The following is a 57,671-nucleotide window of genomic DNA, read 5'->3' on the forward strand; positions in this document are numbered from 1 at the left end:
AACTTTAATACAAGAAATGCAACGATAATACCTGCAACAGGATCACCATAAGCTAATACTGCAATATTAAAATGATCTCCAATCATAGAAAGTCCAATACCAATTACGGCAGCTAGTGAGGCATAGACATCCGCAAGATGATCGTAAGCTGTTGCGATTAAACCTTTGCTATTTTCTTTTTTACCTATATTGATGGTATAAACATAAAGAACTTGCTTCCAAATAAGAGAAATTGCCGCTGCTATTAACACAGTAAAAGTTGCTTTGTGAGGCGTTTCAAATAATGCTAAAACAGAATGATAACCTATATATAATGCTGCGATAGCTAAGATGATAGCAACAATTCCAGCCCCAACGACTTCTGCTTTACCGTGTCCGTATGGGTGGTCTTCGTCTGGAGGACGTTTGGATACCCGCATCGCACTTAGCGCAGCGACAGATGCAATAACATCTCCAGCATTGTGTACGCCATCAGCAAGAAGTACCTGACTGTTAAATAACAAGCCAACAACTATTTTTAATACCGTCAGAAATACATTGCTTATTAAACTAATCCAAATTGCGAAAGAGGATTGTTTGTTTTCTAAACTCATCACTTATTCCCCCAACTAGTTTTATTGCACAAAGGAAACAAAAACCCTTGACCATTTTGGTCAAGGGTTGATTATCATAAAAAATTATATTTGTATATTTTTCAATAAAATACTTCATTTCCTTCACCACACTAATCTTAATAATAAAAGACATAGAAAAAGTATAGCATTGTCTACTCTATTAATCAAAATTCATTTTTATACGTATTGTACAATATTAATTGAAGAAATCGCTTTACATTAAGGAAATTTCAACGATTACTCCCTTATTCAAACTATATTTATTAAAAGAAAAAGTATATGAATATTGGATGCTAGGAATCCAGTAATAGTAAGGCTTCATAGTATACTTTTAAGGGCTTGATCTTGATTGTTTTTCCTTTTACCGTACATAGTATACATGAATCAGTTGGTGCATGATTAGAGTAGGTGGTACTCGAGAAAAAATAGATAGTATCCATTGATAAAGAAGCGCTGAGCGGACGAAATTGTATCTTCGTTCGCTTTTAAAAGAGTAGGAAAGTATTTTTTCTCTAATTATCCAAACCAAAAGCATCATGTCCTCACAAATTCCAAGAGGGCGACGGACAAACATCCGCCACAAGATTACCGAGAAAATGGATCGTGAAGTGACACAGTCACTTCACGATCCAAAATTTCCGCTGTAATAGTGTAGCCAATGTTTCGTCCAAAGCACTCAGGAATTAGTGAAGACAAGATGCACTAAAAAGCGCTTTCACTTTTCTTATTTGAAAGATATTTCAATTGATAAATTCAGTAATATATTCATACACTTTAGAAAGTCTAGGTGAAGGTGGAGTTCTTATTGATCGAAAGGGCACTTCTTTTTATGATAATATTGAGAATTTTTTCAGGAAGTATAGATATTACTGCTGCAATGTTTATGTATAAATATAATGATTTAGAAAAAGCCTTTTATATTAACACGCTACTAGCCTTAGTAGGTCCTTGTGTATTAATCATTACTACAGCTATAGCATTATTTGGGTTAGCTGAAAAGATTTCATTAACTAGAATGATCTGCCTCTTTAGCGGAATATTACTTATTCTATTTAGCTTAAAATCTAAATAATGAGGGATAGCAAAAACCTTCTCTATTTATAAACCTATTGTTAATTTCCCCTGTTTTTAAATGTTTACTATACTTGTGCAAGCGATTGCATTATAATTGTGGGAAGATTAAAACAATTCTATCTAAAGTGCATGGGGTGGTAATGAAGATGGATCAATTATTGGAACCATGGTGGAAGCGTAGTGTTGTCTATCAAATCTATCCACGAAGCTTTATGGATTCCGATGGAGATGGCATCGGGGATTTGAATGGAATAATTTCTAAGTTAGGGTATTTAGAAAAATTAGGTGTGGATGTCATTTGGCTTAGTCCAGTCTATGATTCTCCAAATGACGATAATGGCTATGATATTCGAAATTACCGAGCGATAATGCAAGAGTTTGGTACGATGGATGATTTTGAACGATTGATTGATGAAGCGAAACAAAAAGGAATCCGAATTGTGATGGATCTTGTGGTCAATCACACGTCCGATGAGCATGCCTGGTTTGTGGAATCCCAATCTTCTAAAGACTCCAAGTACCGCGATTACTACATATGGCGTGAAGGTAAAAATGATCAACCTCCAAATAATTGGGGATCTGTATTTTCGGGGTCTGCTTGGGAAAAAGAAGATGCAACAAATTCGTTTTATTTGCATTTGTTCTCTAAAAAGCAGCCTGATCTGAATTGGGAACATGAACCTCTTCGAAACGAAATTTTTGATATTATGACTTATTGGTTGGATAAAGGTATTGGTGGTTTTCGGATGGATGTCATCAATTTTATTTCAAAAGATATACAGCTACCTGATGGAGCAATTCCTCCTGGGAGGTTGTTTGGAGATGGAAGTACATATTTTATGAATGGACCGAAAATTCATTCCTATTTACGTGAGATAAATGAAAAGGTTTTGCGTCAATACGATGTGTTAACTGTAGGGGAAATGCCAGGAGCTACACCTGAGGATGCACGGGTATATACAAATCCCAACAATCAAGAAGTAAATATGGTCTTTACATTTGAGCATATGAATCTAGATAGTGGACCTCATGAGAAATGGGATATTAAACCTTTAGATTTGGTAGACCTCAAACGTAACTTAGAAAAGTGGCAACTAGCACTTCATCAAGTAGGATGGAATAGTCTTTATTGGAATAACCACGATCAACCGCGCATTGTGTCGCGTTTTGGAGATGAAGGTGTCCATCGGGAAATGTCTGCTAAAATGCTGGCGATTTGTTTGCATATGCTCCAAGGAACGCCTTATATATATCAGGGCGAAGAAATAGGAATGACTAATATAAAGTTTGATAGTATTAATGATTATCGAGATATTGAAACACTGAATATGTATAAAGAAAAAAGCTGTCAAGGAATTGCGAATGACAAGATAATGTCATCTATATATGCAAAGGGACGAGATAATGCACGAACTCCAATGCAGTGGACATCAGATGGAGGATTCTCAACTGGAACACCCTGGATTAGGATGAATACAAATACATCTAAGATTAATGTCGAACAAGCATTAGCGGATCCTTCATCGATTTTTTATACGTATCAAAAGCTTATTCAGTTAAGAAAAGAATACGACATTATCACACTAGGCAGTTTTCATTTGCTATTACCTGATCATCCAAGTCTCTTTGTATATAAACGACAAAAGAGTGTAGAAGAATGGTTAATCGTAACTAATTTCTCCAAGGATACGGTAAAAATCGATTGGAATGTATGTGATGTACAAAATATAAAAGCAAAAGTCATAATATCTAACTATAAAACTCCTCATATTAATGACGACTTTATAGAAGTACGCCCATATGAGGCTTTTGTGCTCGCTTTTGAAAGGAGATAGCAGGATGAAAAAAGTACTTGGAGTTGATATTGGAGGAACTAAAATACGTATGGGTGTCGTGAACGAAAATGGACAGGTTTTGGTGGACAAAACAATTCCCACCCTAATACCGTTATACCCCTATTTAGAAGAACAAATACTTAAAGTAATCACAGAGTTTCCTGATCTAACAGGTATCGGTATCGGTACGAGAGGAATGGTAGATGCGATAACAGGAGTCATAACATTTGAAAAAGAGATAGAAGGTTGGCAAGGGACTCCTGTTAAGGCGAAATTAGAAGCAGCCACAGGTCTTCGAGTGGAGATTAATAACGATGCAAACTGTGCTGCACTTGCCGAATTTCGAATAGGTGCAGCAACAGGTTTTCAAAAGGTAGTTTGCTTAACGGTGGGAACAGGCCTAGGAGGAGGGTTTGTTTTTGATGGAGAGGTAATGAATGGAGTCCACGGTGGTGCAGGTGAAGTGGGTCATTTGATTTTGTATCCAAATGGACTTGTTTGTAGTTGTGGAAGACCAGGTTGCAGTGAACAATATGTATCTGGAAGTGCATTGAAAAGAATGATTCAAGAGGAAAACGTCGTTGACCCAGCTACAGGGGGGCTAACATTACCGCCTAATCTATTTCGACTTGCAACCTATGGACACACAAGTGCAATAGTAGTTCGCGAACGTTTTCTCTCAGATTTTGCAGTTGTAATTTCTACCCTCCAAGCTGTCTTGGACATGGATTGTGTTGTGGTTGGCGGTGGAGTTTCAGAATCCGCTGATGATTGGTGGGATAACCTTCTAGAAAAAGTAGAACTACTGAAACTTAAGCCACTAAAATTGAAGCGGGCAGATTTTGGGAATGAAGCAGGGATGCTCGGGGCAGCGATGCTCGTTATTGATCAATAAATTACTTGGAATAACACCAAGAGTGTGAACAGGTGACAAAAACAAATGCGCTAAGAACTGGACATGCGCATTTGTTAAACAAATATCAGAATTATTAATAAATAAAGGGTTGTTATCATATAAATGGTATGGTAGGATAAATTTAGTTAATTTCGTGCAAACGCTTTCATAGGCTTTGCTATTCTTTTTAGGCATTTGTGCAAACGTTTTCGCATGAATTAAAATTCCAAAGTGTGGGGGAGAAATATGAAAAGCAAATGGCGCGCAGGATTATTAGCAGCTTCACTCAGTTTAGCAGCAATTTTAACGGGTTGTAGTTCTGATGGGGAAAGCTCATCGAACAAGTCAACAGAAGAGAAAGTAACGTTAGACATTTTTCAATTCAAAGTAGAATTTAAAGATCAGTTTGAAGAAGTTGCTAAAACGTATGAAAAAGAAAATAAAAACGTAAAAATCAATATCACAACTGTTGGTGGTGGGGAAGACTACGGTGCAGCACTTCGTTCCAAATTTGCATCAGGCAATGAGCCAGCGATTTATAATATTGGTGGTCCTCAAGATGTTGCAGATTGGTTAGATAAACTAGCTGATCTATCAGGTTCTGCAGCAGCAAAAGCGGCATTAGATGGCTCCCTAGATGGAGTTTCGGTTGATGGAAAAGTATTAGGTCTTCCGTATAACCAAGAGGGCTATGGATTAATTTATAACAAAAATGTATTTGAAAAAGCAGGAATTGATCCAGCTTCTATTAAGGACTTTGCTTCCTTAGAAGCTGCAGTAAAACTATTGGACAGCAAAAAAGCGGAATTAGGTCTTCAAGCAGTATTTGCTTTACCAGGAAAAGAAACATGGGTAACCGGTTTGCACTTATCAAATGCTTTCTTAGCTCCAGAATTTGATAACAATGTCTTAACGGCATTTGACTCTAAAACCGTAGCATTTAAATATGGCGATGCATTTAAAAAAGTTCTGGATCTTCAAAATGCTTACTCTGTACAACCAACTGTAAGTCTTGATTATTCAAAACAAGTTGAGGAGCTATTCTCCTTACAAAAAGTTGCAATTATTCAACAAGGTAACTGGGTATATGGTTCAATTGCAGGCATCGATGAAGACTTTGCAAACAACGGCATTGGAATTTTGCCAATTCCTGTAGAAGGCTACAAAGGCGATAATATTCCAGTAGGAATTCCAATGTATTGGGGAGTTAATAGTAAGGCAGATAAAGCAGTAATTGAGGAATCAAAGAAATTCTTAGACTGGTTATACACTTCGGATGCAGGAAAAGAAACAGTGTTAAACGACTTTAAATTCATCCCAGCATACAAAGGATATGACTCATCTAAGATCTCTGATCCACTTTCAAAAGATGTTTATGAATATGCAGCGAAGGGCAAAACAATTGGCTGGACATTCATGGGCTATCCTACTGGATGGGGTATGGATGAATTAGGAGTTCAAATTCAGAAGTATTTAAGTGATAAAGCAAGCTGGGAAGAAGTTGTAGATGCAACGAAGAAAGCTTGGGAGTCTGCACGTAAATAATAAAGCACACTATTTTAAAACAAAGTAGCCATCGTGCTACTTTGTTTTGTAAAAAGAAAAGAAAACATGCTCTTTCGCCTTATAGGTAAAGGTGTATATCTGTCATTTTTGGAGGTGAGCAAATGCGAACAAGAGATTTATCGTATTGGGTATTTCTAATGCCGGTTTTGGCTGCATTGACATTAGTTGTAATAGCTCCTTTACTACTTGGTATCTATTACTCTTTTACAGATTGGAATGGAATTCAGACGAAAGGCTTTGTTGGCTTTGATAATTACATAGCATTATTTCAAGACGAACGTTTTCTTCACTCCTTATGGTTCACAACGAAGTTTTCCGTCGTATCTGTCATTCTAATCAACCTTATAGGATTATCACTGGCACTACTTGTAACAGCAAAATTAAAAACAAAAAAAGCAATGCGTACTATTTTCTTTATGCCAAACTTAATTGGTGGACTAATTTTAGGGTTTATTTGGCAATTTATCTTTACAAAAGCATTTGCGGGCGTTGGTTTAATTTTAGGGATAGAGAGTCTACAAGGATGGTTGTCTACTCCTAATACTGGTTTTTGGGGACTTGTCATCTTAATGAGCTGGCAAATGTCTGGATATATCATGGTTATATACATTGCTTACTTAGAGGGTGTTTCAAAAGAGTTGATAGAAGCAGCTGAGATTGATGGTGCAAACGCCTTTCAAAGATTTCGCCATGTGGTGTTCCCACTAGTAGCACCGGCCTTTACTGTTAGTATGTTTTTAACACTTTCAAATACATTTAAGTTATATGATCAAAACCTTTCCTTAACGGGAGGAGGTCCATATAATTCAACACAAATGGTAGCAATGGAGATTTTCAATACAGCATTTGGCCGTTATGACATGGCATATGCACAAGCAAAAGCAGTAATATTTTTCTTAATAGTTGCGGTGATTGCTTTAGTTCAGGTATATCTCAATAAGAAACGTGAGGTGGAAATGTAATGCGTAAAAAGTATTTAATTCCACTGGAGATATTAGGAGTATTTTTAGCCCTTATTTGGCTAGCACCATTTTATTTGATGATTGTGAACTCTTTAAAAACAAAACGAGCAATTTTTGAGGATACATTAAAACCACCGAGTTCAGTGACATTTGATAACTATGTGCAAGCATTTACAGAATTAGATTTTCTAAGAACTTTCATGAATTCTTTGATTATTACCACAATTAGTGTAATTCTTATTATTATTTTTTCAGCAATGGCAGCTTATGCACTATCGCGTGCAAAGGGAAATCTAAGCACTATTATTTTCTTTGGTTTTGTAGCGGCGATGCTAATCCCATTTCAATCAGTTATGATTCCTCTTGTTACAATTTTCGGGAAGATCGAAATGTTAAACCGTTCTGGACTAATATTTATGTATTTAGGCTTTGGTGCAAGTTTATCAATTTTTTTATATCACGGTGCTTTAAACTCAATTCCACGTACTTTAGACGAAGCTGCTACAATTGATGGAGCAAATAGATTTCAAGTTTTTTGGTTTATCATTTTTCCTATGCTTAAGCCTATTACGGTTACCGTGGCGATATTAAATACCATTTGGATTTGGAATGATTACTTGCTACCTTCTCTAGTCATAAATCAAAAAGGAATGGAGACAATTCCGTTAAAGATGTTCTTTTTCTTTGGAGAATATACAAAACAATGGCATCTTGCCTTGGCTGGACTAACTTTGGCGATAATTCCGGTCATAATTGCATATTTCTTTGCACAACGAGAAATTATTAAAGGTGTTTCAGATGGAGCAGTGAAGTAAAAATTGGAAAGGAGGGAATCCTATTGGTTGTTACAATTATTGATGTTGCAAAAGAAGCAAATGTTTCTCCATCTACGGTCTCCCGTGTTATTGCAGATAATCCGAGAATTAGTGAACAAACGAAGCGTAAAGTAAGGGAAGTCATGGAACGATTAGAGTATTACCCTAATTTTCAGGCAAGAAATTTAGCTGCGAAGAGTACCAAAACTATTGGTGTTATTATGTCAAACTCTACTTCACTGGCTTTTCAAAATCCATTCTTTCCAGAAGTCATACGTGGAATTTGTACAAGTGCACACAATAGTAAATATGGCATCTACCTATCAACAGGTGGTAATGAGGAAGACATTTATCAAGAGGTAGTGTCAATGGTACAAGGAAGAAAGGTGGATGGGATTATCCTTCTTTATTCTCGTGTGAATGACCGTACAATGACTTTTTTAAAGGATGCGCAGTTCCCATTTACGATGGTAGGTCGTCCTTATAAATTTGAGAATGAGGTTACGTATATTGACAATGATAATCAGAAAATAGCTCATGATGTTGTGGATTATCTATATGGCTTAGGGCATCGACAAATAGCATTTATTGGTGGAAATCTTGACTTTGTGGTTTCAAAGGACCGTTTGGAAGGATATCGGCAGGCGCTAATAAAGGCAGGACTTTTATATACAGATTCTTATTTTATCCATGATGATGCTTTTAAGGAAAATGGAGATAGAAGTATCTTCGAGTTGATGAATCTTGAAGTACCTCCTACAGCTATAGTGGCTCATGACGATTTAATTGCTTATGAAATCATTCGGCATTTAGAAGAGCTTTCCATACAAGTACCAAAGGATGTTTCGATTGTCAGTTTTAATAATCACTCCTTATCAGCATATGTAAAGCCTCCGTTAACTTCTGTAGATATTTCGATATTTGAGTTAGGTTTAGAAGCTACTAATTTTCTTTTAGAGAAGATGATTGATCCAAAATCGACAGTCAAACATCATTTTGTGCCAACAAATTTAATAGAGCGTGATTCATGTGGAAGTATTAAACAATTGTTGAATAAATACCAAAAAGAAAAAAGAGGGAAAAAATGAAGAGAATATGGTGGAAAGAAGCAGTTGCTTACCAAGTTTATCCTCGTAGTTTTCAAGATTCTAATGATGATGGGATTGGTGACTTACAAGGACTGCTTTCTAGATTAGATTACATACAAGACTTAGGGATTGATGTTATTTGGATTTGTCCGATGTATAAGTCACCAAATGATGATAATGGATATGATATTAGTGACTATCAATCTATCATGGAAGAATTCGGAACGATGGAAGATTTTGATGAGTTACTTCAAGAAGTGCATAGACGAGGTATGAAACTTATCATTGATTTAGTCATTAATCATACAAGTGACGAGCACTCCTGGTTTATTGAATCACGCACTTCAAAAAACAATGAAAAGCGTGATTGGTATATTTGGCGAGATGGTGTGAATGGAAAAGAACCGAATAATTGGGGAAGTATTTTCAATGGATCAGCTTGGGAGCTTGATAAGGAAACACAGCAGTACTATTTACATTTATTTTCTAAGAAACAGCCTGACTTAAACTGGGAAAATGAAGAAGTCCGAAATGCATTGTATAAAACTGTTAATTGGTGGCTAGATAAAGGTATAGATGGGTTTCGTGTTGATGCAATTAGTCACATAAAAAAAGATACCTCGTATAAAGACGTACCGAATGAACAAAATCTCTCCTATGTTCCTGCATGGGAAAAATATATGAACGTTCCAGGAATTATGTCCTTCTTAGAAGAATTAAAACAAGAAACATTCTCAAAGTACGACATTATGACAGTAGGTGAAGCAAATGGTGTTGGAATTGATGAAATCAGTGGATGGGTAGACGAAAAAAAAGGTAAATTCAATATGATTTTTCAGTTCGAGCATTTGAGCCTATGGGATGCAGAAAAGAAGAAGCTCGATATAATTGGCCTTAAAAAAGTTTTGACTCGTTGGCAAAAAGCTTTAGAAGGAAGTGGATGGAATGCCCTATTTATAGAAAACCATGATAAGGCGCGCAGCGTTTCCACTTGGGGTAATGATCAAGCCTATTGGAGAGAAAGTGCTACCTCATTAGCTACAATGTACTTTTTTATGCAAGGAACCCCCTTTATTTATCAAGGTCAAGAATTGGGTATGACGAATGTTCAATACCAATCGATTGAAGATTACAATGACATTGCAACGAAAAACTTATACAAATATCGACTAGATCAAGGAGATTCACACGAACAAGTAATGGAGCTTATTTGGTCAACGAGTCGCGATAATTCACGAACCCCAATGCAATGGTCTGCCGATGAAAATGCAGGTTTTACAAAAGGAAAACCTTGGTTAGGTGTAAATCCGAACTATAAAAAGATTAATGTAGAGGACCAAGAAACAGATCCGAATTCAATATTAAACTTTTATAAAAATATGATTCATTTGCGTAAAATAGAAAATATTTTTACCTATGGGGTATATGACTTGTTATTAGAGGACCACCCTTCGCTTTACGCTTATACTCGTACGCTTGGGCACAAAAAAGTAATCGTATTGTGTAATCTATCGGATCAATCAATTAAAGTAGAGGAAGTGCAAGACGTCATTTATAAGAAAACGAATTTGTTGCTTTCGAACTTAGAGGTTAATGAACATGAAGAGTTAGCAATACTTCAACTTGCACCGTATGAGGCAAGAGTATATAAAATATAAAAGACGTTTTGTCTTCGGACAAAACGTATTTTTAAGAGAATGTATATGCATCATTGTCCTACGAAACGAATGTTCATAGTACTTAAAGAATTAAATAATCCCGCGGATTTCCGTTTCAGGTGGACGCTTTCCGCGGGGGCGCCGCTTACGCGTTCGTTGTGATGGTTCATCTGTCTTCGAGGAACGAAGGCTAAGGCGCCACATCGTGTGGCAACGCCTTCGTGACCAACATCCTGTTGGCCTCCGTCTAGAGTCGCCACCTTTCACTACAATCCATTAAGTGAGTAGTACCTAACAAGAAGATTTAGCCCAGCTATCGCTAAGAGGAGAATTAATTTAAGAAACGTAGTGATCATGCCATCCTGTAATCGTAAGGCTTCATAGTACCTTTTAAAGGTTAGATTTTGATAGTTTTTCCATTTACAGTACATCGACTTGAATCAGTTGGTGCTTGATTTGAGTAGGGGTACTCCAGAAAAATAGATAGTATCCATTGATAAAGAAGGCTTAAGCGGACGAAATTGTATTTTCGTCCGCTATTGAATGAGTAGGAAAGTATTTTCTCTCTAATTATCCAAACCAAACGCATCATGACCTCACAAATTCCAAGAGGGCGACGGATAAACATCCACCACAAGATTATCGAAAAAAGTGGATTGAGAAGTGACGCAGTCACTTCTCAATCCACAAAAATTTAACCGATAATAGTGTAGCCAATGTTTCGTCCAAAGCACTCTAGAAATAATGAAGACAAGATGCACTTAAGGACGCTTGCGTTTTTCTTAAAAAAATGTATATGAATTGATGCCAGGAATATAGGTGATTTCCGCTGCAGGCGGACGATTCACAAGTCAGCAAGCATCAAGCCGTTCCCTTCCCCGCGCTCAGTCCAGGGGCCTGATTTGCTTCGCTAATCCCAAGCAGCGCCACCTTCCGCTTCAACCAGCTATGCAAATAATAAATTTCTTAATTTAGAGGTATTCAGTAATTGGGTTGCCCACCAGTATATCTGGTGGGCAACCCAAAAAAATAGAGCAAACCATAAACTTCTAGTTCACTCTACAAATGTTAATATCCAGGTTTCTTAAGAATCTTAAAGATATTGGTCTTATAGTCTTCCACACCAGGTTGATTAAATGGATTGATGTCAAGGAGATAAGCACTATACGCACAGGCCATCATATAGAAATATAAAAGGTGACCAATATGTTGTTCATCTAGTTTATCCATAGTAATAGTGATTTGAGGGACGCCTCCATTCAAATGAGCAGTTGCTGTTGCTTCATGACATGCCATGTTAAATTCATGAAGAGTTAACCCACTTAAATAATTAAGCTCGTCGCCGTTATTTTCTGCTTCGAAAACGGTTAAATCATCTGGGACACTTTTCACCATTAGAAAAGATTCAAATAACATTCTTTTTCCATCTTGGATATATTGCCCTAAGGAATGAAGATCGGTTGAATAAAGGACAGATGCTGGGAAAATTCCTTTCCCTTCTTTTCCTTCACTTTCTCCAAATAATTGCTTCCACCATTCTTGTACATAAGTCAACTTTTCATTAAAAGTTGCCATGATTTCAAGTGGGTATCCTGCATCATAAAGATGTTTGCGAATAACTGCATATTGAATAGCGCTATTTGATGTTGTATCATACTCCCCGAATTCTTGCTCCGCTATTTTTGCCCCATTAATTAGCTTTTCGATATCATAACCTGCTGCAGCTATGGGTAATAGACCGACTGCAGTGAAAACAGAGTACCGCCCTCCAATATTATCGGGAACGACAAAGCGACGATAGCCTTTTTCAGTAGCAAGTGATCGTAATGCTCCTTTTTTTTCATCCGTTGTAACGAGTATACGAGATGTAGCTTGTTCACCGTACCGTTTCTCCATATATTGTTGTAAAAAGCGGAACGCAATGGCAGGCTCTGTAGTTGTGCCTGATTTTGAAATAATATTTAATGTGACTTCTTTATTATCTAAATATGTAATCAGTTGCTTTAAATATTCCCCGCTTACTAAATGGCCAGCAAAAATAACTTCTAAGCCGGTTGGTTTTTTGAATGGAGTAGTTAGTGCCTCAATGACTGCTTTTGAACCTAAGTAGGAGCCGCCTATACCAATAACAACTAACACATCTGAAGTAGCTTGAATATGGTTTGCCGTTTCCTTAATATTTAGAAGAAATTCTTGATTCATATTGCTTGGCCAATCAGCCCATCCTAAATATTCAGCGCCTTCTGAAGATTTAGTATGAATCCCATGGTGAATTGCCTGTATTTTATGTTCCAATTCAGGTGTAAGAAGTTGTGTATAATCTCCTGAATAATTGACTGAAATATTCATACATTTCTCCTCTATTTAGAATTATTTTTTCTATCTTTCATTTTACCATCATTTAGAAAAAAAGTCGCTGAAATCCATGCTCATTAATTTTTCTAGGTAAGCTCCAGCATCTATCATTTTAGCACCGTACCAAAACATTTCCCCGTCTACTAGTAAAATTTTAGTATTCGGAAGAAAAGATTGAAATTCTGGGACATGTTTCTCCTGAAAAGGAAATGGTTCGGAAGCGAGCAAAAGGACATCAAGGTTTGCAGCGGCTAGGTCTTCTTTTGTTACGGCGGGATATCTTGAGTCATTTTTTTCAAAGGGATTATGGAAGCCTAGTCTATGTAGTATATCATTAATATAAGTTGTTCCTCCGACGACCATATAGGGTTTTCGCCAAATAACATAGGCAGCCTTTCCATTTTGCTTACGCGCAAGTGAATTGAAAGATTCTTTACATGAGGCAATGAGATTGTCTGCCGCAATTCTCTTATCCGTTAATTCCCCAAGTGTTTGTATAAGTCGGTAAGCATCCACTATTTTCTTGACCTCCATAACAAAAACAGGAGAAATCTTTTCAAGTGCTAGCACGATATCCTCTGTATTTTCTTCTTTTTCAGCTAAAACGAGATCTGGCTTCAAATTACGTATTTTTTCTATATCTACTTCCTTTGTTCCTCCCACAATTGGAACGTTCTCTACAATTATTTTAGGGAAAATACAATATTTTGTTCGTCCTACTATTTCCTTCTCAAGACCGAGTGCAAAGAGTGTTTCTGTAATTGCCGGACAAATTGAAATAATACGTTTTGGTGAAGCTGAAATATTCATTTGTCTCCCAAGATGATCGGTTATAAGATTAGTCATCGAATTCCTCCCTTTCTAATCTAATTCGTTAAATGGTGAAGGTTATCCTTTTCCTAAAATGTTCATATAGCAAACTCGAGACCAATTATACGGGACTTGCAATAAAATCTCAAAAGCGAGTAGCTAATTCTATCAAATACTAAATAAATAAAAATAATCGAGGCTAATCGTATTTCTTCATTGACAACTATATCGAGTGTTGATATAGTTTTTATATCGGCACTTGATATATCATCGAACGATAGGAGGGAAATGATGATACAGAACAATCCACCGCTAACAGAGGGTGTTTACTATATTTTGTTATCGCTTTATGAACCGCGCCACGGTTACGGCATCATGCAACTCACGGAGGAACTAAGCAATGGACGCGTACAACTTGGTGCGGGAACAATCTACGGTGCGTTAAAAACATTAGCTGACCGAAAATGGATTAATGCATTAGATGAAGATGGACGTAAAAAAGAATATATCATTACAGATCTAGGGAAAACAGTTGTGGAGTCGGAAATAAAAAGATTATATGAATTGTATGAAAATGGGTTACAAATAATGAAGGGAGCGAAGCCATAATGAAAAAAGTGAAATACCGTTTTTATGTTGATTATGAAAAAGAAGAACAGTGGATAAATGAGATGTCGAAGAATGGCTGGTATTTAGAAAGATTTATGGTCTTTCGGTATACATTTGCGAAAGGTGAACCTGGTGCTTATATTTATAGAAATGAGTTGCTCGCAGGGCTTACTTTAAAAGATAAAAATAATTATCTAGAATTTTTAAAGGAAAGCGGAATTGAGGTCGTAAATAAATTTGGGGGATGGGCATACTTTCGGAAGAAAGCGGCAGAAGGACCTTTCGAGATTTATACAGATACTACGTCCAAAATTTCTTACTATAATCGAATACTTAACCTTTTTACTCTGCTTTTTCTTTGTAATCTAATTATGGGTATATTCAACTTGGTTGTTTCGAAATCTGCACCTTATAAAGGTGTAGTAAATTTGTCAACAGGAATAGTTGGTGTAATAGTTGCTTGTCTCATTTTGATTCCAACTATGAAAGTATATCATCGTAAAAAGTCTTTGATAGATCAACAACAACTATTTGAAGAATAGATAAAGTGTTCTTCTAACTATTTAAAAAAGGTTGTCTCTAAGTAACGAAAATACTGAGGAGACAACCTTTTTTTGTATATAGTTAATTTAATACTTGCTCACTAGAGGTTTCTTTTTTTACCACTTTCACTGCAGATTTTCCACCAGTTGTTCGCTTAAGGAACAAGGATAGAATAAATGCAGCAACCGCAATACCGGTAGAAACTAAAAATGCATCGTTTATTCCTGAAATTGTTGCTTCCATCGTCACATGTTGCTGCATTTGTTGTAAAGCTTCTCCCGTAGGTGTAGCCGAAGAATTAGCCATAGCTTCCGATATCATTTCTTTCACATGTGTCGTCGTACGGTTAGACATAATTGTTACGAGTAAACTACCACCAATAGCACCAGATACTTGTTGAATTGTACTATTCATAGCAGTACCATGTGGTGTTAGACTAGCTGGTACTTGATTTAAACCGTTTGTCATAACTGGCATCATTACCATTGAAATACCGAACATACGAACCGAATAAAGCACGATTAAATGAGTATATCCTGTTGAATCCGTTAAATGGCTAAATAAGTATGTTGTGACAATAACAATTGCTAAACCTATATATGCCAAAACTTTGGGACCGAATTTATCGAAAATTTTACCTGTAATTGGCATCATTATCCCCATTATTAAAGCACCGGGTAACATCAATAAACCAGAATCCATTGCAGAAATTCCACGAATATTTTGAAGGTAAATTGGCATTAACAGCATGGCAGAAAACATGGCAATACTTAGTGTAACCGAAATGGCAGAAGATAGAGCAAACATTGGATACTTATAAACTCTGAAGTCTAGCATCGGCTCGCTTAGTTTGAATTGTCTAAGGATCAAGGTAACTAATGAGAGTACCCCTACTATAATAGTTAAGTAAACGCTTGGGGTAGACCAACCATGATTACCGGCAGTACTAAAGCCATATAAAATGCCACCGAAACCTAAAGCAGATAATACAACGGATAGTACATCGATTTTATCATAGCTTTTCTCTTTCTTATCTTTTAATTTCAAGAACCCTAAAATCCACACTAAAACCATAACTGGGACCATCATCAAGAATAACACTGTCCAATCATAGTGTTGAATGATCCAACCAGATAATGTTGGTCCAATAGCAGGAGCGAAAATCATTACAATCCCAAACATTCCCATAGCAGAACCACGTTTTTCAGCTGGAAATGTAGTAAATAATACAGTCATTAAAAGCGGCATAATCAATGCTGCTCCTGACCCTTGAATCATACGGGCAGCTAGTAAAACTGGGAAATTTGGAGCAAATCCACCGATTAATGTACCAACTATGAATAACCCCATGGCAGTCAAGAACAAACGTCTTGCTGTATTTTTTTTAATTAAGAATGCAGTAGTAGGTATGACAATTCCATTCACTAACATGTAACCAGTCGACAACCATTGTACCGTTGAAGGACTGACATCAAATTCTTTCATAATGGCAGGTAAAGCGACATTTAATAGAGTATTACTTAAAAGAGCTACGAATGCTCCGGTCATTAATATTGCTAACAAACCATACGACGGTTTTGTTTGTTTTTCAGACATATAGGTATTCTCCTTTTATTCTTTTGTACTAATAGTTCATTTATGAACCCTTAGTTTTACAAAATTTATAATACACCTTTGAAAATTAATTAGCAAGAAAAATATACAACAAGTACAATAATGTACTAACAGTATAATTTTATTATGCTATAATGATTAAGATTAGAATGATTAATCTCTAAAGGAGTACAAGCGATGAATAAGAAAAAAAGGAATGTCATAGATAAAGCGCATGAATTATTTATTGAACAAGGCTATCACGCTACGTCCATTCAAGATATTTTAAATCATAGCGGTATTTCAAAAGGGTCTTTTTATAATTATTTTCCTTCCAAAAGTGAACTGTTTAAAGCTGTGTTTAATCTTATCCTGGAAAATATGCAAATGGAGAGAGACAAGCTACTCATCGGAGAAAGCGTTAGTGACATCAATGTTTTCAAAGAGCAAATCAGTTTTATAATGAAACTAAATAAAAAAAACAAATTAAATCAATTGATTGATGATGTGCTTGTATCAAGCGATCCAGACCTAATAAAATTCATAAAACAGTTCAAACTTTTATTTTTACATTGGGTATATGAACGCTTTTTAGATATTTTTCCTCGGGATAAAGAAATATATTTGATGGATTGTGCAGTTATTTTCACTGGTGTTATGCAAAATATTCTCTATACGAGCCATGCTTTAAAAACAACTTTTAAGATGGATGAAATGGTTAATTATTCGATGGACCGAGTAATTACGATTTTGGAAGACGTAAGCACAAAAGATATTCACTTATTTGAATCCCAAAAGTTAAATACATTATTGCCTCAATCTGATTATAATGATTTTTTTAACAATGAATTTTCAATTGCCACTGTGAATTTAAAAAAGGTAATTGAAAAAATCTTTATTTTGGAAGAACAAAAAACGGCAACTTATATAAATTTGTTATATTTTATTCAAGAAGAGATTATGAATAATAAAGAACCAAGAAACTTTTTGATAGAGAGTGCCTTATCTACGCTAAAAAGCACGGAGGAATTAAAAGATTTAACAGAGTATTTACAGTATGAGCACGTTTTAGCAAATATGAATTATTATCCGATTTCATAACCACTTTTTCAAAAAAAGCTGTTTAACTAAGGAAAAATTCTAGTTGAACAGCTTTTTTCATACACTTTTGTAAAATTGCTAGCTAACTAAGTTCTCGTTAATGTTTCGACTTCGAGACAAATAATTAGTAATCGAATTTATTATTATGATAGAATATCTAATTGTTGCAACGTTCTTATATTAATCATATAAACTAAACAATTTGGAGGAAACAAATAATGAATATATTAGTAGTGAAAGCAAATAACCGTCCAGCTTCGGAAGCAATATCAAGCAAAATGTATGAAACATTTATGGAAGAAGTAAAAGGGGCGCAAGGTCTTAACGTAACAACTTTCGACGTGTTTGCAGAAGATATGCCATACTTCGGTCAAGACTTATTCAATGCATTTGGAAAAATGCAAAACGCAGAGGAATTATCAGATGTAGAGCAACGTATTTTAGCTGCTAAACAAAAAGCAATGGATGCTTTAACAGCTGCAGATGTAGTTGTTTTCGCGTTTCCTCTATGGAACTTAACAATTCCAGCAGCATTGCAAACATTTGTAGATTATACGTATCAAGCAGGTTATGCATTTAAATATAGTCCAGAAGGTCAATTAATTAGCTTAATGCCCGAGAAAAAAGCGATTATCTTAAATGCACGTGGTGGAATTTATTCTACTCCAGAAACAGCACCTATGGAAATGGCTGCAACTTATATGCGCAATGTTTTTGGAGGCGTATTCGGAATGTCAGTAGAAGAAGTAATTATTGAAGGTCACAATGCAATGCCAGATAAAGCGGAACAAATTATTGCTGAAGGTCTTGAAAAAGTAACTGCTATTGCAAAATCATTATCCGTTGAACCTGTTAAAGCATAATATAAAATAAGGAATCCCTCTTTGTCATAAAAATAGAGAGGGATTTTTAATGGATTTTCCTTCGTTTAAAACCTAGGGAAAACATACGAAATTAAAAACCAAAGTACCCCAAAAAAGATAATTAAATAGGCAGCATATTTAATGAATGTCGCACCTACTAAGCCAGAATCTGTTTTTTCTTCCCGACGTACTTCTACGCGTTTTTCCTCATCCATTTTATATCACTCCCGACTGTTTAATCTTATAGTTTAGTTACCCTCAAACGGTAGGTTGTAAACTTTTTCCTTGTTTATAAAATTAAAAAGCACATATTCGACAAATTATGCCGATTATGTGCTTTTTATTGTAAGTAATCAATCTACTGATAAGTGTCAAAGTGGACATCATTCGATCAAATATGAGTTTAAACAAATGGATTATAAAAACGTCCCTCATTTATGAACATGAATATAATCATTAATATGAAAAATAGAAAAGTAATGAAGATAGCGATAAAATCTCTCAATTTAAATTCTTTATAGCTGTACCATGTTCGCTTTTTCAACTTTCCGAAGCCACGTAAATCCATTGTATTACTAACTATTTCAATGCGATCCAAACTTGAAAAAATAAGCGGTAAAATTATAGAGCTAGCGTTCTTTATCCTTTTCCCCAATTGTTCATTCCGAGACATATCCACACCACGCGCTTGTTTTGATCGTGCAATCGTTTTGAAATCGCGTTGAATATCCGGAATATACCTTAAGGCGATTGATACCGAATAGGCAAGGCGATAACTTACGCCTACACGATTTAATGATGCTGCAAATTCACTCGGGTGTGTCGTCACTAGGAAAAGTAAAGCAGGAGGGATGACCGCAAAATATTTCAGTGTAATATTTAGTTGATAAAATAGCTGCTCTAAAGTAATTGAATAACGTCCAATTGAACCGGTGATCGGGTGTGAAGTCCCGTAGATTACTGTTCCATGCTGAGGTGCAAACAAATAAATTGCAATATTGTTAAGCAATAAGAAAAATAAAATGAATCCTAGTACAAAACTAATTTCTTTCATTTTAATTTTAGATGCAAAAAATAGAACAAAGCTTGCAATCAATATGAATAATAAAAATCGAGTATCGTATGTAAACATCACAGCAGAAGACCAAAGAAGAAAACAAATTAGTTTTGTTGCTCCTGTTAGACGGTGAAGAATTGAATCTCGTTCAATATAGCTCAGTAGTTCGTTGTTCACTAGCGCGCACCTCCCGATCATATTGAATAAAATGCTCAACAAAATGTGAAGGTTCCGAGATGTTCAAGTGCTTCGCTAATCCATATAATGAAGATTCTTTTAAATTTGCTTCTTTAATAAGCTCGGGGTTTGATAAAATGTGAGCCGGGGAAGCATCCGCTATTATTTCCCCACTAGATAATACAATTGATCGATTTGTGTACTCCGTCATTAAATGCATATCATGAGTAATGAGAATAATAGCTATTCCATTCTTAGTAAGTTCCTCTAAAAACGTCATTAATTCTGTTGTATGCTTATAATCTTGACCTGCAGTTGGTTCATCTAGCAACATTATAGAGGGCTCCATGACTAAGATTGTCGCTATAGACAATCGTTTTTTCTGACCATAGCTAAGGGCTGTAATAGGCCAATTTCTAAATGGATATAACCCGCAAATCTTTAGTGTATTTTCTACTCGCGATTTAAGTTCAGTCTCTGAAACATTTTTTTGAGCTAGGCCAAATGCAACTTCTTCAGATACAATTTGTTTTGAAAACATATGATTTGGATTTTGTAGTACAAATCCAACTCGCTCTGCACGTTCTTTTATAGAGTCCTTTTTTGCGTCGATATTTCCAAAATAAATGACTCCATCATTTGGTTTTTCAAACCCACAAATAAGTGACGAAAGAGTCGATTTACCTGCACCATTTGCACCGACAAGGCTAATCATTTCACCTTTATGTAATTTAAATGAAACGTTTTTTATAGTATTTGCTTTATGTGGGTAGTGGAAACTGATATTCTCTAGGGATAATACGATTTCTTCCTCTTTTACTTTTGAGGTTAAAGAGTATCCCTTGTTATACCAATTTACTAATTTTTCATGGAACGACTTTTTTACTAACTCACCAACGTTGGTTAATGCCATCTCTTGCGTTAACTCACATCCTGCGTACTTTAATGCTTTAATGTAGAGTGGTTCTCGAATCCAATTTTCGGCCAATAGTGATCCTGCAAGAACTTCATTCGGCGTCACGTCTGCAATAATTCGCCCGTGATTCATTAAAATAATTCGATCCAATGGCTGTGATAAAACATCTTCAAATCGGTGTTCCACAATAATAATCGTTTTATTCGACTCTTTTTGAAGTTTGTCTATTAATGCCATTGTCTTTTTTCCAGAAGCGGGGTCAAGATTTGCAAGTGGTTCATCGAATAATAGAACCTCTATATTATTTACAAGAACACCAGCTAACGCTACTCTTTGCTTTTGCCCTCCTGATAATTCATGAATCCGCGCATTTAAATGTGTAGATATATGGACAAGATCAGCTGCTTTTTGAACTTGCTTTTTCATCTCACCTAGAGCAATATTATTATTTTCCAATGCGAATGCAATATCTTCAGCAACGGTTAACCCAATAAACTGCCCATCTGTATCTTGTAGAACAGTACCGACTGTTTGTGAAATAGAAAAGAGGTCGAGTTCACTTGTCTCTTTTCCACTAATTTTGAGGCTACCAGAAACTTCACCTTTGTATGCAAAAGGAACAAGCCCGTTCAAACAATGAACGAGCGTGCTCTTTCCAGAACCAGAAGGGCCGACAATGCAAATTTTTTCCCCTTCATAAATAGTTAAATTTATATTGTGGAGCGTTGGTTTTACTTGACTATTATATTGAAAGCTATAATCTTTAAACTCGATAACTGGCTTTTTCATGCAAATCTCCTTGTATACTTAATCCTCGTAGCTTAGACTTCCTTTTTTCGTTCTTGTTTTCGCATAAGCAGTTAACAAAATTGTTCCGAGTACTGCAGCAGTACCAATATTCCAAATACCTGCTACGATTCCTTGTGTGAAAACTTTATTTGCAGGTTCTGCATAAATTAAGATATCAAGTCCCGGTGCAACTAAGAACCAAGCAATCATTTGGACAATTACTTGAACGACGTTAAACTTTATAATTTTTTTAACACCAAATTCTCCATCTTCAACTGAGAAATGCTTATAAAATATACCGATACCAAGTCCAACAAATGCCGAAGTGATTACCCAACTCCACCAAATAGAACCGTATGAAGTCAAATCATTCAATGCATGACCGATTAACCCGACAAATAAACCTGCAATTGGGCCAAATAGAACAGCAATAAGTGCTAAAAACGCATAAGCAGTTTGAATTGTCGTATTTGGGATCCCCGTAGGAATCGCTACAAATTTTGCTAAAATAAGAAACACAGCTGCGCCAATACCGATGGCAACGATTGTCTTTGTTGAAAAGATAGACTTTTTCATTCATCATTCTCCCATACTTTTTATATTTATTTTACCAGTTATCACTAATTAGTTATATACAACTTGAGGTACTTTACGAACTTTTACTTCCCAGTTCATACCAGTGCCTATACCATAAGTTTCTGCAAAGGAACGCTGGTTAATGGCGATAGCAATATTGTCTAGAGAATTTACATATAAAAGAGGCTCTCCGACATCGGTAGCTGCAAACGAGCGTCCGAATGTCAATATGTTTTCATAAATCGCGCGACCATTCGTGGATATAGAGACTTGGAATGATTCTCCGTAATCCGCATCCAATTGTTTGAACTGTACTCGGCTAATATTTGTCCATAAATTTCCAAACGGACGATCAATAATATCGACAATACCAGTAAATCCTTCGTTTTCGAACTTAGAATCCTTTAACGGAAATTCGATAATGGATGACAACGGGAGAGATGGTCCAACTTCCTCGAATTGAATAGAACCAGAAGCAAGGCGGGCACCCGTATAAGCATAAATATCGCGACCGTGGAAGGTATGTGACTCACCAGAGTTTGGAAGTCTATTTATTGCTTCATCAATCTCGCGAACTTCTTTAATACCGATGAATTTATTCACATGAGTTAATGTTCCGTTGTCTGGTGTTACGATATATTGGTTCTTCACGGTCTTAACTACAACACTTTTTCGGTCAGAACCAACACCTGGATCTACAATTGATACAAATACTGTTTGCTCTGGCCAGTAATTAATCGTTTGTAATAATCGATAAGAAGCCTCCCAAATATTATATTGTGGAATTTGGTGTGTTAAATCGAAAATAGGCAAGCCGCGTTGAACGGAATTTGCAACCCCATGCATAGCACTCACTGCTCCGTCGCTAATACCAAAATCTGATTGTAAAACTAATAAACCTTCTGTCATGTAAAACACTCTCCTACTAAAATTATTTTTGGTTCTAGAGGAGAGCTGGAACAAAAAAATCCCGCCCTCCTCAATCATTAGATTGAAAAGGACGAGATATACTCTCGTGTTACCACCTTTATTCGCTACTTACTCACATAAGTAACCTCAGCAAGTACAGAATTCTATACAAATGAATTCTAAACTGTGGTATTGATAACGGGTACCAAATCCCGCTTACATCTCAGGTGCAATTTCTGCGCGTTCAATGTAGAGCTCAGAGGCCATTGTTCAAACGAAGATTTTTCTGCTTCTTTTCAGCTACCGAAGCTCTCTTTAAGAAATTCTACCATTTTACTTTTTCTCTTCATCGCTTTTATTTATAATAGTGAATTTACACTCAATTCTAAAAATAGTCAAGCGTTTTTTTGAATTATTGAAAAACACTACAGTAGAAAAGTGAAAAACCTGCTTAAATTATTTCTAACTAAGTTGTAGTAGTTAAGAAAATTGCATAAATAGCATTTAATTATTAAAAGACGAACAATAGATATTTTATTGATTGAAGCGACAGGCGGCGACTCCAGCGGGATGAGTGAGACAGATGAGACATCACAAACGACGCGAATGCGGCGGTGATGGCTCATCGCTCACCCCGCGGAAAGCGTCCGCCGATAGCGGAAACCTTGCTGATTTATTAAGAAAATATTATACATGTTTTTAAATTTCACTTTAATATTGTCCGTGTTTAATGCTCTAAATTTGAATTGTGAAATTGACTCAACTAGTTAGTTAAAGCATGTTTTTATTATATTCCCATTCCTCACGTAAAATACCCATTCGAATAGAATCATAATATTGACCATCATAAAAACGAACTTTTCGAATTCTTGCTTCCATCTTCATCCCTAGCTTTTCCCCAACTCGAATCATTCGTTTATTACCTGACCATGTTGTATAGCCAACGCGAACGAGCGGCATAGTAGTAAACAAATGTTCCATCCATAGTTTTAAAGTACGTGTTCCTAAACCCTTTCCCCAGCTTGGAGCTTCGTGAAAAACTATACCCATTTCAAGCCATTTGGAAGGTTCGTGTTCCCAATAATACGAAACTATTCCGCAAACTACACCAGCAACCTCGATTGCCCAAAAGTTATCTCTTGCAACGTATGAATCCGCCTTTTTAATAAATGCTTCATATGAAATCGCTTTATGTTCATAGTAAGGTGCATCCCACTTTTTCCATTCAGGGGCTTCGTCCTTAAAAGCTAATTCCCATAGTTTAGGTAAATCCTCGTTTTGAATTGGTCGAATTATTAACTCCTGATCCTGATAAAACATCAAATTCCTCTTTTCATCCTAAAGTATAAAAAAGTTTGATTATTGGATCGAAAAGAGACAGCGTTTGCCTTTGCCTTTTACTTTTCAATCACCATTAATAAGTTTTTCATTTATAACACTCCTCTCAAGTATATACATATGATTATATGTGAGTTTAAAAATAATAGGTATTTTAACTTACTTTAATCATTCCCTTCAAGTGAAAAGGAGATAAATACATACTTTAGTAAAATGGTTTTCAATATTTTAAAGCATAAAGATGATGGTGAACCTGGCTTGAAAATAAAGTGGAGATAATTGTTTTTGAGGTGGAGCGTCTCAAAATAGTATGAAAAAAAGAACATTGGTGAAACTAAGTTGTAAACAAATTGATGTTTTTGAATCTTTACGGAAATTTTATTATTTGGAATATGGGTTAACGTATTGATTATTAATAAGGTAAAGAGTATTATAAGTTTTTCTTGTATATGATCAGTAATATGGCCTGATTGTTTCTACCTAGTAACCTTAAATAACTAGACTACAGGAAAGTTTGATTAAAATTTTGTATGAAGACGAGGGCGGTGTAAACTTCCCTTTTTCTAAATCCCTTATTTTTCATTCTTTCTATTTCTATGGAAATTATGTAAAATGAGGGGTTTTTTTGATTCTTATTTAGGAGTTGCTTTTATGTACTTTTTGCTAAATCTTTTAGGCGTTTTTGTTGTCATGGGCATCGTATTTTTATGTTCACCGAATAAGAAAGCAGTGAAATGGAGACCAATTTTTTCTCTTATCATTGTTGAATTACTCATAACATGGTTTATGTTAGGCACAACAATTGGTAGTTGGGTAATCACTAAAATTGCATCATTCTTTACATGGTTAATTGCATGTGCAAATGAAGGAATAGGATTTGTTTTTCCAACTGTTATGGCAAATGAAACGGTAGACTTTTTCTTCAGTGCATTGCTTCCAATTATTTTTATCGTGACATTTTTCGATATTTTATCTTATTTTGGTGTTTTAACTTGGATTATTGATAAGGGAGGGTGGGTTATTTCAAAAGTTTCGCGCCTGCCCAAACTGGAAAGTTTTTTCTCCATTCAAATGATGTTCCTGGGCAATACGGAAGCTTTAGCAGTCATTCGTGATCAATTATCTGTATTAAAGGACAATCGATTACTTACTTTTGGAATTATGAGTATGAGTAGCATTAGTGGTTCGATACTTGGTGCATATTTATCAATGGTTCCAGCAGAATATGTATTTAGTGCGATTCCACTAAACTGTTTAAATGCTCTAATTTTAGTTAGTATTTTAAATCCGATCCACGTGCCAAAGGAAGAAGATATTATTTATACTCCCCCGAAATCGGAGAAAAAAGATTTCTTCTCTACGATTTCAAATAGTATGTTAGTCGGTATGAATATGGTTATTGTTATTTTAGCTATGGTTATTGGTTATGTAGCTCTTACTGCTGGACTCAACGGGATTTTGGGTGTAATTGTACATGGTCTTACGATTCAAAAAATCTTTTCTTTCATCTTTAGTCCGTTTGCGTTTTTACTTGGTTTGACAGGACATGATGCTTTGTATGTAGCACAGTTGATGGGAATTAAATTGGCAACGAACGAATTTGTAGCTATGATGGACTTGAAAAATAACTTAGACACTTTGCCTCCACATACTATTGCTGTTGCAACGACCTTCTTAACGTCATTTGCGAACTTTAGTACAGTTGGCATGATTTACGGAACGTATAATTCAGTTTTATCGGAAGGCAAGTCGGCGATTATTGGTAAAAACGTATGGAAGCTTCTCGTAAGTGGTATTGCTGTTTCGTTGTTAAGTGCAATGATAGTTGGTTTATTTGTATGGTAATAAACTTTAAAAAAGGTAACTCGAAAACATTCGAGTTACCTTTTTTGTTTGGAACATTAAAAGGAAATAAACAAGTGGTGACGAATTTGTATTTAGGGAAATAAAAGTTGGGGGAATAAATATGATCTTTAAAAATGATATTTTAATTAGACCAATGAATGAAGGTGATTATGCTTTAATGGCGAAATGGTTAAGTGATGAAAAGGTGTTAGAACATTACGGTCCGAGGCTAACTTTGGAACAAGTAATTACAAAATATGGTCCAAGAATTGAAGGCAATCATTCAGTTAAACCTTACATAGTTGAATATAAAAATACGCCAATAGGATATATGCAGTATTACCCAATAACAACAGCTCAATTAAAACTGTATGGCTATTCAGAAGAAAATGAAAAGGTATTTGGCATCGACCAGTTTATTGGTGATACAAGTTTTTGGGGTAAAGGCATTGGTACGACAATGATAGGGCTGCTCTTAGATTGTATCAACTTAAAGGAAGGCATCCAAGGAGTGTTGTTAGACGTGAAAAACACAAATGTGAGAGCTATCAGATGTTATAAAAAATGCGGATTTCAAATGGTGAGAAGCTTAGAAAATAATTATTCACTAATGGCATGGACGAGGGACTGATATGACCCTATAGATTATTTTGTGACCGTATAGAAAAAAATGTGACCGTATAGATTATTTTCTGACCGTATAAATCTTTTTGAGACCGTATAAAAATTTTTCTGATCGTAGAAGCTTTCTGACCCAAATGAAGGGTGGAAAATAGATGAATAAAGAAGAATTAAAATTCAATTTGATGAAACTGAAGGAATTCCTTTATTTTGATGATAATAACTACCTTCGTGAAAAATGTTCAGCTGAGAACTTGTTAAAAGAAGTGATTGAAAAGTTTGAAGCAAAGATTGATTCACGAACGAATGATAAATTCGATGATATGATCTTTCTATATGGGAACTTAGGTAACTTATATAGAATACAAGGGGATACATTTAGCTATCAAGAACCTTAAAATAGCCCTCGAATTAAATGATGAAAATAAACAAATTAGTAACTTAATTCGTCTAGGAGAGGCATTGAAGTACGATGGCCAACATGAACAAGCTCTAAAGAAATTTGATGAAGCAATTGAATTATGTACTCCTAGTAATGGTTCTAACCTATTAGATTTTGCATATCAACATAAAGGGAAATGCCTTTTAGAACTAGGTCAGGTTAGTTCAGCATTAGTTTACTTTCAAAAAGCGCTGAAAATAAGGTTAGTAAAAGGTGATCAACCATTGATTGATTCTACGCAAAAAGCAATTAATTATGTTAAGCATGCACTTGGAATAGATTTTATTTGAAGGAAGGTAAATGTGTATGTTTAGAAGGAAAACATAATCGTAATAAAAGAATTCGTTGCTACGTTTAATGAATTATTCAATGATATCAATTTATCAAATCAATTAATAAATGGTTCCCTATTAGTTGAAAGATGGATGTTAAATGAAGGCTGATAATGTCGAGATTTTTTCAATATGAAAATATGATAGTTACGAAGATTACGGGTGAAGTGGAAAAGAGTTTGTACAAAATACATTCTTTGTAGAAGCTAAAAACGAGGAAATAACATCTCCACTAAAAAGTATTAATTAAACCGAGGGAGAAACAAATGAAATCGACAATTATAAAAAATATATTAGGACTTATTGTATTTCCATTAACGGCGTGGAATTTAATAATGAATAAAAAAAATAAAGTTGCTCCCCCGGGTAAAATAATACAAACAAAGCATTCGGAAGTGCACGCTATTGTAACAGGTAAGGGGGAAGTTACAGTTATTTTAGAAGCTGGATTAGGTTCTATTTCGATTGACTGGTGTTACGTCCAACCTGAGATTTCAAAAATTGCAAAAGTGGTTTCATATGACAGAGGGAACTATGGATGGAGTCGAACAAAGAGAAAGTCACTTACTTCACTTGATAGTGTGGAAGAATTAAAAGAAGTATTGGAGAAGTTAAACATTAAACCTCCCTATATATTAGTAGGTCATTCATTTGGAGGACTTTCAATGAGATTGTTTGCAAGTATGTATCCTGAAGATGTAACGGGCTTAATACTAGAAGATGCAGTTCATGAAAACCAGTATCTTTCAAACAATCAAAGTAAACAATTTAAGTCACTGGTCACATTTGGCTATGTAACATCATTAATGGGGCTACCAAGAATATTAAAAAAACGAGTTGGTAGAAAATTTTTAATAAAAGATTATGATAGACATCTTAAGTATGTTGGATACACATTAGGAGCATTTAAGACAATTTACAGAGAATATACAGACAGCTCTAAATCTGCAAAACAATTGCTTAAATCAAAACCGCTACCTAATGACTTATCAGTTATTGTGATAAGTGCAGAAAATCCTTCGGAACAATGGAAAAAACAACAGGCACTTTTGTCAAAACTAACGACCAAAACCGTACATATTCAAACTGATTCGGGGCATTCAATCCATCTAGAAGATCCGAAAATAGTAATTGATTGTATTACTAGATTGATAAAAGAAAGTAGTGGAATTTAGCTTATGACATTTCTCCCAAATATAATAGAAGGAATTAAACAATTAGAAAAGGTTGATAGACCTTATATAGTTGGTATGGATGGATTAAGTGGTGCAGGTAAAACGACGATAACTGAAAAAGTAAAAAAAGAGTTGATGAGCGAAGGGTATACGATTGTAGTTATCCATATTGATGATCTAATTGAAGAAAGAGTGAAAAGATATAACACAGGTCATCCAGAGTGGTTTGAATATTACAGGTTGCAATGGGATGTGCAATATATAAAAGAAGGTCTATTTGAAGCAGTTCACCAAAAGGAAAATCATATTAATTTAAAGTTTTACGATATGGAAAAAGATCAATGCTTTTCAAAAATCATCGACCTCAAGCACAGCACCTTGATATTATTAGAAGGAATCTTTCTTCAAAGAAAAGAATGGAGAGACTTTTTTGATTATATGATTTACTTAGATTGCCCACGGGAGGCACGTTATCAAAGGGTTTTACAAAGAGATACTTATATAGGGGATATGAAAGAAAGATTGAATAAATATGAGCGAAGATACTGGCTAGCGGAGGATTATTATTTTAAAGAAGAAAATCCTCTAGAAAACTCGGATATTGTAATAAAGAGCTTATTGTAAAAAGCCATTTGCCCCAAATGAAAAAAATAAATAATCCAAACTAGACGATCGGAAATATAATAAATATAAGAGCATCTTGACCCGTACCTTTTCAACCCATTTTTTCGTTTATATAGATGAAAGACTAATTTGGAGGAGGGAAAAACATGCGGCCGCTTGTTGAAAAAACTCCCATTGAAATGAATGAAGAATTTGAGATGGCTATTAAGCCTTTTATGCATGATTTAAGAAAGTATTGTCTGTCCCTAACGAATACTAATTGGGACGGAGAAGATTTAATGCAGGATACGTTAATAAAAGCATATGAAAGTTGGATGAAAATGCCGAAGCAGATAGCAAAGGCATTCTTATATCGGATTGCTTCGAATACCTGGATAGATAAACATCGTAAACGAAAAATAGAGGAAGATATGAATCAAGATTTAACGAATTATAAACAAGAGGAAACACCTATGACGGAAGCGGCTTTTCAGATAATTAGTGTTGTGTTGAATGAGTTGTCCTGCAAACAACGAGCTGTAGTATTGTTTATGTGGGGATTTGGCTACACAGCAAAGGAGACGGCAGGTTTACTTTCTGTTAGCGAAGGTTCTGTCAAAGGAGCACTTAATAGAGCACGCAAAAATTTAAAACGAATAAATTTTGATAGTATTTCTCTAGAATTGGACGATGATAAATTAATTCCTTATATAACCGCTTTAAGCAATGAAAATCCAGAAGCTGTCCTACGACTTTATCAAAAGGAAATACAAGAGCCATTTATGCAGGCTGGAAATAATGTATCTTTATCTTCTTCAACTTCAATGGTTCAGTCTGTTGGGGCTGGCAGTACTCCTTATGTGCTTATCTCAATTCCAAAGAAAAATGGTGGAGTCCTTTTCGTACCATTTTATCAATTAGAGTTATCTGCATTGTTTTCGCAGATAGCATGGTTTAAGCAAAAGGAATTTTCAGCTGTAGCATAGAAAGGGGATATTAAATGTCTAATCTTATTCCGTATGTGGTGGAGCAATCAAGTCGTGGAGAACGTTCCTATGATATTTATTCGAGGCTATTAAAAGACCGAATTATTTTTCTTGGTTCAGAAATTAATGATGTGGTTGCGAACAATATTGTAGCACAGATGTTGTTTTTAGAAGCAGATAATCCAGAAAAGGATATCTCTTTATACATTAATAGTCCTGGAGGATCGGTAAGTGCAGGATTTGCTATATATGATACTATGCAGATCATAAAGCCTGATGTACGTACAATCTGTACAGGACTGGCGGCATCGTTTGGAGCAACGATACTTGTCGCTGGAACAAAAGGTAAACGCTTTGCTTTGCCAAACAGTGAAATAATGATACATCAGCCTCTCGGAGGGGCTCAAGGGCAAGCGAGTGATATTGAAATAAGTGCAAGACGTATCTTATTGATGAAAGAACGAATTAACCGAATTTTTTCAGAACGTACAGGTCAGTCTATCGATAAAATTGCACAAGACTCCGATCGTGATTATTTCATGACAGCAGAAGAAGCAAAGAACTATGGTATAATTGATCAAATTATTTAAAGAACAATCTCTCCATCTAACTTCGATGGAGGGTTTTTCCATGAAAAAGAGGATTTTATTCAAATAAAACAGAAGAAACATTAAATCTTAGAAGAAAGCAGTGAAACCATGAAAGCAAAACAAGCATTAGCAGTGAAGAATAACGTTGCGTGGTGTGAAATAATGAGTAGACTACATGGTTGTGAAAGTCGAGTAGAAAATAATCTTTGGGGATTAAATAAAAAGGCTCCAATATATTATCCTGATGTTATTACATTAAGCAATGTAGTTCTTACAAACGAACTTTTGAATTTTATAGGAGACACACAAGTAGAATATATTAAAGACAGCTATGCATCCCTTCAATTAGAGGATTTCGAAGTTCTAATTGAAGCTAATTGGATTTATCATGAATTGGATGGAAAATTAAGTTCAGCTAGTGTTTCCTATAGAAAGCTACATTCCAAAGAGGAACTTTTGAGTTGGAATATAGCTTCTGGTTTAGAAGGAATTTTACTACCAGACATTTTATCTCATCCGGATGTCTCCATATATGCAAATGAAGGAGAGATAGTAACTGATGGTTTTATAGTAAATTGCAGTGGTGATACGATTGGCGTTTCTAATGTGTTTTCTACAGACGATAATAGTGATTTAATTTGGACAGATATTATTGAAGTAATAAATCAAAACCATAATGGTAAGCATATAGTTGGCTATGAGTCTGATGAAACACTTATAGCAGCGGTAGAGGCAGGCTGGCAGTGTATCGGTGGTTTGAAAGTTTGGAAACTAAAAGGGATTTAGAAAATAATTGAAGTTAATTTTAGAGCAGCACTATTAAAAAACGCAGCGTGATTAAATGCTGTATCAGACTGTGGACAAACTCGATATAAACCGAGTTTGCCTACAGTCTTTTTTCTTATAAAAAATAAGAGATATTGAGTCCAGAAAAAGACACTCGCTTTCCGCAGACTTCGTACTAGTCTCAGCGATATGCACCAGCGCGGTTGGTGTGCTCCACTCTCATCATGAGAATTAATAAGTTAGATTGACAATAAAAATTTTTTAGAACTAAAAAAGGATTATTTACGAATCTTCTACATGACTGTTTGTAATCTACATTATATAAGTTTAGTTTTTATAGATAGAAGGTATTGTTCGATGGGGTAATAGATTAAACAAAATTTCATAAAAATAACAGTATCGTATACCACAAATTGGTATATGTTTTTTTGTTTTTCCATACATAACAAAAAGAATTTAGGGAATCCTAAAAAATTTGGACAAGTTTGGTTATAAAAAAGTAGTTCGATGGATAGAATGTTTTAGAGCAACTAGAAAGGGGTGCTGAAAATTAAAAAAATTATTGGAACTATTGTACTAGTAACTGTATTGCTCAGCGCCAGCACCATTTATGCGAGTGGTCTTCCACAAAACTCCCTTTCTAAATGGTATGGACAATCATTTCAGAAGGAGAGTGGAAATCAAAGTAAACTTGTTCCATCTGATATCGAGAAAACTTTTGAAGAGGTAAATAATTTCCTATTAGAGTCATTGGAAAGTTTTGAATCTACAATTGTAGCTATTTTTGATAATCAGATAAAAGAAGCAAGGGCTGGTATTAAGAGTTATAAACAGGACACTAAAAGTCAGTTAGACCAATCAGTTAAAGAACTAAAAAAAGTGAATCTTGATGATTATGTTGACAAAGAAAAAATTGAAGATGAAATCGATCAAGACATCGAAGAAGTATTAAAAGAAGTATTTGGTAATTAAGGACTCATCCATTCAAAATTATAAAATCAAAGGGAGATATTAAAATGATTAAAACAATTAAAGGTAAAGTAGTAGCAGGAACAGTAGCAGTAACATTATTTGCAGGTTCAGGAGTTGCATTTGGTTATACAGACGCGGGTACAAAATTAAAGACATGGTATGATAACCAATTCGGACTTAAAGTATCTGAAATTAATACTGCACAAAAAGTAAACGATCTAAAAGGAACTCTAACTACTTCATATGGTGATAGAATAGCAGTAGCAACATCTCGCATTGCTACAACTAGAGATGTTGAAATGGCAGCAAAGAAAGATTCTATAGAAACTCAAGCTAATAAACATATTAAAGATGTTGGCGATAAGAAAGAGGAAATTTCAGGTTATATGGCTAGCGAATTTGTTAAACTTTTCAATGAGGCAAATGCATCGATTAACCAAGCTGGGAGTGAAGCATTAGAATATGCTGATGTTAATTTACCAAAAGACACTAAAACATTAGGCGATAATGCAATTTCAGTTTTAAATACAGAACTAAAAATGACAACCGAACAAGCTGTGACTGATCTAACCGCTGCAATTGCTGCTGCGAAAGGTTCACTTCAAACGCAGTTGAATTCTGAAAGTGCTGCAACTAAAGCTGAAATTATTGCGGCAATTGATGCTAAAGCTGTTCAAGTAAGAAAATATATTGTTGATTTAAGAAATTCATTAGTTGATGCACAACAGAAACTAATTGTTGATGAAGCAAAAAGACTAGAGCAAGTTGCTAAAGATGATATGCAAGGTCTAGTAGATGGCATCTAATAATCTCTATTAATACTCAATAAGGGCCTCATACTCGAGGTCCTTATTCTTCTAATTGGAGGAATATACATGTTAAGTAGATTAGAAAAATATAAAAGAAAACCGTTTAAAAAAGCAACGATTATAATCGGGGCTCTTTGTTTGTGTATTGGTCTTGGCGGAGGAGTGAAAACTGCCTTAGCAGATATAGACGTACAACAATTGATGGCTAATTGGTTTTCAAAAAAACAAGAAGCATCTTTAAGAGAAATAGATGAGGCAATAGGTACTGAAAGAGAAATACTTATGACCCAATTGAAAGATCAACTCCAAACCGAAATGCAAGTCGCACAAGAACAGCTGGCTACTTTTACAGCTGAGCAGAAGAAAAACCGGATTGATGCATTACAACAATACGCAAGCAACTTAAAAGCTGGGATGAAAATAGATAACAGTGAACAACAAGCTGCGATTTTAGCAAACTTGGATGCTATTATTAATCAAGCGAAAGCACAAATGGATGGTCAAGCTGAGGAATTGAAACTAATTCCGATACCTATTCCAGAGCTGCCAACAACTCAAGAACCAGTTTTACCAAATCCGGAAGTCACTCCTGCATCTGGAAGTGAAGAAAGCGTAGACCATGCTCCAAAGACCGAAGTAATTCCTGGGCAAGAGAAATCGACAGATCCTAAATCAGAACTAGCAGTTGCGAGCCCTCCAGAACCAGTTGAAGTAGACATTTACACTGTTTCTAATTGGTTTAAAATGCCTAACTTAACAAACGTAACGGTAGAGGAACTATCTATAACTGGTGATGTATTTTCTGTAGACAGCACTTTTTCTGATATATTGATGAATCAAAGAGCGAGGGAAATATTAAACAGTATTTTAGTAGGTATAGAAAATCATCCTCAATTCCCTCAAATCCAATATAAAACAATTGAAGAAATGACTCGAGTAGCACCAGGACAATTCAATGAAAAAGTAATGTATTTACTGAATAAATCACTCAGTACAATAAAAAAATAATTGGAATATGGAGCATCGACTTCCTCAGCAATCATTGATTGTGCAGGAACTTGGTGCTTTTATTTGTTTGAAATACTTTTTAGAGTAACAAAATTTACGTTTTAAAGAAATAATTGTTGCATTTAAGAGTAAAATAAATTACTGTTTAAAGTAAGGAGGGGAAAGGATATGGATGAAATTAGACTGAACGTAGCTTTACTTAGAAGAAAGGTACCGAATTTAACAACTGCAGCTAAATCGATTGGGATTCGCCCTGCGACAGTATCAAATTTATGCACGGGAAAAATTGATTTAGGAAAAGCAGAAGTAAAGACCCTAGTTGGTCTTGCAACGCTCGCAAACTGTACAGTGGATGAATTAATCATACGAGGGGAGAAGTTAAACATGATTGAAACGCAAATTAAAACTTTGGATTTCTTTGCACCGCTAGTAAAAGGAGGTACAACTGGATTAGTTGCACGTCCAGGTATGGGGCAACTTGTTATTCTTGCTGAACTTATGCATCGATTTAAAGAAACAGATTACACGACTGTCTTTTTATTACCAACAACTGAATATAGCGAGTTAGATGGCACGATAGAATTAGCGGACTATGTGACTAAGTCGGTTAACGAAACGTTTGCAAAATTTTCGGAGCTATCTGGGGATATTATTTTTATCACGGATAAGAGTTATATCGTGTCTGGTGAGCTGTTAGATCTTCAAGAAAAATTAGTTTCTGAAAGAATGGATAATATCACGACTATACTATTAGATCTTTCAGGAGAAGTAGTGGATGAAGATATGCCTTATGGTCCTCTAGAAACGATTTGGCAGTTAGATGCCGACCTATCTACGCGTCATTTATACCCAGCTATTCATCCAATTTACTCTACATCATCCATTATTGAAGGTGTGGATTTGGATCAACGTCATTTCAATTTAAGGCAGCGTGCGCAGAAATTGCTTCGCCGCTATAGAGAATTGCGGTCTATAGTAGTTGTTCATGGTATGAATAAAATTCCAAATGCTGAGTTAGAAACATATGAACGAGGAGAACGTTTAGAAGCTTATTTTACGCAACCATTTTTTGTTGCAGAAGCATTTACAGGATTAAAAGGAAAAGCGGTGCCTATGTCTCAAACGTTAATGGATATTGAGTCTATTTTAGAAGGCAAAACAGATGATCTATCTGTAAAAGACTTAAAGTTCACAGGAAGTTTAGCATAATATGCAAAAAAGCGAGTAGAAAATATTTCTATTCGCTTTTAATTTTATATTTTAGTTGCTCTGTTTTTTTATTATCGCCCATTTGCTCCAGTCTCACCTAAAGTAAACTCATTACACTGAGAAATGGTTGTTTTTAAGATAAAAATGATAGCTTTCATCAAGAACTTGGTTGCTGTCAGCATATAATATGTTGCTTTCACCTTGCTATTGGTTGCCCTATGACAGTTTTTAACTTTTAGTTTTCAATAAAATAATCGATAAAGATGTGAAGAGCAATCGAAATGGTATTTTCGGTTGCTTTTATTTGTGTTTTTTTCATTTTATTAAAAAATTTAAAAGGTATGACCAGCATTAATTTGGTTAACCTAATCAACAAAAAGGAGATAACTTCATTGGAAAATAACCAAGATAAATTCACAATTGTTGGTACAAATATAGATGAAGTAAAAAGACAAAATGCGAACTCTGGTATGACTTATAACGAACTAAATGAATGGTTTGCTAAGCAAACGAAAAATAATAGTAAAAGTTTAAAAAACATTCATTCAGTTAATCAGGGAAGTGACAAATAACGGAAGGTGAGAAGAGATAATGTATATAAAATCATTTCTTATAAAATTAATAATGACTACAGCAGTGCTAGCGATTATTTTAGGATTGTTTTATGCAGTTAACTCTAGAGATGTATTAATCATAAGCGTAGTTTTAACCGTTATTGGTTATATTGGCGATGTATTTATCTTGCCTAGAGTTGGTAATACTTTAGCGGCGATGGGTGATTTCTTACTTGCGACAGTGGTAATCTGGGTGACGGGTAATAATTTAGAAATACCAATTGCTATAGGAACAGCTTCTTTTATTTCTGCTCTAGTTCTTATGATAGGGGAATTGTTTCTTCATCGATTTATGGAAGGACATATTTTTGAACCTCAAGTTACTAATCCTAAGCACAAACGAGGCTATTATCAACAAACTAATTTACAAACTGAGTTTGCGGAAGAAGTAGATTTAGACAAGATTTCAAAAGAAGGAAACTCATCAGAGTAATTAAGCAGTATAATTCTTTCTTTCAAGACCAATCTAATACGGTCGAGGAGGTGAGCAATTATGGGGAACAATAATAAACGTAATAATGATAAACGTAATAACTATAATCAAGCTGAGATCGGTGAGGACTTTAACGTTGAGAATGCAAATAATCAAAAGCGCAATGACCAAAATAAAAACAATAACCAAAATAATCGAAATGCCAATCGTAATAACCAAAACAATAACCAAAATAATTTAAAATAGCATGTGACAAGCGCAGTTCTTTCTCTGATTTTATTAGGAAGAACTGCGTTTTTGTTTAGATATTTAATCATGGAGGTATAACTAATAAACCTAAGTAAATGGAGGTAGTCAATGTGGAAAAGTTAGAAATACAACCCCTTGATATTACCAAGGGTTATATAACGTATTTGTTTCCTTTTTCTTTTCGTGTTAGAGAGTACTCGAAACTTATAATGCAACTCGAAGAAAATAGTTTTAACTTTTTTAACCTAGAAAAAAGCGAACTCCAAGATTTATATTATGGAGAAGGTATTAAAATAAATCATAAAGAGTTGGATCAGTTCTTTTTGGCATTTATTGAAGATAAACTTTTTCCTGTCTCAACTAAAGAGCGGGGTTTTTTACGTTTCTCTAAGGAAATGAAAGAACACTTTCAATATGAGGTAAATGATAACCAAATAAATTTTTTGATAAATAGCGTCGATATTACATTATGTCCTTTTGGAGTAGGAATTGTAACCATTCGCACAGAGATGGATGAAACAAAACAAACTTTAACAAACGTATTAGATTTTATAAGTCATTTTCGGGTGTTACAACCTAAATTGGATGAGGAAAAAGGCGGAAGAACTATTCAAGGGGAGAGATTTTTTCATACGACCAGTGAACTTGTTTTAGACTATTTGTGTAAACCATTAAAGCCTTTTATTATACAGAACAAAAAAATGGAAGGTTACTACGGAAGTCTTCCATTTTTCGAAGATGAGCGTATGTTAACATCTTCTTTTTTAATAGCCGCTGGGAACCAAATAATTACGAAAGATCAGTTATTTAGGATAGGCCAATTAGATGGAAAGGATTCTGATGGTCAAGAATTTATGTCAAGTACAAATAGGGCATATATTGAACGATACCTAGAAAATCGAATTCATGATAGGTGGGCGCCGTGTACATATACCATTACTTCTCAGCATACACAAACGACTGTATCAATAAAAAACAGGGAACTATTGAATAGGGAAATATCGCAATTTATGAGTACGCACTATTATAATTTATTACTCCATTATTATTACAAAATTATGTTTTTTAAGTTATCTTTTGAACATAGTGATGTAGATTGGGCAAAGGATAAAATATTTGTAGAAGAACTTATAGAACTAATTTCCAAGTTTGATTCAGGATACTATTTTAATGAAGTATCATCTCGGACAGAAGGAAAAGAGTTTACACATATATTACGTGAGACATTTAATATCAATTATCTATTTGAAGAAGTAAAAAGAACCGTGGATGATTTATTTCGTGCACAAGAAAAGCAAACCTACAAAAGACAAAATATGTTGTTATTTATGTTAACTGTTTATACTGTGATATCGGGAATTTATGGTATGAATTTAGCGATAGATGACTGGAAAGGTAAAACCGATTGGTCTAAAGTATCGCATTATTCCTTTTTCGAGTGGATTTCCCTTATTACAGCATTAACAGGCATTGCATTGTCTGGTATATTACTTGCATCAACAGGTGGAAAACTAGTTTGGGAGAAGTACAGAAAGTGGAATAGACGTAGATTGCAATAATATTTTTACAGATAAGGGATTTTAAATAAAGTGCCAAAAAAAACTAAAAAAACGATATTCAATACTTGTTTTAAATTAACTTTTATTTGTTAGGTGGGGAAGGCTTTCCTTTAAGGGGTATGTCTTATTTGTATGTGGAAACTTTTTTCTATTTCACATTCTCTAGTTTATCCATTATATTATTAAAAGAGAATATAAATAAGATATATCAAAATGGGGTAAAAAAGTGAGTAGAGGAAATACATCAAAATCTATTGTGTTGCCATTAATCATATCTATTGTTGCTATATCTTTTGCGGCGATATTTGTAAAATGGTCCAACGCGCCAGCAACTATTTTAAGTATGTATCGTATGATATTGGCATGTTTGCTATTAGTGCCAATCGTCTGGTTTAAAAGAAAAGAGTTTCATAAACTAACTAGAAGAGAATGGTTTTTATTGTTCTTATCTGGTTTATTTTTAGCTCTGCATTTTGCTCTTTGGTTTGGTTCGTTAAAATTAACGACTGTAGCAAGTTCAACAATTATTCTAGCACTGCAGCCGATCATCTCGTTAATAGGAGGGGCTATCTTATTTAAAGAGCGAACTACTAAAGCAGCCTTAATGACAATGGGAATAGCTGTCTTCGGAGCGGTCATGGTTGGATGGGGTGATTTTGGGTTAAGTAAAAGCGCTATAATTGGTGATATTCTTTCCTTTCTAAGTGTGATTGTCGTTGTAGGATATTTACTAATTGGACAAACTGTAGTTAAGAAGGTATCCCACTGGATTTATAGTTTTTGTGTATTTGGATTTGCAGCGATAGCATTAATTGTCTATAATGTGGCAACGCAAGTTAACTTAGGTGGATACGATTCAAAAGAATGGGGTATCTTTGTTTTGCTTGCAGTTGTACCAACAATTTCACATCTCATTAATAATTGGTTAATGAATTATGTGAACGCAACGACTATTTCCATGAGTATTCTAGGGGAACCAGTAGGTGCTACCATTTTAGCTGCTATCTTTCTAGGAGAAAGACTTGTTGGTTGGCAAATTGTAGGTGGCATTCTTGTTTTGCTAGGGGTTTTCTTTTTTTTAATGCAGCAAATAAGCCGCTCCAAGAAAATAGATTAATAGAGCAACAAAACCATTGATAGAAACGGGTGATAGTAAAGAACTTGATTGCTTAAGTTCAACTTAAGGTTGGAAAATTTACAGGACAATAAAGAAAAATGGAGAACAAAGAACCAAAGTTATTTAAATCTATTCTTTGGGAGAATATATCGGTTAAATATATTTTGGCTTATAAAAAGTTCCTGTTAGAAGAAGGCCAAAGAGAATTTTCATTTCATCAATTCTTAGGCTTCTGTCAATCTTTTCGGTGATTATACTATAAATCCTTTATCAAGTATTTATAAGGAAGAGTGTCAGTACGTTCTACTTTTCCTCGTTGTTTCAACAGTTGAGCGTGGCCCCAGAGTTCAGTTAAAACTGAATTTTGGGGCCACGCCTTGTCTTATCGAATTTATTACTTTAAAAATCCTCCGTCAGTTAATAACTGTTTAATTTCTTTTTTAGTCATTAACCTTTGCTTTGTATCTAATAGTACTGTCGGAACAGTAGTTTTTCCTTCGCTAGAATTAGTTGGAGAAATGAGGATTAAATCATTGTTAAAGACGGTTGCTAGAGGCTCTTCGTTTTGAGCTATTAACACCTCGTGAATTTTCTCGCCATTTCTTGCTCCGATTTCAATAATGTCCACATCTTTTTTTTGGAAAAAGTCAATGAGGACTTCAGCCAAATCTAGAATTTTACATGCGTTCATATGCATGACAAAAATCTCTCCTCCAGTTCCTAATTCAGCGGCTTGAAGAAGAGTATTTATCGCATGTTGAGGAGTAACGAAGTAACGGGTCATTCTTTTATCTGTGATAATAATTTGGTTTTGCTCTTCTAACTGCTTCATAAACAAAGGTAGGACACTTCCGCTACTTCCCAATACGTTTCCGCCTCGAATACACAAAAGCTTAGTTGTGGCGTTTTTTTTGTTTGCATGCAGGATTAGTTTCTCACCAAGCGCTTTTGTCATCCCGTATGTGTTCGCTGGATCAGCGGCTTTATCAGTAGATACATAGATTACTTTTTTTACATTGTTTTCTATTGAAGCTTCGATGACATTATATGTCCCTAATACATTTGTCTTGAAAGCTTCGATAGGATTTTCTTCACATACCGGCACATGTTTTAATGCTGCCAAATGAAATACATAGTCTACTCCAGAGCAAGCTGTACTGATAGCCTCTCTGTCTCGTATATCGCCGATACAGAACTGTATCCTTGTATCTGGAAAGATTCTTCGCATGACGACTTGTCTATTTTCGTTTCTGGAAAATATGGTAATTTTCTTTGGGTGCATAGATAGCAGTTGTTTGATTAACTCATTCCCCCATGAGCCTGTCCCCCCGGTTACTAGTATCGTAGAATTTGTAAACACTTTTTTCCCTCCCAGATTATTTCTTAATAAGATTTAATAAAGAAAATTTTCTTTTTTTGTACCTAATTCCACTTAACACTTCTTCCCATAAAGAGTGATTGCCTTCCCAAATATCTAAATTAGGAAATTCAACTGAACATACTTTTTCTAATGGCCAGTTTTTTTCTACTAATCCTTGGACAGATGTGTGATTAATTAATAGGATACTGAAATCATGCTCAACGAGGTTTGACAATACGTCTTGTAACACTGCAGCATCTTCAAGCGTACCTTCCGTCCGAACAAACAATATTCTATTAGCTTTTTTCGACTCTTTAAGAAATCTTTTAATTCTTCGATTGTATTTTTCCATTACTTCCGTATAGGATCCTAAGTGTTCAAGGGTATTCTTATCGACACTAAAATCGTGATTGGAGACAATGTTATTTGCATCGTCTGATACACAAATACATTTATCCGCATAACCAATGATTCTTAAATTTTTATAATCTAAGAAACCTTCAAAGCGATTTTTTAAAAGTTGATTGACATTCGACAAGAATGGACTTGCCACCCAATCAAATACGCCCGAATAAGGTCTCAAATTATGTTTTTTAAGTTGAATAGATGTTAAACAAAGATTTCCTAAACTGAATATTGCATCATATTCTCCTTTAAGTGCAGTTAACTCCATTTCTTCACCCCCTTTATAATCTCTTTTACAGGTGTAGAATGTAGATTCCTCCATGATCATAGCTACATACCTGTTTTATAGTTAATGCACTTTCTAGAAGAATATAAGGGCTCTATCCTAATTTATGAAAATAATAATTCGGTATTATATTTAATAATCTTCATCCTACTTCTTCATCTATCTAATTAAGGATCTATAATTACACTACTAATAAAAACTTAAAGAAACGCCTAGTCAAATTTCTAACCTTTAAATAAACATATAGTATGCGATTAAAACGGGGAGATGTAACTATTGAAAATATTGTTAGCCACATATTGGTCTATTCCACATTTAGGTGGGGTATGGAGTTATATGAGTCAGTTAAAGAACAAGTTAGAGATGCTTGGACATGAAGTGGATGTGCTTGGTTATGATGAGGACAACCTGAATGTGCATATGGTCAATGAGAACAAGAAAATTGAGCGAGAAAAATTGCTGCCTTTACTGCAGGCAAAATTAAATAGGGAGAATTATCCTGAAATTTATGAGAACAAACTTATCGAGTATACGGAGTTTCAACGATATGTTTTTGAATTAGGAGTAGCATACTTTGGGTTAGATAAATATGACATCATCCATACACAAGATGTTATTTCAACCTCTAGTATTAATCGGGTACGTCCGAAGAATGTACCATTAGTAGCTACTTTACATGGGTCCATTGCACAAGAGATACAACACCAATTAAATACTATCCATAAAACGGAAACTTCTTATATGGCAAAAGCTTATTTTGCAGAACTTGAAAGAAATGGAGCAATGACAGCGGAGGTTACAATAGTAGCCAATAACTGGTTGAAAGAAATTTTAATACAAGACTTTAATGTACCTAATGATCAAATAAAAATACTTCATTATGGATTTGATACAGAAAGTTTTCTAAAAAATATGATGATAAAATCACTTATCATACCTCCTAAAAATAAAAAAGTCATTATATATTCGGGTAGACTCACCGAGTTAAAAGGGGTGCGTTATCTCTTAGAAGCGCTTAGTAAGCTAAAAATAATACGACAAGACTGGGTCTGTTGGATTGTTGGATCCGGAGAAGAAGAAGAAAAACTACGCATTATTAGTAAAGATTTAGGATTAGATGATTACATTCATTTCTTGGGTAAACGTGATGATGTACCTTCGCTATTAGAAAAAGCAGATATATTTGTATTGCCAACGTTGCTAGAAAACCAACCGATATCCCTTATTGAAGCACAAATTGCAGGTAAGGCATGTATAGTTAGTGATGTAGGTGGCCTTCCTGAAATGGTAGAGCATAAAGTAACAGGCATGCTAACGCCTCCTGCAAATGCCAATTTGTTGTATAGAAATTTGGCTTTGTTATTGAATAATGAATTTTTTCGTAAAAAAATAGGATCCAATGCAAAGAAATGGGGAATGACACATTGGTCTATTGATCAAGGGATAAAAAATTTAATGGAAGTCTATAAAGAAGCCATCGTAATTAGGAAGAATGGTGAAAAAAATGGCTCGCTTGATTGATTATTCTAAGTCTCTATTTATCGCTTTGATTACTAAAGGGAAGATCCTATGGAATAAGGCATGGTTCTCCAAGGACTCAAAAGCTATTCAGGAAGAAGTAGAATTGCATACTTTTGCAAGTAGATATGATTCTATCTTTCCGGTAGAACAAACAAACGAGGATATTTTTGTACCAAAGGGAACATGGGATCAAATCAAGCTTTCTGTACCTGATAAATTTGTCATTCCAAACCCCCATACAGCCATTCTTTTGGAAGCTATGAAAGCTGATTTCTATAACCGGTTATTCAAATATCCCAGTTCTAATCCAAGTATGTTGGTAGATAGTAATGTCTGGAGTAAGTTGGTTAATAATCTTCCAGAAAATTATTTATTACCTATACCGCTCTTCGATAAAATAGTGGAACCTATAAAAAATGATAACAAGGAAACCGACTATTCGGAGTCTTTCGGACCGAAAGATATCTCCTTCGATCATGCTATTTGGGAAAGGATTGTTAAAAACCTTCCTGATCATTACACTATACCGAATCCTACTTTGCAATTTGTAAATAAACCACAGGTGAATAGTACGATGCAATTACTATCTAAACATTAATTGATGTAAATTCACTTAAAGTTAGTTTCTATTTGATCGATGAATGTTCTATTTCGTTCATCGATTTTTTTATTGAATAATGTTTCAACGGCACATGTCCCATAAGCCTCCTTTTATCTTGCATATATTATGGAAAAGTGAGAAGGGGATTTATTATGAATGTAATTGTTTCAGGTGGAGCTGGATTTATTGGTTCTCACCTTGTTGATGAACTTATCTCCAAAGGAATAGAGGTTCATATTCTAGATAATCTAGTAACGGGACAGATAGAATATGTCAATCCTAACGCTCATATGTATGTTGTAGATATATGTAGCGAAGAGGCGAGAAAAATTATTATGGACGTTCGCCCAGATGTGGTTTTCCATTTGGCTGCACAAGCAGATGTTGGGAAATCAGTCCAATATCCTAAACAGGATGCAGATATAAATATTATTGGCACGATCAATATTCTTGAAGCTTGTCATAAAGCGAAAGTAAAGAAATTCATTTTTGCTAGCACATCGGCAGTATACGGTAATTTAAACAAAGAGATTCTTTCAGAAGAAGAGGTAACCATTCCGACTTCCTATTATGGTTTGTCCAAATTGACAGCAGAGTCCTACATAAGGCTTTTTTATGAGCTTTATCGACAACCTTATACTATTTTAAGGTATGCAAATGTATATGGACCAAGGCAAATGCCAAAAGGAGAGGGAGGTGTAGTATCTGTCTTTTTTGATCGAATTAAAAAGGGTGGAAATATTAATGTTCATGGAGATGGAAAACAAACGAGAGATTTCATCTACGTGAAGGATATTATTTCAGCTAATATTGCTGCACTTACTTATGGCAATCAAGAAACTATACAAATTAGCACTTCGAAAAAAACATCTATCAATGAAATATTATCCCTCGTAACGGACATTCATGGGGTTAAAGTAGGGAGAGATTTCACTGCTTCCAGAGAAGGAGATATTAAACACAGCTGTCTTTGCAATAAAAAAGCACAATATTATTTAAAATGGAGTCCCATTTACAACATTGAAGATGGATTAAAGGAAACTTATGCTTTCCATGTAAATTCAGAGAGTAATATACACGAGGATGATAAGTCCAAACCTAGAAATCGAGTGGATAAATAAATGAAAAGAAAACCGCGAATAATGATATCCGGCGCCAATGGTTTCACAGGTTTACATGCTTGCCAATATTTCAAAAAGGCAGGATATGATGTTATTGCTGTATCGAGAGTATCACCTTCAAACATTTTAGACGAAAGAATTCATTTAGAACAATGTGATTTAACCGACAAACATCAAGTCAGTAATTTGATAAGGAAGGTTATACCGGACCAAATACTACATCTTGCTGGGCAAAATAATGTGCACGATTCTTGGAATGAACCAATTACATCAATCGAAGCAAATGTAATGTCCACTGCTTATATAATCGACTCAATAAGACACGAAAATTTACCTTGTAAAATAATAATTGTCGGTTCTGCTCTTCAATTAGATTTAAGCAAGTCTTCTTCATTCCAAGATCCATATAGTTTAAGTAAAACAATTCAAGTTTTAGTGGCGCAATCATGGGAATCTCTTTATGGAATGGATATAATTATTGCAAAACCTTCCAATTTAATAGGACCTGGAGATTCTACAGGAGTATGCTCCATACTTGCAAAGAAAATTGCAGAGATGGAATCGCAACGTTCAGAGAGAGTACTCACGGTAAATAACTTATTTGTTCAAAGAGACTTCATTGATGTGAGGGATGCTATACGTGCATATGAAAAACTATTTGAAATAGGTAAAACAGGAGTGGTTTATGATATTACATCTGGCCAGCCAAGATGCCTAAAGGAAATAACAGACGGTTTACAAAAATTATCAAAGGTTGACTTTAAGATCCAAACCTTGAGGAATAATCTTGAAAAAATAGAGGTTACTCCACCTGAAAAGCTTATAAAGGCTGGATGGTCCCCTCTAATATCGTTTGAAAAATCACTGGAAGATATTTTGATTTATCAACGGGAAAACCTTCTTTAGAATTTCCCAAAGGAGATTTCTTCTTTAAAAGACACGAAAAAATATTAATTTTTGCCGTGAACAGGTTGATTTTCGCAGCGGGTGGACGCTTGAAAGTCGTGCAAGCATCAAGCCACTTCCCAAGCTCCTGCGCAAGCTCGTCGCAAAAGTTAATTTCGCTTGGTTCATTCCAGGGTCTTGATTTGCTCTAATCCCCTAGAGGTTGCAGCCTTCAAGCTCCAATCAACTAAAGTTAAACTTTTATGTATAGATAAGCCGGTGAAAAATAGGAGGCTTACATCAAATAAAGAATTGAAAAAAATCCCGAAATTGTATCTTCGGGAGTTTCCTGAATGTATAAGAAAGCATCTTTTCATTCATTATCCAAAAAGGGTTTAAACTTATTCCTAAAGTTGTAGGAGAGCGACGGACAGACGACAGCCATATGATTACCGAAAAAAGAGGCTGGTTCGTGACGTAAGTCACGAACTGCCTCTTTCATATCTTTCGGTAATGATATAGCCCAAGTCTATCCAAAGCATTCCGGAAACGATTGGAAATAAGGTTAGTGAACGCTTGCGATTTTCCTTATTTTGTTAAATTTTAAACTTACTAACTAGAGCTTGTAAATCCTCTGCCATGTTAGATAAGGAAGAAGCAGAAGAAGTAATCTCCTCCATTGAGGCTAACTGTTCTTCTGAGGCGGAGGCTACATTTTGTGTATTTGAAGAAGAATGTTGAGCGATATGAGCCATTTCTTCAAGAGAAGCATTTACTTCTTCTGCACTAGCAGACATTTCCTCGGAGATGGCAGAAACTTCTTGAATTTGAGCAGTAACTTGCTCAATTGATCTTAAAATTTTCTCAAATCCTTCTCCAGTTTCCTTAACTATTTGCATTCCAGTAGCAACCTCTTGAGTACCAACTTCCATAACATTCACTGCTTGGTTTGTATCTACTTGTATTTTGTTAATTAACTCAGCTATTTGGTCAGCAGATTCTTTGGACTGTTCTGCAAGCTTTCTAACTTCATCTGCTACAACCGCAAACCCTTTGCCATGTTCGCCTGCACGGGCTGCTTCGATTGCTGCATTAAGTGCTAATAGATTCGTTTGATCTGCTATACCTGTAATGACTCCAATAATGTTTCCAATTTCATTGGATAGATTCCCCAACCTTCTTATAACAGAAGCTGAATCTTCTACTGAAGTATTAATAGTGTTCATTTGATGAATTACTTTTTGAAGCGATTCGTTGCCTAAGTTGGCTTCCTTGTTTGTTTCAATTGCAGATTCTGAAACAGAAGAGGAAGTTTCCGCAACTTGTTGAATGCCGATAGTCATTTCTTTCATGGCAGTTGAGCATTCATTTGCACTTTGAACTTGTGTATCGGAACCACTTGCAATTTCTTGAATAGAAAGTGCAATCTGATCGGTTGCCTGAGTTGTCTGTTCAGCACTTGCTGTTAATTCTTCTGCAGCAGAGGCTACATGAATAGAGTTTGTACTGACTTGTTCTATTAGCATTCTAAGATTCTTTGTCATGAGGTTAAAAGAACTGACTAATTCACCAATTTCATCTTTGTTTTTCACGGATACTACATCGACAGAGAGATCTCCTTCTGCAATTTTTTTAGCCGAACTAGCTAAAGAAATGATAGGCTTGGAAATAATTCGTCCCATGAAAAGTGCAATAGTAATTCCGACTAACACGGCAATGATGCCGAGGATTAAAACAAAGCTAATTGTCTTTTCAACCATTTTTGTATTATTAGCACTTCCGTCAACTAATAAACTATTTTGGAAATTAGATAGATTATCTACCTTTTCATCAAGTCTGTTTATGATTTCCCGTCCTTCTGTAGAGAGCAGAACTTCGTATTCATTTCTTTTATTTTCTTTTTTTAACTTGATAATTTTATCTGCAAACTTTGTATATTCTATCTCAACATGATTGATTTCTTCTAACATATTAATAGCTTCAGGTAATTTAAATTTCGGTAGTAAAGACTCATAACTCTTGTTAAACTCTGAAACTGAATTCGAAAAATCTTGAAAAGCTTTTTCATCGCCTAGTAATAAATAACCTCTCATAGCAATCATCTCTGTCTTTGCAGCTACTTGTAATTCCTTTATTTCAATTGCTTTCATAGCTTTATCGTTTACTATGTCACTATACGAATCGTTTACTTCTGCAATTTGTGTGTAACTAACAACAATTGTTATGATTAATAATAATAATACTGCTGAAAAGCCACCCAGCAGTTTTTTGTTAATTGTCCATTTCAATACGAACACTCCAATTTTTTTGATTTTTTTGTTCATTCAAACTTCTGTAAAGTAGTGAAATTAAAAAATATCATTAATTTGATAGATATTACGGGATATTAAATCAGATAGACTAGAACGATGAAAAAGTGATAGATATTAACTACTTCATCTTTTTAAATGATATTATAATTGGCCTATTTCAGTATAATTAGTTTTACATGTACTAACAAGAGTTTTTTTAGAAAAATACAACAATATTCGTTTAAATTCGTCAAAAAAACATAATAAATAGTCATTAGGAACTATTTATTATCAATTATTAAAATTAATATTTAATGCTATTTAATCAAAGGAGAACTAACCATGCACACATATACATACACACAACCTCTATCAATAGAGTCAACACCAATGACTTCTGTCTATAACGAAGGAGTAGTTTACTTAACATTTCAAAGGTTTTACGCCAGTAAATTAACTAAATTTGCAGACAAGCTAATGGATTATCGATATTTTTTAAACTATCACGTTTATAACACAAATAATGAGCTCATTTTCACATGTAAGAAAGTTTCGCGAAAAGGGAGAGTCTACTATGAAGCAAAAAATCTTGTCCAACACCAAACATACATTGTTGCTTATGATAAATGGAAAGAACTAATTCCGGATCTAATCATTACAGATGGCAGTTTGGAAATAAAACTACATAAGGAAATGGAGGGGTGGTCACGATTTACATGTGACAACAAAGAAATTGCGCGCTGGAAAGCAGAATTAAATGAGAAATTTTCAGTCCAGTTAGAAATAGAAGAAGACTCACCGATTCAAAATGCAGCATTTTTTGTTGCGATTAGTCAATGTGCGTTGTTTGTTGGTGGATAATTTGAAAGTATTGCAAATATATAAACTAGAGTGATATGGTTAAATTTAGGTGTTAAGAATTTTTTGTCAAAGAAAAGAGGTTTAATAGTATGAATAGTACAGCCATGCTAAAAATGACTTTATCGATGGCTATTTTCGGTTCTATTGGTTTTTTTACAGGAAAGACAGGAATTCCAGCTGTAGAGTTAGTTTTTGTACGTTGTATTTGTGCTACGCTTTTTTTGGGCTTTTGTTGGTTGATCTCGGGGCAACATAAAGTAGAGGTTTGGCGAAAACGAGAAGTTATACAAACGATGATATGTGGAGTTTTTTTAGTGTTAAATTGGGTGTTTTTATTTAAAGCTTTTGAAGAAATGTCGATAACAGTAGCCATTTCTATTTATAATTTAGCACCTATTTTTGTATTAATATTAGGAAGTTTGTTTTTAAAAGATAAAATGACTGTGAAATCATTACTTGCAATTGTAGTGTGCTTTCTAGGAAGTATATTTATTATCGGAATTCAAAACTTCACCTCACTCACAGAATTTTTCGGCTCAGGTTTTGTATGGGCTTTGTTGTCAGCTTTGTGTTATGCCATGACAATGCTACTCGGTAAAGGGATTAATGGACTAAGTGCTTATGCCATGACATTTGTGCAGACAACAATTGGTATTTTAATGCTCTTTCCATTTATGAACTTTGAAGTGTTTCATGGATTAAGCATGTCTAATTGGCTTTACATATTAGGAACTGGCTTGATACATACAGGGTTTGTTTATTATTTATTTTTCGATAGTCTTCGGAAATTATCAACAGTTGTTATATCTGCTTTAGTTTTTGTTGATCCAGTAGTTGCTATTTTACTTGATACATTGATTTTAGATTTTCGCCCTTCTATTTTACAATCTGTAGGTATTTTGCTTATTTTCGGTGGAATTGTTTACACCTTGGTAAGACCTAATACAAAATTAATTGTTTCTGAAGAGCCTTGAAAAAGCCTTGCTAAAACCTAGGAGTAAAATACCCATTAGAAAATGCCTTCGATTTTTGGTTTAAAAAGTCATTATAAAATAAAAGCCCATTAGCTAAATGGTTCGAATCAAAAATAGATTCGAGCCATTTTTATACTATTTAATACTAGGTTTAAGTGTAAGCAAGAAAAGGAATAATAAAAAAAATGGGTATACAGAGGAGGATAACAAATGGAAAAGTTGACTTTAAAAGAACAAGTATTACTTGCCTATTATATTTATAACTTTTTAGAGGAAACAGCAGCATCCCTGCAGGAATTAGAAGAAGCCCTAAAAAACAGTTTAAAGGATGATTATTCAAAAAATGTAGAAGAACTGGAGAAAGAAGGTCTAGTTAATAACTCGCAAGAAGATGGAAAAGAAAGAATTACAAATGAAGGTATAATATACATGGATAACACTTTGCATATCCAGTCTGAAGCGACGGAAAGAAATAAATTATCGTATGTGAAGGATAGTCTTTTAATTAATGAGATGTTATTTTCCAACGAAAGTTTAAAAAAATATATCCATGAGCATTTGGGGATTGACTGAAAAACTATAAAAAGAAGATGGCGTTTGATTACCGAATTGGTATTAAACGTTTTTTTTCTTGAAATCCGAAATACTTATCTATAATTCTTATACTTTTTAAGCATATAAAGGAGGACTTATCGATATAGTAGTTGAATATAGCGTAAATGATTTAAAAGGAGGATACTATGAGTGAGAATTTGGAGGAAACTAAGATAGTCGAGATGTTTAGGCGTACTATTAAAAAAGACCAAAATATACATAATGCATACTTGCTTGTCCATTCTGACATTCACAAAATTCATCTAAAAATTGCAGAAGGTGAGACTGGTATGATGTCTGCTCAAGTCCAACAGCCTTTTTTTATTGCAAGTATTAGTAAGTTATTTACATCTACTCTTATTGCCCTTTTGGTAGAAGATAGTAAAGTCGCTTATGATGATTTAATTAGTGAATATATAGAGGACGATCTTTTATCGAATTTACATTTATATAAAGGTAAAGACTATACTCAAGAAATTAAAATTAAACAACTCCTTAATCATACTTCGGGTTTACAGGACCATTTCGAAGACAAACCTAAAGCGGGAAAGTCATTACTAGATGAACTATTTGATAATCCGACTCGAGTTTGGACACCTAGAGAAGTTATATTGTGGTCAAAAGAAAACCTACACTCTCATTTTCCTCCAGGAAAAAGGTTTCATTATTCGGATACAGGCTATCATTTACTTGGGTTAATAATAGAAAAAATTACTTCTATGCCACTACATGAAGCTTTTCAACATTATATTTTTGAGCCTCTTCAAATGAATCACTCCTATTTGTTTCGTTTTCCAGAGGCAGAGAAAAATGAATTGCCCATCGCTCACTTGTTCGGAAGACATCAGAATGTGACTGACTTTGCTAGTTTAACAATCGCATCTTATGCAGGTGGCGGTATAGTTTCTACTTTAGAAGACTTATTAATATTTATGCGCAAGTTTATGCATGGAGATTTAGTAAAAAATGAAAGTTTTGAAAGAATGAAAAATTGGTCAAAATTCTCTTCTCTCAATTTTTTAGGGATTGACTACGGATATGGACTCGCTTCTTTTAAAATTATTCCCCTTATTATGCCCAAAAAGTATCGTGTTTTTGGTAATTTCGGTTCAACTGGTACATTTATGTTTTACCATCCTGAAATGGATATTTACTTTATTGGAGCTTTAAATCACTTTGGGTATGGAAGAAAAGGTATTAAAGTCATGTTTAAATCCCTAAATATCGTATTAAAAAGTATTCGATAAATCCCCCGAGGGAATGGTACTACCCGGATAAAAGCTTAACTTTAGTGTTTACACTAAGGTTTTTTGCCGTGATGCCGAGAAAAATTAGAACAGATAGTAAGTTATAATACTATTCTATCATTTTTTTACAAAATAATTGGTCGACTAACAATAAAGGGTGGACTTTCCTGGAAAACATATATATAATTTTATTTATATAAGTATTCAGAAAAATTGAAAAACGAGAATTTGTGGTTTTAGGGTTTTACTTAGGTAGAAAGGAGAATTGCATGATTTTTTTTGAACAAGTAAATAAATATTACGGAGAGTTTCAAGTTTTAAAAGATATTAATCTCACGATACAAAATGGTGAGGTTGTAGTTGTAATTGGTCCATCTGGATCAGGAAAAAGTACATTGCTCAGATGTATCAACGGACTTGAAACAATTTCGAATGGTACTCTTGCTGTGAATAATACACCAGTCAATGACAAGAAAACAGATATTAATAAACTGCGACGTAATATTGGGATGGTATTTCAACATTTCAACTTATATCCTCATAAAACGGTTCTTGAAAATATTACTCTTGCACCAATAAATGTGTTAAAGCAGTCAGCAGAGGAAGCAAAAAAGACGGCAATGTATTACTTAGAAAAGGTAGGCATACCTGACAAAGCATCCTCTTTTCCTTCTCAACTATCTGGTGGACAACAACAACGTGTTGCCATTGCAAGAGGGCTTGCTATGAAACCCGATATTATGCTTTTTGATGAACCTACTTCTGCACTTGATCCGGAAATGGTAGGGGAAGTATTGGATGTAATGAAAGCGCTCGCAAAAGAGGGAATGACAATGGTTGTCGTTACACACGAAATGGGATTTGCAAAAGAAGTTGGAGATCGAATTGTATTTATGGATCAAGGAAAAATTTTAGAAGAAGAAATGCCGGTAGAGTTTTTCGGAAACCCAAAAGAAGAACGGGCGAAAGTGTTTCTCAGCCGTATTTTAAATCATTAAATAAAAAGGGGATGTATAAATGTTTAAGGCAAAAATTTTTTTTAGTTTAGTAGTATTATCACTAATGTCGATTTTGTTTTTAGTGGCTTGTAATTCAAATGATGAAGGAAAAGGTTCTGAGAAGTCAACAGAAGATAGCGGTTTAGCAGCAATTAAAGATAAGGGCAAGATTACTTTTGGAGTAAAATTCGATACTAAGTTATTTGGTTTGAAGAACCCATCTACGGGTGAAGTAGAAGGATTTGATATTGACATTGCAAAACAATTAGCAAAAGAAATTCTTGGTGATGAAAATAAAATTGAATTTGTAGAAGTTACATCAAAAACAAGAATTCCACTTTTGAACAAAGGTGATATTGACGCCATAATTGCGACAATGACCATTACAGAAGAACGTAGAAAAGAAGTAGATTTCACAGACGTTTATTTTGAAGCAGGTCAATCTTTACTAGTGAAAAAAGGAAGCGCGATTAAAAGTATTGATGATTTAACGAAGGATACAACCGTGCTTGCTGTGAAAGGTTCCACTTCTACGGATAATATCCGCAAAGCAGCACCAGATGCACAAGTATTAGAGTTTGAAAACTACGCAGAAGCCTTCACAGCTCTCAAAGCTGGAAAGGGAGATACATTAACAACAGACAACTCCATTCTTTTAGGGATGGCTTCAGAGGATGACTCTTTTGAATTAGTTGGCGGAACATTTACAGATGAACCTTACGGAATTGCAGTTAAAAAAGGAAATACAGAATTTTTAGATGCACTTAACAAAGCTCTTGAGACATTAAAATCAAATGGAGAATTTGATAAGATTTACAACAAATGGTTTGATAAATAAAATAAACTTGCTTTAAATTTTCTTAATTCAGGGTGGGCAGTGATTGCCCATCCTGATTAAGTTAAGTGGGGTGAAACAAATGTTGGATTTTTCTATTTTAGTTAATCATTTCGACATGTATTGGGCAGGCTTGAAAATTACGATTATTGCAAGTCTAATTGCATTAATTGCAAGTTTTATTATTGGAGCAGTTGTTGCTGTTATGAGAATTACAACAATTGCACCTTTGCGCTGGTTTGGAACTGTATATGTAGAATTTTTCCGTAACATTCCACTAGTTATCATAGCTTTTTTCTTCTATATTGGAACTCCGGCTCTCGGTATAAAATTTTCTGGACTTGAAGCAGGTGCGATAGCGCTTTCCATCTATACTTCAGCTTTCATTGCAGAAGCAATACGCTCAGGTATTTTATCTGTGTCAAAAGGACAAATGGAAGCTGCAAGGTCTTCGGGTTTAACGTATATTCAAACAATGAGATTAATCATATTGCCCCAAGCAATTAAAATTGTAATCCCTCCAATTGGCAACCAATTTATTAATTTAGTTAAAAATTCTTCTATTCTAGCGCTTATAGCTGGTACTGATCTTATGTATCAAGCAGATCTCATTTCTGCTAAAACATATGTTGTATTTGATGTTTACATATTTGTTGCATTATTCTATTTAGTGCTCACTGTTCCATTGAGTTTGGGTGTTGGATACCTTGAGAAACGTCTTGCAAATAGTCACTAAGGAGGTGTCATAATGGACTTTTTAGGTGCATATTCACCACATAATTTAATGTTTCTTTTGGAAGGTTTTTATATCACACTAAAAGTTGCACTGATTTCAATTATCCTTAGCTTTATCCTAGGTGGATTAGTTGGAACTTTACGATTTGCAAAAATTCCTATTCTATCAAAAATACTGGCTGCTATTGTCGAAACAATACGTAACTTGCCACTTTTGCTAATTATATTGTTTACTTATTTTGCGCTTCCAGAGATAGGTATTAACCTAAGTATTACTATTTCCGCTATTGTGGCACTAACTGTTTTTGAATCAGCTATGCTTGCAGAAATTGTTCGTGGTGGATTAAATTCCATTGAAAAAGGACAAATGGAAGCAGCTCGTTCTTCTGGTCTTTCCTACGTTCAGGCGTTAAGGTTTATCATTTTACCGCAAGCGCTTCGAAGAATGGTGCCAAATCTTGTTAGTCAATTTATTTCACTGCTTAAAGATACTTCTTTAGCGGTTGTGATAGCCCTTCCTGAACTGCTCCATAATGCAAAAATTATTCAAGCGCAGGAAACAAAATATGTAATTCCGATTTTCTTATTAATCGCTTTAATGTATTTCATCGTCAATTATGCTTTGTCATTAATTGCCCGAAGACTAGAGATTAAGAATGCATAAAATATTATTAGACAAAATATTTTCTCTTAGTAAATACGTTTTGGGTTATTACTAATTTAAAGTATATTATCAAATATGGCAGTGTGAGCGAGTTTGTTCACGCTGTTTTTATATGGTAAGATTCATTTTATTGAAATCCAATTGGCGAAGAGGGAATATAGATGGCGATTAAAAAGAAGAAGGATTTAGGTGGGAAGCTTAGTTTATTTCACTTAACCTGGCCAATTTTTCTAGAAGTATTTTTGTTTATGTTAATGGGGATAGCAGATACGTTTATGCTCAGTGCATTGTCTGATGATGCAGTATCAGGTGTGGGGGCAGCAAACCAATACATTCATATAGCAATATTAATATTAGAAGTAGTCGGAAATGGAGCTGCGATTGTCGTTTCGCAGTATTTAGGTTCAAAGCGATATGTAGAAGCTTCAAAAATTTCCGGGTTAGCAGTGACGTTAAATTTAGGAGTTGGAATTGTACTAAGTATTGGCTTTATATTATTTTCTAAAAGTATGATGACCGCTATGAATTTACAGGCCGATGTATTAGTCTATGCTTATAAATACTTGTCGATTGTAGGCGGAGCGATTTTCCTGCAAGCCGTCATTAACGCTTTAGCGGCTATTATTCGTGTTCATGGCTATACAAAGCAGACGATGTTTGTTTCGTTAGGCATGAATATTATTCATGTTTTCGGAAATTACGTGTTGATTTTTGGAAAATTTGGTTTCCCAGAATTAGGGGTTCAAGGAGCTGCGATTTCTTCAGTTGTTAGCAGAGCTGTCGCACTCGTCATTTTCTTCTGGTTGCTTTATCAAGTGATGGAGTATCGTGTAAAAGTACATTATTATTTCAGGGTGTCAAATGAGTACATTCGAAAGATCTTAAAAATTGGATTGCCATCTGCATTTGAACAAATTTTGTATCAAGGCTGTCAAATTGTATTCCTATACTATGTAACTTATCTAGGAGCAGAGTCATTGGCTGCAAGGCAATATGCAGTAAATATCTCAATGTTCACGTATTTATTTGCAATAGCGATAGGAATGGGCACTGCAATCATTGTTGGCAGGTTTGTAGGGGCCGGTGAGAAAGATGAGGCATATAAATCTGTTTGGTTCAGTTTGAAATGGGCACTTCTCTTCACGTTGTTGATGGTAACGATAGTTATGATGTTCCGAAATGGGTTAATGAGTTTGTTTACAGATAATGAACAAATTATAAAAATTGGAGCATCTGTATTAGTCTTAAGTATACTTCTTGAAACGGGAAGGACTATGAATATTGTTATTATTAATTCATTGCGTGCTGCAGGAGATGCTAGCTTCCCCGTAGTGATAGGTGCTTTGTCGATGGTTATGATGAGTCTACCTTTAGGTTATTTTCTGGTTTTTAAATTGGACTTAGGACTACCTGGTATTTGGCTGGCAATTGCCACCGACGAATGGACCCGTGCTATAATCATGTATTTCAGATGGAAAAGTCGTAGGTGGGAGAGGTTTGCCCTCGTACATCCTCAGGGAAATGAGAAAAGATCAAGTGAAAGCCGGTCGTTATAAACGATACAGCTTTCCTTGATCTTTTTCTTTTGTATTATGTTTATAAGCATCCAAATTAGATGTGGGATGGAACTTCAATCTTTAGTTTTTTCAACTGCTCAATAGCTTTTTTCAATATCTCCACGTCTTGTACAAGGGCTACACGAACAAAGCCAGCACCTGCCGAACCGAACACTGTTCCAGGGACCATGACGACACCTGTTTGATCAATTGCTTCAAAGACAAAATCTTTATCTGTCATGTCATATGGGTACTTTGCCCAAACAAACATACCACCGTTAGAAGGAGTTACTGTCCAACCAATACTTTCCAAACCTTCGGATAATACTTTATGGCGCTCTGCAAATATTTTACGTAAACGCTCTGTGATTTCTTCCGCATTATTTAGTGCAGTTATCCCTGCTTCTTGGATAGGTCCGAAAATACCAAAATCCAAATTTGATTTTAGTTGCTTCATAATATCAATCATTTTTGCATTTCCAACTATATATGCAATGCGAGTACCTGCAAGACTAAAACTTTTTGATAAAGAGTTAATCTCCATTCCAACCTCCATGGCTCCAGGTGTAGATAGGAAGGTACAAGGAGCATTGCCAGAAAAGTAGAATTCGGAATAAGCTGCATCATGTAGAATAATGACATTATATTTATTTGCGAATGCAACCACCTTTTCAAAAAAAGCGGAGTCTGGCATTGCTGGAACAGGGTTTCCAGGTAAGTTTAATATCATTAGTTTCGATTTATAAGCTACTTCAGCGGGTATCGAATCTAAATCAGGTAAAAAGTTATTTTCTTCTAATAGATTCATATAATATGGAACTGCTCCAGCTAGCTTAATACCAGCATCATATGCAACATATCCTGGATTGGTCGTTAACACGTAATCTCCTTCATTACAAAATGCAATAGGTAGATGGACAAGACCTTCTTGGGATCCCATGGTCTGTAAAATCTCGGTTTGAGGATCAAGGATAACGTTAGTACGTCGTTTATAATAATCTGCCACTGCTTCGTAAAAACGTTTCGTGCCGCTTAGTGTATAGCCATATGTTGTTGCTGAGTAGCTTTGTTCCGATAAAACTTTTCTTGCTTTTTCATCGGGTGGTAGGTCAGGGCTACCTAAGCTTAAATCATATAGTTCAAAACCGGCTGCTTTTTTAGCTGCGGCAGCTGCTTTTAAATCACCGAAAATAGCAGGTTCAAATATAGACATTTTTCTAGATGGTTCGATAATCAATTAAAAG

At 34.8% G+C, this 57,671-nt stretch carries 56 protein-coding genes, 1 pseudogene, 1 riboswitch and 1 other annotated feature (1 of these 59 running past the window's edge); of the genes and pseudogenes, 43 read left to right on the top strand and 14 right to left on the bottom strand.

All coding sequences use genetic code 11. From position 1 onward, the window contains the following. Positions 1–593, bottom strand: the 5' portion of a protein-coding gene (locus ACTSKG_RS14250; RefSeq protein WP_464755221.1) for a cation diffusion facilitator family transporter. The gene continues 295 nt to the left of window position 1, outside the view; the window shows 593 of its 888 coding nt (coding positions 1–593); its start codon is at positions 591–593; the stop codon falls past the left edge of the window. 826 nt (positions 594–1,419) lie between these two features. On the opposite strand from ACTSKG_RS14250, the gene ACTSKG_RS14255 reads away from it, so the two are divergent. From ACTSKG_RS14255 to ACTSKG_RS14290, 8 genes are all read left to right on the top strand, one after another. After that, positions 1,420–1,686, top strand: coding sequence for a YqhV family protein (locus tag ACTSKG_RS14255; protein WP_464755223.1), 267 nt, complete (start codon positions 1,420–1,422; stop codon positions 1,684–1,686). 148 nt (positions 1,687–1,834) lie between these two features. Next, positions 1,835–3,523 (top strand): glycoside hydrolase family 13 protein, encoded by a 1,689-nt coding sequence (locus tag ACTSKG_RS14260; protein ID WP_464755224.1) that lies wholly within the window; start codon positions 1,835–1,837, stop codon positions 3,521–3,523. A 4-nt stretch (positions 3,524–3,527) separates the two neighbouring features. After that, complete coding sequence (locus ACTSKG_RS14265) at positions 3,528–4,418, top strand: ROK family protein (protein ID WP_464755226.1); 891 nt, start codon at positions 3,528–3,530, stop codon at positions 4,416–4,418. Positions 4,419–4,664: 246 nt separating this feature from the next. Next, a complete protein-coding gene (locus ACTSKG_RS14270; RefSeq protein ID WP_464755227.1) occupies positions 4,665–5,963 on the top strand; it encodes an ABC transporter substrate-binding protein in 1,299 nt (432 codons plus the stop codon). A 122-nt stretch (positions 5,964–6,085) separates the two neighbouring features. Next, positions 6,086–6,946, top strand: a complete 861-nt coding sequence (locus ACTSKG_RS14275) for a carbohydrate ABC transporter permease (protein WP_464755229.1) — start codon at positions 6,086–6,088, stop codon at positions 6,944–6,946. Then, positions 6,946–7,761: a carbohydrate ABC transporter permease gene (locus ACTSKG_RS14280; RefSeq protein WP_464755230.1), complete on the top strand. Its 816-nt coding sequence runs from the start codon at positions 6,946–6,948 to the stop codon at positions 7,759–7,761. Before ACTSKG_RS14275 ends, ACTSKG_RS14280 begins: the two co-directional genes overlap by 1 nt. Before the next feature lie 23 nt (positions 7,762–7,784). Further along, positions 7,785–8,849: a LacI family DNA-binding transcriptional regulator gene (locus ACTSKG_RS14285; protein ID WP_464755232.1), complete on the top strand. Its 1,065-nt coding sequence runs from the start codon at positions 7,785–7,787 to the stop codon at positions 8,847–8,849. Beyond that, the gene (locus ACTSKG_RS14290; RefSeq protein WP_464755233.1) at positions 8,846–10,507 is read left to right on the top strand and encodes a glycoside hydrolase family 13 protein; all 1,662 of its coding nucleotides are present in this window, start codon (positions 8,846–8,848) and stop codon (positions 10,505–10,507) included. Before ACTSKG_RS14285 ends, ACTSKG_RS14290 begins: the two co-directional genes overlap by 4 nt. A 1,068-nt stretch (positions 10,508–11,575) precedes the next feature. Here ACTSKG_RS14290 and ACTSKG_RS14295 read toward each other — a convergent pair. Together ACTSKG_RS14295 and ACTSKG_RS14300 are read right to left on the bottom strand one after the other, a co-directional pair. Then, positions 11,576–12,856, bottom strand: a complete 1,281-nt coding sequence (locus ACTSKG_RS14295; RefSeq protein WP_464755234.1) for a glucose-6-phosphate isomerase — start codon at positions 12,854–12,856, stop codon at positions 11,576–11,578. 48 nt (positions 12,857–12,904) lie between these two features. Further along, positions 12,905–13,708, bottom strand: coding sequence for an ABC transporter substrate-binding protein (locus tag ACTSKG_RS14300; RefSeq protein ID WP_464755235.1), 804 nt, complete (start codon positions 13,706–13,708; stop codon positions 12,905–12,907). Between the two features lie 255 nt (positions 13,709–13,963). Between ACTSKG_RS14300 and ACTSKG_RS14305 the strand changes: the two genes are divergently transcribed. Both ACTSKG_RS14305 and ACTSKG_RS14310 read left to right on the top strand, forming a co-directional pair. After that, positions 13,964–14,281, top strand: coding sequence for a PadR family transcriptional regulator (locus ACTSKG_RS14305; protein WP_464755237.1), 318 nt, complete (start codon positions 13,964–13,966; stop codon positions 14,279–14,281). Then, positions 14,281–14,823, top strand: a complete 543-nt coding sequence (locus ACTSKG_RS14310; RefSeq protein WP_464755239.1) for a DUF2812 domain-containing protein — start codon at positions 14,281–14,283, stop codon at positions 14,821–14,823. The genes ACTSKG_RS14305 and ACTSKG_RS14310 overlap by 1 nt, the downstream gene beginning before the upstream one ends. An 82-nt stretch (positions 14,824–14,905) precedes the next feature. Here the strand turns inward: ACTSKG_RS14310 and ACTSKG_RS14315 are convergent, their stop codons facing one another. Next, entirely contained in the window at positions 14,906–16,420 is a 1,515-nt protein-coding gene (locus ACTSKG_RS14315; RefSeq protein WP_464755240.1) for a DHA2 family efflux MFS transporter permease subunit, read from the bottom strand. 195 nt (positions 16,421–16,615) lie between these two features. Here ACTSKG_RS14315 and ACTSKG_RS14320 point away from each other — a divergent pair, with 195 nt between their 5' ends. Further along, a complete protein-coding gene (locus ACTSKG_RS14320; RefSeq protein WP_464755241.1) occupies positions 16,616–17,518 on the top strand; it encodes a TetR/AcrR family transcriptional regulator in 903 nt (300 codons plus the stop codon). 218 nt (positions 17,519–17,736) lie between these two features. Beyond that, on the top strand, positions 17,737–18,381 hold the full coding sequence (locus tag ACTSKG_RS14325; RefSeq protein ID WP_464755242.1) for an FMN-dependent NADH-azoreductase: 645 nt from the start codon (positions 17,737–17,739) through the stop codon (positions 18,379–18,381). A 65-nt stretch (positions 18,382–18,446) separates the two neighbouring features. Here the strand turns inward: ACTSKG_RS14325 and ACTSKG_RS14330 are convergent, their stop codons facing one another. From ACTSKG_RS14330 to ACTSKG_RS14355, 6 genes are all read right to left on the bottom strand, one after another. Beyond that, positions 18,447–18,596: a hypothetical protein gene (locus ACTSKG_RS14330; RefSeq protein WP_464755243.1), complete on the bottom strand. Its 150-nt coding sequence runs from the start codon at positions 18,594–18,596 to the stop codon at positions 18,447–18,449. Positions 18,597–18,784: 188 nt separating this feature from the next. Then, positions 18,785–19,636: an energy-coupling factor transporter transmembrane component T family protein gene (locus tag ACTSKG_RS14335; RefSeq protein WP_464755244.1), complete on the bottom strand. Its 852-nt coding sequence runs from the start codon at positions 19,634–19,636 to the stop codon at positions 18,785–18,787. Next, positions 19,587–21,320: an ABC transporter ATP-binding protein gene (locus tag ACTSKG_RS14340; protein ID WP_464755245.1), complete on the bottom strand. Its 1,734-nt coding sequence runs from the start codon at positions 21,318–21,320 to the stop codon at positions 19,587–19,589. Before ACTSKG_RS14340 ends, ACTSKG_RS14335 begins: the two co-directional genes overlap by 50 nt. Positions 21,321–21,338: 18 nt before the next feature. Beyond that, entirely contained in the window at positions 21,339–21,896 is a 558-nt protein-coding gene (locus tag ACTSKG_RS14345; RefSeq protein WP_464755246.1) for an ECF-type riboflavin transporter substrate-binding protein, read from the bottom strand. A gap of 48 nt (positions 21,897–21,944) precedes the next feature. Beyond that, complete coding sequence (locus ACTSKG_RS14350; protein ID WP_464755247.1) at positions 21,945–22,805, bottom strand: SAM hydrolase/SAM-dependent halogenase family protein; 861 nt, start codon at positions 22,803–22,805, stop codon at positions 21,945–21,947. 84 nt (positions 22,806–22,889) lie between these two features. Further along, positions 22,890–23,164 (bottom strand) — a binding site (T-box leader). 412 nt (positions 23,165–23,576) lie between these two features. Beyond that, a complete protein-coding gene (locus ACTSKG_RS14355) occupies positions 23,577–24,125 on the bottom strand; it encodes a GNAT family N-acetyltransferase (RefSeq protein ID WP_464755248.1) in 549 nt (182 codons plus the stop codon). Between the two features lie 441 nt (positions 24,126–24,566). Then, a riboswitch (purine riboswitch) is annotated at positions 24,567–24,668 on the top strand. Between the two features lie 126 nt (positions 24,669–24,794). On the opposite strand from ACTSKG_RS14355, the gene ACTSKG_RS14360 reads away from it, so the two are divergent. From ACTSKG_RS14360 to ACTSKG_RS14445, 18 genes and pseudogenes are all read left to right on the top strand, one after another. Further along, positions 24,795–25,988, top strand: coding sequence for a nucleoside transporter C-terminal domain-containing protein (locus ACTSKG_RS14360; protein ID WP_464755249.1), 1,194 nt, complete (start codon positions 24,795–24,797; stop codon positions 25,986–25,988). Between the two features lie 121 nt (positions 25,989–26,109). Next, positions 26,110–26,619 carry a GNAT family N-acetyltransferase gene (locus tag ACTSKG_RS14365; protein ID WP_464755250.1) on the top strand — a complete coding sequence of 170 codons (510 nt, stop codon included), beginning with the start codon at positions 26,110–26,112 and terminating at the stop codon, positions 26,617–26,619. Positions 26,620–26,764: 145 nt separating this feature from the next. Then, positions 26,765–27,007, top strand: coding sequence for a hypothetical protein (locus ACTSKG_RS14370; protein WP_464755251.1), 243 nt, complete (start codon positions 26,765–26,767; stop codon positions 27,005–27,007). A 46-nt stretch (positions 27,008–27,053) separates the two neighbouring features. Further along, complete coding sequence (locus ACTSKG_RS14375; RefSeq protein ID WP_464758041.1) at positions 27,054–27,341, top strand: tetratricopeptide repeat protein; 288 nt, start codon at positions 27,054–27,056, stop codon at positions 27,339–27,341. Positions 27,342–27,649: 308 nt separating this feature from the next. Further along, a complete protein-coding gene (locus tag ACTSKG_RS14380) occupies positions 27,650–28,558 on the top strand; it encodes an alpha/beta fold hydrolase (protein ID WP_464755252.1) in 909 nt (302 codons plus the stop codon). A 3-nt stretch (positions 28,559–28,561) separates the two neighbouring features. Then, the gene (locus ACTSKG_RS14385; protein WP_464755253.1) at positions 28,562–29,182 is read left to right on the top strand and encodes a kinase; all 621 of its coding nucleotides are present in this window, start codon (positions 28,562–28,564) and stop codon (positions 29,180–29,182) included. Positions 29,183–29,328: 146 nt separating this feature from the next. Continuing rightward, on the top strand, positions 29,329–30,147 hold the full coding sequence (locus tag ACTSKG_RS14390) for an RNA polymerase sigma factor (RefSeq protein WP_464755254.1): 819 nt from the start codon (positions 29,329–29,331) through the stop codon (positions 30,145–30,147). 14 nt (positions 30,148–30,161) lie between these two features. Continuing rightward, on the top strand, positions 30,162–30,737 hold the full coding sequence (gene clpP, locus ACTSKG_RS14395; RefSeq protein ID WP_464755255.1) for an ATP-dependent Clp endopeptidase proteolytic subunit ClpP: 576 nt from the start codon (positions 30,162–30,164) through the stop codon (positions 30,735–30,737). 108 nt (positions 30,738–30,845) lie between these two features. Further along, positions 30,846–31,523: a hypothetical protein gene (locus ACTSKG_RS14400; protein WP_464755256.1), complete on the top strand. Its 678-nt coding sequence runs from the start codon at positions 30,846–30,848 to the stop codon at positions 31,521–31,523. Positions 31,524–32,063: 540 nt separating this feature from the next. Next, positions 32,064–32,495, top strand: a complete 432-nt coding sequence (locus ACTSKG_RS14405; protein ID WP_464755257.1) for a hypothetical protein — start codon at positions 32,064–32,066, stop codon at positions 32,493–32,495. Between the two features lie 44 nt (positions 32,496–32,539). Then, complete coding sequence (locus ACTSKG_RS14410; RefSeq protein WP_464755258.1) at positions 32,540–33,301, top strand: hypothetical protein; 762 nt, start codon at positions 32,540–32,542, stop codon at positions 33,299–33,301. Between the two features lie 69 nt (positions 33,302–33,370). Beyond that, on the top strand, positions 33,371–34,312 hold the full coding sequence (locus tag ACTSKG_RS14415; RefSeq protein WP_464755259.1) for a hypothetical protein: 942 nt from the start codon (positions 33,371–33,373) through the stop codon (positions 34,310–34,312). A 168-nt stretch (positions 34,313–34,480) separates the two neighbouring features. After that, positions 34,481–35,521, top strand: coding sequence for an ATP synthase beta subunit C-terminal domain-containing protein (locus tag ACTSKG_RS14420; protein ID WP_464755260.1), 1,041 nt, complete (start codon positions 34,481–34,483; stop codon positions 35,519–35,521). Positions 35,522–35,913: 392 nt separating this feature from the next. Beyond that, positions 35,914–36,030: pseudogene (locus ACTSKG_RS14425) on the top strand (gamma-type small acid-soluble spore protein); the annotation flags it as partial. 82 nt (positions 36,031–36,112) lie between these two features. Then, positions 36,113–36,568: a YndM family protein gene (locus ACTSKG_RS14430; protein WP_464755261.1), complete on the top strand. Its 456-nt coding sequence runs from the start codon at positions 36,113–36,115 to the stop codon at positions 36,566–36,568. Positions 36,569–36,628: 60 nt separating this feature from the next. Further along, complete coding sequence (locus ACTSKG_RS14435) at positions 36,629–36,814, top strand: histidinol-phosphatase (protein WP_464755262.1); 186 nt, start codon at positions 36,629–36,631, stop codon at positions 36,812–36,814. 113 nt (positions 36,815–36,927) lie between these two features. Further along, positions 36,928–38,376, top strand: a complete 1,449-nt coding sequence (locus ACTSKG_RS14440) for a hypothetical protein (protein ID WP_464755263.1) — start codon at positions 36,928–36,930, stop codon at positions 38,374–38,376. Positions 38,377–38,602: 226 nt separating this feature from the next. Next, the gene (locus ACTSKG_RS14445; protein ID WP_464755264.1) at positions 38,603–39,493 is read left to right on the top strand and encodes a DMT family transporter; all 891 of its coding nucleotides are present in this window, start codon (positions 38,603–38,605) and stop codon (positions 39,491–39,493) included. A gap of 394 nt (positions 39,494–39,887) precedes the next feature. On the opposite strand, the gene ACTSKG_RS14450 is transcribed toward ACTSKG_RS14445, so the two are convergent. Both ACTSKG_RS14450 and ACTSKG_RS14455 read right to left on the bottom strand, forming a co-directional pair. After that, positions 39,888–40,853 (bottom strand): polysaccharide biosynthesis protein, encoded by a 966-nt coding sequence (locus tag ACTSKG_RS14450; RefSeq protein WP_464755265.1) that lies wholly within the window; start codon positions 40,851–40,853, stop codon positions 39,888–39,890. A gap of 16 nt (positions 40,854–40,869) precedes the next feature. After that, positions 40,870–41,526: a DUF1796 family putative cysteine peptidase gene (locus ACTSKG_RS14455; protein ID WP_464755266.1), complete on the bottom strand. Its 657-nt coding sequence runs from the start codon at positions 41,524–41,526 to the stop codon at positions 40,870–40,872. Between the two features lie 294 nt (positions 41,527–41,820). Here ACTSKG_RS14455 and ACTSKG_RS14460 point away from each other — a divergent pair, with 294 nt between their 5' ends. The 4 genes from ACTSKG_RS14460 (at position 41,821) to ACTSKG_RS14475 (ending at position 45,693) form a co-directional block, all read left to right on the top strand. Further along, positions 41,821–43,065: a glycosyltransferase family 4 protein gene (locus tag ACTSKG_RS14460; protein WP_464755267.1), complete on the top strand. Its 1,245-nt coding sequence runs from the start codon at positions 41,821–41,823 to the stop codon at positions 43,063–43,065. After that, the gene (locus ACTSKG_RS14465) at positions 43,049–43,663 is read left to right on the top strand and encodes a hypothetical protein (protein ID WP_464755268.1); all 615 of its coding nucleotides are present in this window, start codon (positions 43,049–43,051) and stop codon (positions 43,661–43,663) included. Before ACTSKG_RS14460 ends, ACTSKG_RS14465 begins: the two co-directional genes overlap by 17 nt. Before the next feature lie 155 nt (positions 43,664–43,818). Then, positions 43,819–44,787: an NAD-dependent epimerase/dehydratase family protein gene (locus ACTSKG_RS14470; RefSeq protein WP_464755269.1), complete on the top strand. Its 969-nt coding sequence runs from the start codon at positions 43,819–43,821 to the stop codon at positions 44,785–44,787. Further along, positions 44,788–45,693: an NAD-dependent epimerase/dehydratase family protein gene (locus tag ACTSKG_RS14475; RefSeq protein ID WP_464755270.1), complete on the top strand. Its 906-nt coding sequence runs from the start codon at positions 44,788–44,790 to the stop codon at positions 45,691–45,693. It abuts the gene before it with no gap. A gap of 575 nt (positions 45,694–46,268) precedes the next feature. On the opposite strand, the gene ACTSKG_RS14480 is transcribed toward ACTSKG_RS14475, so the two are convergent. After that, a complete protein-coding gene (locus ACTSKG_RS14480) occupies positions 46,269–47,969 on the bottom strand; it encodes a methyl-accepting chemotaxis protein (RefSeq protein WP_464758042.1) in 1,701 nt (566 codons plus the stop codon). Positions 47,970–48,305: 336 nt separating this feature from the next. Between ACTSKG_RS14480 and ACTSKG_RS14485 the strand changes: the two genes are divergently transcribed. The 9 genes from ACTSKG_RS14485 (at position 48,306) to ACTSKG_RS14525 (ending at position 56,427) form a co-directional block, all read left to right on the top strand. Beyond that, positions 48,306–48,824, top strand: coding sequence for a tubby C-terminal domain-like protein (locus ACTSKG_RS14485; RefSeq protein ID WP_464755271.1), 519 nt, complete (start codon positions 48,306–48,308; stop codon positions 48,822–48,824). An 89-nt stretch (positions 48,825–48,913) separates the two neighbouring features. Continuing rightward, positions 48,914–49,798, top strand: coding sequence for a DMT family transporter (locus ACTSKG_RS14490; protein ID WP_464755272.1), 885 nt, complete (start codon positions 48,914–48,916; stop codon positions 49,796–49,798). Between the two features lie 210 nt (positions 49,799–50,008). Continuing rightward, positions 50,009–50,371, top strand: coding sequence for a hypothetical protein (locus ACTSKG_RS14495; protein WP_464755273.1), 363 nt, complete (start codon positions 50,009–50,011; stop codon positions 50,369–50,371). 167 nt (positions 50,372–50,538) lie between these two features. After that, positions 50,539–51,639, top strand: coding sequence for a serine hydrolase domain-containing protein (locus tag ACTSKG_RS14500; protein ID WP_464755274.1), 1,101 nt, complete (start codon positions 50,539–50,541; stop codon positions 51,637–51,639). Positions 51,640–51,908: 269 nt separating this feature from the next. Next, on the top strand, positions 51,909–52,637 hold the full coding sequence (locus tag ACTSKG_RS14505) for an amino acid ABC transporter ATP-binding protein (protein WP_464755275.1): 729 nt from the start codon (positions 51,909–51,911) through the stop codon (positions 52,635–52,637). Positions 52,638–52,656: 19 nt separating this feature from the next. Continuing rightward, positions 52,657–53,475 carry a transporter substrate-binding domain-containing protein gene (locus ACTSKG_RS14510; protein WP_464755276.1) on the top strand — a complete coding sequence of 273 codons (819 nt, stop codon included), beginning with the start codon at positions 52,657–52,659 and terminating at the stop codon, positions 53,473–53,475. A 79-nt stretch (positions 53,476–53,554) separates the two neighbouring features. Continuing rightward, on the top strand, positions 53,555–54,208 hold the full coding sequence (locus tag ACTSKG_RS14515) for an amino acid ABC transporter permease (RefSeq protein ID WP_464755277.1): 654 nt from the start codon (positions 53,555–53,557) through the stop codon (positions 54,206–54,208). Positions 54,209–54,220: 12 nt separating this feature from the next. Then, the gene (locus ACTSKG_RS14520; RefSeq protein ID WP_464755278.1) at positions 54,221–54,871 is read left to right on the top strand and encodes an amino acid ABC transporter permease; all 651 of its coding nucleotides are present in this window, start codon (positions 54,221–54,223) and stop codon (positions 54,869–54,871) included. Between the two features lie 161 nt (positions 54,872–55,032). Next, complete coding sequence (locus ACTSKG_RS14525; protein WP_464755279.1) at positions 55,033–56,427, top strand: MATE family efflux transporter; 1,395 nt, start codon at positions 55,033–55,035, stop codon at positions 56,425–56,427. Positions 56,428–56,482: 55 nt separating this feature from the next. On the opposite strand, the gene ACTSKG_RS14530 is transcribed toward ACTSKG_RS14525, so the two are convergent. Then, positions 56,483–57,664, bottom strand: coding sequence for an aminotransferase class I/II-fold pyridoxal phosphate-dependent enzyme (locus ACTSKG_RS14530; protein ID WP_464755280.1), 1,182 nt, complete (start codon positions 57,662–57,664; stop codon positions 56,483–56,485). Between the last annotated feature and the right edge of the window lie 7 nt (positions 57,665–57,671).

Source organism: Psychrobacillus syltrankelensis (genome assembly GCF_055454035.1).

What these genes read in the sequence shown, in the direction of transcription:
- ACTSKG_RS14420 (WP_464755260.1), top strand. Translation starts at nt 34,481, where the DNA reads ATGGATGAAATTAGACTGAACGTAGCTTTACTTAGAAGAAAGGTACCG.
- ACTSKG_RS14435 (WP_464755262.1), top strand. Translation starts at nt 36,629, where the DNA reads ATGGGGAACAATAATAAACGTAATAATGATAAACGTAATAACTATAAT.
- ACTSKG_RS14385 (WP_464755253.1), top strand. Translation starts at nt 28,562, where the DNA reads ATGACATTTCTCCCAAATATAATAGAAGGAATTAAACAATTAGAAAAG.
- ACTSKG_RS14360 (WP_464755249.1), top strand. Translation starts at nt 24,795, where the DNA reads ATGTACTTTTTGCTAAATCTTTTAGGCGTTTTTGTTGTCATGGGCATC.
- ACTSKG_RS14325 (WP_464755242.1), top strand. Translation starts at nt 17,737, where the DNA reads ATGAATATATTAGTAGTGAAAGCAAATAACCGTCCAGCTTCGGAAGCA.
- ACTSKG_RS14525 (WP_464755279.1), top strand. Translation starts at nt 55,033, where the DNA reads ATGGCGATTAAAAAGAAGAAGGATTTAGGTGGGAAGCTTAGTTTATTT.
- ACTSKG_RS14475 (WP_464755270.1), top strand. Translation starts at nt 44,788, where the DNA reads ATGAAAAGAAAACCGCGAATAATGATATCCGGCGCCAATGGTTTCACA.
- ACTSKG_RS14345 (WP_464755246.1), bottom strand. Translation starts at nt 21,896, where the DNA reads ATGAAAAAGTCTATCTTTTCAACAAAGACAATCGTTGCCATCGGTATT.
- ACTSKG_RS14275 (WP_464755229.1), top strand. Translation starts at nt 6,086, where the DNA reads ATGCGAACAAGAGATTTATCGTATTGGGTATTTCTAATGCCGGTTTTG.
- ACTSKG_RS14400 (WP_464755256.1), top strand. Translation starts at nt 30,846, where the DNA reads ATGAAAGCAAAACAAGCATTAGCAGTGAAGAATAACGTTGCGTGGTGT.
- ACTSKG_RS14495 (WP_464755273.1), top strand. Translation starts at nt 50,009, where the DNA reads ATGGAAAAGTTGACTTTAAAAGAACAAGTATTACTTGCCTATTATATT.
- ACTSKG_RS14470 (WP_464755269.1), top strand. Translation starts at nt 43,819, where the DNA reads ATGAATGTAATTGTTTCAGGTGGAGCTGGATTTATTGGTTCTCACCTT.
- ACTSKG_RS14280 (WP_464755230.1), top strand. Translation starts at nt 6,946, where the DNA reads ATGCGTAAAAAGTATTTAATTCCACTGGAGATATTAGGAGTATTTTTA.
- ACTSKG_RS14490 (WP_464755272.1), top strand. Translation starts at nt 48,914, where the DNA reads ATGAATAGTACAGCCATGCTAAAAATGACTTTATCGATGGCTATTTTC.
- ACTSKG_RS14500 (WP_464755274.1), top strand. Translation starts at nt 50,539, where the DNA reads ATGAGTGAGAATTTGGAGGAAACTAAGATAGTCGAGATGTTTAGGCGT.
- ACTSKG_RS14310 (WP_464755239.1), top strand. Translation starts at nt 14,281, where the DNA reads ATGAAAAAAGTGAAATACCGTTTTTATGTTGATTATGAAAAAGAAGAA.
- ACTSKG_RS14290 (WP_464755233.1), top strand. Translation starts at nt 8,846, where the DNA reads ATGAAGAGAATATGGTGGAAAGAAGCAGTTGCTTACCAAGTTTATCCT.
- ACTSKG_RS14340 (WP_464755245.1), bottom strand. Translation starts at nt 21,320, where the DNA reads ATGAAAAAGCCAGTTATCGAGTTTAAAGATTATAGCTTTCAATATAAT.
- ACTSKG_RS14520 (WP_464755278.1), top strand. Translation starts at nt 54,221, where the DNA reads ATGGACTTTTTAGGTGCATATTCACCACATAATTTAATGTTTCTTTTG.
- ACTSKG_RS14485 (WP_464755271.1), top strand. Translation starts at nt 48,306, where the DNA reads ATGCACACATATACATACACACAACCTCTATCAATAGAGTCAACACCA.
- ACTSKG_RS14390 (WP_464755254.1), top strand. Translation starts at nt 29,329, where the DNA reads ATGCGGCCGCTTGTTGAAAAAACTCCCATTGAAATGAATGAAGAATTT.
- ACTSKG_RS14370 (WP_464755251.1), top strand. Translation starts at nt 26,765, where the DNA reads ATGAATAAAGAAGAATTAAAATTCAATTTGATGAAACTGAAGGAATTC.
- ACTSKG_RS14315 (WP_464755240.1), bottom strand. Translation starts at nt 16,420, where the DNA reads ATGTCTGAAAAACAAACAAAACCGTCGTATGGTTTGTTAGCAATATTA.
- ACTSKG_RS14380 (WP_464755252.1), top strand. Translation starts at nt 27,650, where the DNA reads ATGAAATCGACAATTATAAAAAATATATTAGGACTTATTGTATTTCCA.
- ACTSKG_RS14465 (WP_464755268.1), top strand. Translation starts at nt 43,049, where the DNA reads ATGGCTCGCTTGATTGATTATTCTAAGTCTCTATTTATCGCTTTGATT.
- clpP (WP_464755255.1), top strand. Translation starts at nt 30,162, where the DNA reads ATGTCTAATCTTATTCCGTATGTGGTGGAGCAATCAAGTCGTGGAGAA.
- ACTSKG_RS14320 (WP_464755241.1), top strand. Translation starts at nt 16,616, where the DNA reads ATGAATAAGAAAAAAAGGAATGTCATAGATAAAGCGCATGAATTATTT.
- ACTSKG_RS14415 (WP_464755259.1), top strand. Translation starts at nt 33,371, where the DNA reads ATGTTAAGTAGATTAGAAAAATATAAAAGAAAACCGTTTAAAAAAGCA.
- ACTSKG_RS14350 (WP_464755247.1), bottom strand. Translation starts at nt 22,805, where the DNA reads ATGACAGAAGGTTTATTAGTTTTACAATCAGATTTTGGTATTAGCGAC.
- ACTSKG_RS14455 (WP_464755266.1), bottom strand. Translation starts at nt 41,526, where the DNA reads ATGGAGTTAACTGCACTTAAAGGAGAATATGATGCAATATTCAGTTTA.
- ACTSKG_RS14515 (WP_464755277.1), top strand. Translation starts at nt 53,555, where the DNA reads ATGTTGGATTTTTCTATTTTAGTTAATCATTTCGACATGTATTGGGCA.
- ACTSKG_RS14265 (WP_464755226.1), top strand. Translation starts at nt 3,528, where the DNA reads ATGAAAAAAGTACTTGGAGTTGATATTGGAGGAACTAAAATACGTATG.
- ACTSKG_RS14330 (WP_464755243.1), bottom strand. Translation starts at nt 18,596, where the DNA reads ATGGATGAGGAAAAACGCGTAGAAGTACGTCGGGAAGAAAAAACAGAT.
- ACTSKG_RS14510 (WP_464755276.1), top strand. Translation starts at nt 52,657, where the DNA reads ATGTTTAAGGCAAAAATTTTTTTTAGTTTAGTAGTATTATCACTAATG.
- ACTSKG_RS14410 (WP_464755258.1), top strand. Translation starts at nt 32,540, where the DNA reads ATGATTAAAACAATTAAAGGTAAAGTAGTAGCAGGAACAGTAGCAGTA.
- ACTSKG_RS14260 (WP_464755224.1), top strand. Translation starts at nt 1,835, where the DNA reads ATGGATCAATTATTGGAACCATGGTGGAAGCGTAGTGTTGTCTATCAA.
- ACTSKG_RS14430 (WP_464755261.1), top strand. Translation starts at nt 36,113, where the DNA reads ATGTATATAAAATCATTTCTTATAAAATTAATAATGACTACAGCAGTG.
- ACTSKG_RS14295 (WP_464755234.1), bottom strand. Translation starts at nt 12,856, where the DNA reads ATGAATATTTCAGTCAATTATTCAGGAGATTATACACAACTTCTTACA.
- ACTSKG_RS14505 (WP_464755275.1), top strand. Translation starts at nt 51,909, where the DNA reads ATGATTTTTTTTGAACAAGTAAATAAATATTACGGAGAGTTTCAAGTT.
- ACTSKG_RS14355 (WP_464755248.1), bottom strand. Translation starts at nt 24,125, where the DNA reads ATGTTTTATCAGGATCAGGAGTTAATAATTCGACCAATTCAAAACGAG.
- ACTSKG_RS14300 (WP_464755235.1), bottom strand. Translation starts at nt 13,708, where the DNA reads ATGACTAATCTTATAACCGATCATCTTGGGAGACAAATGAATATTTCA.
- ACTSKG_RS14305 (WP_464755237.1), top strand. Translation starts at nt 13,964, where the DNA reads ATGATACAGAACAATCCACCGCTAACAGAGGGTGTTTACTATATTTTG.
- ACTSKG_RS14270 (WP_464755227.1), top strand. Translation starts at nt 4,665, where the DNA reads ATGAAAAGCAAATGGCGCGCAGGATTATTAGCAGCTTCACTCAGTTTA.
- ACTSKG_RS14335 (WP_464755244.1), bottom strand. Translation starts at nt 19,636, where the DNA reads ATGATCGGGAGGTGCGCGCTAGTGAACAACGAACTACTGAGCTATATT.
- ACTSKG_RS14365 (WP_464755250.1), top strand. Translation starts at nt 26,110, where the DNA reads ATGATCTTTAAAAATGATATTTTAATTAGACCAATGAATGAAGGTGAT.